Origin of the sequence: Devosia sp. (assembly GCF_028290625.1) — a bacterium.
Taxonomy (GTDB): domain Bacteria; phylum Pseudomonadota; class Alphaproteobacteria; order Rhizobiales; family Devosiaceae; genus Devosia.
On sequence record NZ_JAQGJM010000001.1, the window covers coordinates 1 to 57,671 of the forward strand.

The window sequence follows — 57,671 nt, forward strand, 5'->3', positions numbered from 1 at the left end:
GTGGCCATCCTTTGAGTGGGATGACGAACGTCGCGCTGGCCCAGGGATCGCGCGACCGCATTCCCCTCCCACCAAACTCCCCACGGCCGTTCGTCGCGAACCCGCAGCCATTGTGGAGATATCGGGGGTGATTATGGGGGAGGTTTTGAGGGTGGGGAGAAGGGGGATAGATTGGGGCATGCCCTCGTGGTTCGAGGCTCGCGAAGGGCTCGCACCTCACCATGAGGGCTACTGAGGGAATTGCGGTGTTTCATCGGGTATCGCTGGCTCGATAGATTTCATTGCCCCAGTAGTCCTCATGGTGAGGCGGGAGCGCAGCGAGCCTCGAACCACGAGGACGTGGCATGATGGTGGTTTCGCGATGATCTTGCGGCTGCGGCAATATCTGGGGCTGGGCCCGGCCTGCGCCGGGGTGACACCGTGGGTGGGTAGGTGTTGTGCCAAGCAAGGCGAGAAGCGCGATAGTTTTGCGCTAACGATACCCCCACCCGGCCTCCCCTGGAAGGGGGAGGAGATCGCGCCACTCTTGGAACTCGATCCAGTTTAACTCACCGGTAGACTCCTCCCCTCGAGGGGGAGGTTGGGTGGGGGTGATCGGAGCCGCGATGTCGCACTATGCGGCGACCTTGCGGCTGGGATCTCGGGATGGGCTCCGGCCTACGCCGGGTGACACCGGGGGTGGGGAGGTGAGCGATGCGCACTCCACACTCGGTCTTCCGGTCGCACTAAATTCGGTGGAGCGGCGAGCGGCCCGCGGGTCAAGCCCGCGGGAAGACCGAGTGGGTGGAGGTATGTGCCCCGATGTCCGAAGGTGCCACAGCTCTCGGACAGGGAGCTGATTCTCACTCCGCCGCTTGAGCCAATCTCGGCCCGGCCGAGGCATCAGCCTCGCCGCCGAATTTCTCGAAATTCTTGCGGAACAATCCGGCGAGATAGATCGCCTTGGCGTCATAGGCGTCACCATCGGCCCAGGTGGCCCGTGGCGTTAGCAACTTGCTATCAACCCCCTCAACCGCCAGTGGCACCTCAAACCCGAACAGCTCATCAACCCGCATCGGGGCCGTCTCCAGCGCGCCGCCAAGGGCGCCGTTGAGCAGGCGGCGGGTGGAGGCGATGTCGATGCGCTTACCCACGCCGTAGCCGCCGCCGGTCCAGCCGGTATTGATCAGCCAGGCGGCGGCGCCGCTGGAGCGCAGTTTCTCGGCCAGCATCTCGCCATAGACGCCGGGATGCAGCGGCATGAAGGGGGCGCCGAAGCAGGCCGAAAACGTTGCCTGCGGCTCGGTGACGCCGCGCTCGGTGCCGGCCACCTTGGCGGTGTAGCCGGAGAGGAAGTGATAAACCGCCTGCTCGGGCGTCAGCCGGGCAATCGGCGGCAGCACGCCAAAGGCGTCGGCGGTCAGGAACACCACGGTGCGCGGCGTGCCGCCGACGCTGCCCTTGGCGATCGAGGGCAGTACGCTGAGCGGATAGGCGGCGCGGGTGTTTTCGGTCAGCGAGATATCGTCGAATTCGGGAACCTGACCGGCGTCGAGCACGACGTTTTCCAGCACGGTGCCGAAGCGGCGCGTGGCCGCGAAGATTTCGGGCTCCGCGCTGGCGCTGAGCTTGACGGTCTTGGCGTAGCAGCCGCCTTCGAGGTTGAACACGCCGTCCGCACTCCAGCCATGCTCGTCATCGCCGATCAGGGGGCGGCTCGGATCATTGCTGAGCGTGGTCTTGCCGGTGCCCGACAGGCCGAAGAACAGGGCGGTTTCGCCGTTGGCGCTCAGATTGGCCGAGCAATGCATCGGCAGCACGCCTTGGCGCGGGGCATGGAAATTGAACAGCGAAAATACCGACTTCTTGATTTCCCCGGCATAGAGCGTGCCGGCGATGACCACAATGTTGCGGCTCATGTCGAGCGCGATCACCGTATCGGTGCGGCTGCCATGGCGGGCCGGATTGGCCTTGAAGTGCGGCACATGCACGATGGTGACCTGCGTGGCATTCGGGCCGGTCTCGACCTCGCCGGGGCGAATAAGCAGGTTGCGGATGAACAGCGCATGCCAGGCGCTCGGCGTCAGCACCGTCACGCCATATTGGTGGCGTGGATCGGCCCCGGCCAGGAGGTCCTGGCGGTGCAGGTCCTGCCCGGTCAGCGACGCGATGGCATCGGCCAGCAGCACGTCGAAATGATGCGGGCTCATGGCGCCCGAATTGTCCCACCAGACGCTATTCTCGGTCAGCCCGTCGCGGACGATGAACTTGTCCTTGGGCGAGCGCCCGGTGAAATGGCCGGTGCGCACCGAAACGGCGCCGTCCGCCGTCAGCTCGGCCTCGTGCCGCTCCACGGCTCTTGCCACCAGCACCGGGGCGATGGCGTTAACCGAAATCGCGTCGGCGCCATCTGTTATGGTCTGGCGCAAGGCCTGATGATCGAACATGCTCATCTTGTCGCTCCCAATGTTCGGCACGAAAAGACTTTGCGTGCCGGCCAACTGGGCGCAAACTACTGTGCATGATGGGACGCCAACCATCCCCAAATCGGTCTTAAGACTGAAGTTGCATCGGCTTTTGTAGGGGTTGCCAGGTTCCATTACCCTTGGCCGCGCCATATTTAACGCGTATTTGTCGCTTGCAACGACGCAGCCTAAAAGCGTCCAGGCCGTTGCGCCTGTCTACAAACAAGAGAAAGGCAGCTCATGCCAAAGATCGCCCTGGTGGACGACGACCGCAATATTCTCACTTCCGTGTCGCTGACGCTGGAAGCCGAAGGATATCAGGTCGCCACTTATACCGACGGCGCCTCGGGCCTCGAGGGTCTGACCACCGACAAGCCGGACCTGGCCATTTTGGATATCAAGATGCCGCGCATGGACGGCATGGAGCTGCTGCGCCGACTGCGCCAGAAATCGGACGTACCGGTGATTTTTCTCACCAGCAAGGACGAGGAAATCGACGAGCTGTTCGGCCTCAAGATGGGCGCCGACGATTTCATCACCAAGCCGTTCTCCCAGCGCCTGCTGGTCGAGCGCGTCAAGGCGATCCTGCGCCGCGCGGCCCCGCGCGATCCCTCGGCGCCGGCCGGCGTGCCGGGCGAACCGGGTTCGGGCAAGGCGCTGATCGAGCGTGGCTCGCTGGTGATGGACGAGGAGCGCCATACCTGCACCTGGAAGGGCCAGCGCGTCACGCTGACCGTGACTGAATTTTTGATCCTGCAGGCCTTGGCGCTGCGGCCGGGCGTGGTCAAGTCGCGCAATGCCTTGATGGACGCCGCCTATGACGACCAGGTCTATGTCGACGATCGCACCATCGACAGCCACATCAAGCGGCTGCGCAAGAAGTTCAAGGCCACCGACGACGACTTCGAGATGATCGAAACGTTGTATGGCGTCGGCTACCGCTTCAAGGAGCAATAAGAAGCCTTTGGCTATTCTGGATCACGAGCGTGAAGAGGACACCGGCGCTGCGGCGCCGGTCGAGCATACGGCTGCGCCGCCTCCCAAGGAGCCCAAGCGCCGCCGCCACCTTTGGCGCACGCTGATCACGCCATTCTACAAGCTGGCCTATGGCATCGGGAAGTTCCTCGATTTCACCATTTTCTCCAGCCTGACGCGCCGCATCATGGTGCTGAACCTGGCGGGCCTGCTGGTTCTGGTGGTGGGCATTCTGTACCTCAACCAGTGGCGCGCCGGGCTGATCGATGCCCGCGTGCAGTCGCTGCGGGTGCAGGGCGAAATCATCGCCGCCGCCGTCGCCGCCTCGGCCACGGTCGATAGCGACGTGATTTCGATCAATCCCGATCGCCTGCTCGAGCTGCAAAGCGGCTCCTCGGTGTCGCCGCTGAGCTATTTCGATCCGAGCCTGGAATTTCCCATCAATCCTGAACGCGTCGCGCCGCTACTGCGCAACCTGATCACGCCCACCCGCACCCGCGCTCGCATCTACGATCAGGGCGGGTTGATGATTCTCGACAGCGACAATATCTATGCCCGCGGCGAGGTGATCCGGCAGGCGATCACCACCGAGCCACCGTTCTTCCTGTGGGATTGGTGGAATGCCGTCCTGGCCTGGGTGCCGGGCGACAATTATCCAAAGTACCAGGAATACGACATCGACGAGGGCCGCCGCTATCCCGAGGTGGATTCGGCGCTACAGGGCGCGCCGGCCGATTTCGTGCGCGTCGATGCGCATAATCAACTGGTGGTTTCGGTCGCGGTGCCGGTGCAGCGGCTGCGTGCCGTCGTGGGCGTTATCCTGCTGTCGACGGCGCCGGGCGATATCGACCAGATCGTCACCCAGGAGCGCTGGGGCATTCTGCGTATCGCGCTGATCGCAGCGGCCGTGCAGATCGCGCTGTCATTGCTGCTGGCCGGCACCATCGCGGGGCCAATGCGGCGGCTATCGGCGGCGGCCGAGCGGGTGCAGACCGCCGGCAATGCGCGCGCCGAAATTCCCGATTTTACCGACCGTACGGACGAGATCGGCCATCTATCGGGCGCGCTGCGCTCGATGACCGACGCGCTCTACAACCGTATCGAGGCTATCGAGCGCTTTGCCGCCGACGTGGCTCATGAGCTGAAGAACCCGTTGACCTCGCTGCGATCAGCCGTCGAAACCCTGCCGCGCGCCAAGCGGCCCGAGGATCTCGAACGACTCAACGCCATCATCCAGCATGATGTGCGGCGCCTCGATCGGCTGATTTCCGATATTTCCAATGCCAGCCGGCTCGACGCCGAACTGGCCCGCGAAGGCGCCGAGCGCGTCGATATCGAAAAGCTAGCCGAAGCCATGGTGTCGATGCACAACGATATGGCGTCGCAGCGCAATGTCCATGTCGAAATGGCCAAGCGCGTCGGGCGCGGCGCGGCCATCGTCAATGGCCACGAAAGCCGGCTGGCGCAGGTGTTTTCCAACCTGATCGACAATGCCGTCTCGTTCTCGCCCGATGGCGGCGTGGTGCGCGTGGCGCTCGCCACCGATGCCGACGACATCAGCGTGACCATCACCGACGAAGGCCGCGGCATTACGGGCGACGCCACCCGCATCTTCCAGCGCTTTTATACCGATCGTCCCGATACCGAGAGCTTTGGCGACCATTCGGGGCTGGGCCTGTCGATCTCCAAGCAGATCGTGGAGGCCCATAAGGGAACCATCAAGGCGCATAATCGCACTGACCGCTCCGGCGCTGTGTTCTCTGTTGTATTGCCCAAGGCGCGCAAATAGATTGGCCGCATGAGCAAACCGAAGAACGTGCATGGTACTGGGCTGGTATTGGGCGAAATCGGCGTTTTGTTGCGCGGTCCTTCGGGAGCCGGAAAGTCCGTTCTGGCGCTGAGCCTGCTCGATCGCTGGACCGATCGGGGGCAGCCATCATTCCTCGTCTCCGATGATCGGGTCGATCTGAGCGTCAAGGACGATATCGTCACCATGCAGGCGCCGCCCAATCTGGGCGGGCTGGTCGAGTTGCGCGGACGCGGCCTGGTGCGGCGGCCGCAGCAGTCCGAGGCGCGCGTGCATCTGGTGATCGACCTGGTCGAGGATTTCGCCCGCATGCTGGAGGAGGAAGAGTTTTCCACCGACCTGCTCGGCGCTGCCGTGGCGCGGGCCCCGGTGCCCAAGGCCGGCGTTGTCGGGCTGGGCCACCAGATGCTGCTGGTCAAGGAAGCCATCGCGGCGCTGAGCCCGCGCTCGGCGCTGGCGTGACAAAATACCACTTGAATCCGTGCCACACCGGGGCAAGACTGAGTTCCCATGGCACTTTAGGCTGGGATATATCGGGCTTTTGATGACGCGTGGCGCGCGGCGGGATATACTGGCATGCCTTTAGCGTCGTACACTGACGTTCCGGGGCAGTCTGGGGAAATTGCATGATCGGTATGGTTCTGGTGACGCATGGCGCGCTTGCCCATGAATTCAAGTCGGCGCTTGAGCATGTCGTCGGACCGCAGGATCACTGCGAGACCATCGCCATTGGTCCGGACGACAATATGGAAGAGCGCCGCAACGACATCCTCAAGGCCATCGACGATGCCGAGGACGGCGACGGCGTCATCATCCTGACCGACATGTTCGGCGGCACCCCGTCCAACCTGGCCATTTCGGTGATGCAGAACCGCCAGGTCGAGGTGATCGCCGGCGTTAACCTGCCCATGCTGGTCAAGCTGGCGCGCATCCGCGGCGACATGCCGATCAAGGAAGCCGTCAACATGGCCCAGGAGGCGGGCCGCAAATATATCAACGTCGCCAATTCGATCCTCGGGGCCAACTAATGGAGACCGCGGCCGGCGACCGCGCGGTTGCGCAGCAATTGACCATCGTCAACCGCAAGGGCCTGCATGCCCGTGCCTCGGCGCGCTTCGTGCGCACCGCCGAGTGTTTCGACGCCACCATCAATGTCATCAAGGACGGCACCTCGGTGGCTGGCAATTCCATCATGGGCCTGATGATGCTGGGGGCCGGGCCTGGTTCGACCATCCTGGTGCAGGCCAGTGGCAAGCAGGCGCGCGAGGCGCTGGAAGCCATCGTCGAGCTGGTCAATAACGGCTTTGACGAGGACAGCGACGGGGCCGCGGGGTGAGCGAGGCGATCGAACTGCATGCTGCCGATCCGGGCTGGCCTGCAGCTTTCGAAGCCGAGCGTGCGCTGATCCTGCCGTGCTTTATCACTCCGCCGCGCCTGCTGGAGCATATGGGCTCGACCGCGATCCCCGGTCTGCCGGCCAAGCCCGTCATCGACATCATTGCGCTGGTTGACGATCTCGATACAGCGCGCGCCGCCATCCTGGCGCTTGAGGCCACGGGCTATTCCTATTGGGCCGCTAATCCCGACACCACCAAGCTCTATCTGGCCAAGGGCCTGCCGCCGGCGCCACGTCGCACGCATCACCTGCACATCCACGATGATGCCGACGAGGTGAGGCGGCACCTGATGTTCCGCGATCACCTGCGCGCCAATCCTCAGGTTCGCGATGCCTATTTTGACCTCAAGCGGGATTTGGCCAGTCGCTTTCGCGATGACCGCGAGGCATATTCCAAGCTTAAGACGGACTTCATTGACGCGCTCGTACTGTCGCTGGGCGGGCCGGCGCGCAAGGTTCCCTGGAACCGCTGACAGACGCTGCCGTTGACCCGGCCATGAGCCAAGCAAGCCGAGCGCAAGGAGAGCCGTTTCATGCGTCGAGTGGTAGCCGGTATTGGTGGTGTGGCTCTGGCCGTCGCGCTCAGCCAGTTTCCCGAATATGCCCAGCAATACACCCAACGCCTGGGCGGCGCGGTGGATGAGTTGCGCATTGTCACCGAGAAGTTCGACCACGATGCTCAGGAGGCCGGGCTGGATCGGCAACAGGCGCTGACGCGGTTCGAGGCGTCTTCGGATGAGTTCCTCGCGGGACGCGGCACCAGCGAGGCGGCTAATTTTGCCCGCTACGAGCAATTGAGCGCGACGCTCGCCCGCATCCAGAACGCCAATGCGGTGCAGCGCTTCCAGATGCTGCCGGCCTATTTCGATACCGATATCGGCGCCCGCACGCTGGAAAACTACCAGCCGGCTGTGCCGGTGACGGTGGAGGGGATTTTGTATGCCGGTGGGGGATTGCTGGTGGGTTATCTGGTGCTGTCGGGACTGTGGCGGTTCGTAACCATGCCGTTCCGGAGACGGTATCCGGCGTATCGGTAAAATCTCCGCGTGTTTTCCACACTCGGTGTCACCCCGGCGCAGGCCGGGCCTATCCTGAGATTTCACCACAATCCGCTAGATCGCTCTGACTGCTCCACCTTGCGGCAAGCGACGCCATCTCGAAATGGGCCCCGGCCTTTGCCGGGGTGACACCGAGGGTGTGGGTGATCCGGCGGTTGAAATTGTCACCTCGTTACCGGGATATAAACTTATCTTTATATCCCCGGTTGATCCGCACCTGCCCTCCGCGTATAAGCCCCTCAATCGTCCCTGATCATGCCCGGAGCATCCTCATGAGCCTCAAGCCGACCGACTATGCGGTCAAAGACATCGCCCTCGCTGATTTCGGCCGCAAGGAAATCACAATCGCCGAAATCGAAATGCCCGGCCTGATGTCGATCCGCGAGGAATACGCCGCGGCCCAGCCGCTCAAGGGCGCGCGCATTGCCGGCTCGCTGCACATGACCATCCAGACCGCGGTCCTCATCGAAACTCTGGTCGCGCTCGGCGCCGAAGTGCGCTGGGTGTCGTGCAACATCTTCTCAACCCAGGACCACGCTGCCGCGGCCATCGCTGCCGCCGGCATCCCGGTGTTCGCGCACAAGGGCGAAAGCCTTGAGGAATACTGGCAGTTCACCGACCGCATGATGGATTGGGGCAATGGCCTCACCCCCAACATGATCCTCGACGATGGCGGCGACGCCACCATGTATATCCTCAACGGCGCCAAGGCCGAAAAGGACATCTCCGTTCTCGACAAGCCGGGTAGCGAGGAAGAGGAAATCTTCTTCGCCACTATCAAGAAGCGCCTGGCTTCCAGCCCCGGCTTCTTCACCAAGATCCGCGACGCCATCCGCGGCGTGTCGGAAGAAACCACCACGGGCGTGATGCGCCTCTATCAGCTGCACGCCAAGGGCGAGCTGCCGTTCCCCGCCATCAACGTCAATGACTCGGTGACCAAGTCCAAGTTCGACAACAAGTACGGCACCCGCGAATCGCTGGTCGACGCCATCCGCCGCGGTACCGACGTGATGTTGGCCGGCAAGGTCGCCATCGTCTGCGGCTTCGGCGACGTGGGCAAAGGCTCGGCTGAATCGCTGCGTGGCGCTGGCGCCCGCGTGCTGGTGACCGAAGTCGACCCGATCTGCGCCCTGCAGGCCGCCATGGAAGGTTTTGAGGTCGTCACCCTCGAGGATGCCGCCCATCGTGCGGATATCGTCGTCACCGCCACGGGCAACCGCGACGTGCTGATGGTCGACGACATGCGCAACCTCAAGGACATGGCCATCGTCTGCAATATCGGCCATTTCGATAACGAGATCGACGTGCTCGGCCTGCGCAACTTCAAGTGGACCAACATCAAGCCGCAGGTCGACGTGATCGAGCAGCCCAATGGCAAGCGCCTGATCTTGCTGTCCGAAGGCCGCCTGGTGAACCTGGGCAATGCCACCGGCCACCCTAGCTTCGTGATGTCGGCGAGCTTCGCCAACCAGACTTTGGCGCAGATCGAACTGTGGACCAATGGGGTGAACCTGGAGAAGAAAGTCCATGTTCTGCCCAAGCATCTCGATGAGAAAGTGGCCGAACTTCACTTGGCCAAGCTCGGCGCCAAGCTGACTAAACTGACCAAGACCCAAGCCGACTATATTGGTGTTTCGCAGAACGGGCCATTCAAGTCGGGCGAATACCGGTACTGATTTATCCCTATTGCTGTTATGCTCAAGGTCAGCCGGTTCGTCCGGCTGGCCTTTTTGTTTGCCGCTGTTTGTTTCTGCTTCGTTCCCCGTCAAGTGGGCATATCAATGATTTGCCCGCTATGCACAGCCATTAAGACTCTTTTAGCCGATTCACGCGACCGGTATGGTGAAGTGATTCGGCGGTCAGGGGCGTAAGGCCGGCGAATGGGGCGGCAGGATCAATCGATTCGGCGTACGTCGCTCCGCTTTGAGTGCATGCGTTCCGGACCCGGAAAACGGGCCGGCCCTGGCATCGACAACAGTTTAAAGAGGCAGCGCATGGCGCCGGATCGTTTCCGGAGACGTTGGGGATTCGCGGTACTAGGTGCCGCACCCCTGACCCTGATATCGGCTGTGCCCGCCCTCGCACAATCGAGCTCTGGCAATACTATCGGTGGCGCCGCGCCGCTGGCCATCGCCGTCGGTGCCGGAGGTTTCGCACTGGTCGCCATGGCCATCGTGCGCAACATGCTGGCTGACAGCAAGGCCGCAAGGCAACGCGCCGCTGAGCAGATCGCCAGCTTGCGCGCCCTGGTCGACGAATATGAAGTGCTGCTGTCGGGCACCCGGGAAGTCACCGTGTTCTGGACCGAAAATGGCACTGGCGGCGTCAAGTTTCTCGGGCAGGTGGCCTCGGTGTTGCCGCCCGGGCGGCAACCCGAAAGCGTGTTGAATTTCTCCTCGTGGCTCATTGGCGACGATGCCGACCGGCTGGCTCGCCTGCTTGAAGCCCTGCGCGTCGATGGCCATGCCTTCGCCGTCAGCCTCAAGGCGCTCGACGGGCGCGTGGTGCGGGCCAATGGCTGGGTACTGGGTGGCGGCGCGGCCCTGCGTCTGCGTCCGGCCTTCCTGCAGCCCGAACCCATGCCCGAGCTTGCCGTAACGTCCGCCACCGGCGATCTGGCCAGCGCCCGCGCCGTGCTGGCGATGATGGACAAGCCCGCTTTCGCCCGTGACACCTCTGGCCGGCTGGTGTTCGCCAATGCGGCCTATCTCAAGCTCGCCAAGGACCTGGGCAAGGCCGGCAGCGAGACTGCGCCGGCCGAACTGCTCGACGCGCCGCTGCTCAAGAGACACATGGCCGCCTGCGCCAACGGGCAAAAGGCGACGCTGCCGGTCGCCTGGCCGGAGCAGGGTGCATTCGAGCTGGTGGAATTTCCGCTCGAAAACGGCCGCGCCGGCTATTTCCGGCCTGCCGACGTGGCGGCCAAACCGGCCGATGGCACGCTGGCTCACATCACCGGCATTATCGGCGCGCTGGCCACCCCGATCGCCATTTTCAATGCCAATCGCGAGCTGGTGCAGTTCAACCAGGCCTATGCCAATCTCTGGCATCTCGATCCCAAATTCCTGGTGCTCGGCCTCGACGAACGCGCCATTTTGGACAAGCTGCGCACCGAGGGCATGTTGCCCGCCGAAGTCGATTACCAGACCTGGCGCGCCCAGCACCTGACCTCCTATAGCCTCAAGGCGCCGCGCGAGAACGAGCCCTGGCACCTGCCCGATGGCCGCACCATCAAGGTGATTGCGGCCCCAGCCGGCGCCAAGGGCGGCGTCATCTATGTGTTCGAGGACATTACCGAGCGCCTGAAACTGGAAAGCACCAACAAGGCCTTCACCAATGTGCAGCGCGAAACCATCAATGCGCTCAGCGAAGCGGTGGCGGTGTTCGGCACCAATGGCCGCCTGACCATTTCCAATCCACGCCTGTCGGGGCTGTGGAAACTGCCGATGAACGAGCTGGGCCAAAGCCCCCATATCGACCAGATCGCCGAGGCCTCGGGCCGCGCCATGCCGGACGATGGCGCCAGCATCTGGCGCGACCTCAAGCGTGGCATCATTGATCTCAACCCGACCCGCTCGGACACGACCGGCCGTATCAATCGCGCCGATGGGCGGCTGCTGGATTATGCCATCACCCGCCTGCCCGACGGGCAGACCATGATGACCTTCCTCGATGTCACCGAAAGCGCCAGCTATTCCAAGGTGCTCAAGGAGCGCAACGATGCGCTAGTCGCCGCCGACCTGCTCAAGGATGCTTTCGTCGAGAACGTCTCCTACGAACTGCGCTCGCCGCTGACCAATATCATAGGCTTCGCCGACCTGCTCGCCTCCAGCGAAGGCGGCGGGCTCACCGAGCGGCAGCGTTCCTACACCGATTATATCCGCGCCTCCTCGGTGACGCTGGGCGTGCTGATCGACAATATTCTGGACCTCGCCTCGGTCGATGCCGGCATTGCCGAGTTGCGGCCGGAACTGCAGGACGTCACTAGCCTTGTCGACAAGGCCCGCGCTGGCCTCTCGGCGACGTTCCCGGAAATCTCCGGCGAAAAGCCCATCAACCTCACGGTCGAAGTCGACGACCACTTGCCGCCCTTTATCGCCGACGGTACCCGCATCGTGCAGGTACTGTACAACCTGCTCTCCAACGCCGCGCGCTTCTCCCCGCCCGGCGGCGAGATCAAGCTGAGCGTCAGCGCCCGCAGCGAGCGCATGCTGTTCGTCATCGAGGACGAGGGCCCGGGCCTGACCGACGAAATGAAGAACGCCATCCTGACCCGCATCGATGCACCGGCCGGCCGCCAGCGCGGCGCCGGCCTGGGGCTGGCCATCGTCAAGACCTTCGTCAACCTGCATGGCGGCACCATCACCGCCGAGCGCCGCGAACCGCGCGGCAGCCGCATCACCGTCAACCTGCCACGCGACAGCGCCATGGCGGGCGTCGCCGAATAATGGAGCGGCTCCTCGCCGATGCCGAGGCGACCGACGCGTTGGGCGCCGAACTCGCGGCCAGCCTCAAGGCCGGCGACCTCGTGCTCCTGCTGGGCGATCTGGGCGCAGGCAAGACTGCCTTGGCCCGCGCCATCATCCGCACCCTGGCGGGTGATGCCGAACTCGACGTGCCCTCGCCGACCTTCGCTCTGGTGCAGCCCTATGACACGCCCAAGGGCGCGGTGCTGCATGCCGATCTCTATCGCCTGGGCGATCCACGCGAAATTGACGAACTCGGCCTGCTCGATAATCCCGCCGCTATCGTGCTGGTGGAATGGCCGGAGCGCGCGCCCGAACTGTTCGACGCTGCCACGCTGATCGTGTCGCTGGCCATCCCGCCGAATGGCGAGGGGCGGACCGCGACGCTTGAGCGCCGCTAGGCCCACCCCTCTAACCCGTCCCAGCGCAGGGGCCGCTGGAGGGAATGGACCCATAATGCCGCCACCCCGAACGGCGGGGATAAGTTTGCGCGGAACCGCTCACCCGTCTGGCAGTTGCTCTCGCTTGCGAAGGAGGCAGCCGTGCAAATCCCGCCATTCGAACCCGACGAGCCCAATCCCGGCCCGGTGCCGCCTGATCCCGACCCCCATCCGCTGACCGATCCACCCGAGCCTGGCGCGCCGCCGGCGCTACCGCCCGATAGCGATCCGCCGCCCGATCCGGGCGAGCCGCCGGACCCGAGCCCGCTCAGAGCCGCTTGATGGTTTCGATATCCTCGACGCTGTCGAAAAACGCCACCAGCGCGCGACGGAACAACGGTTCATGCGGCGCCGCGCGCGAGAACAAGGTCATCGAGGAATGAAACTTGAGATCGTCGGGCGTACCGAAGATTTCGAAAATGCTCGGCCCCGGCTCACTGGGAACGCCGGCCTTGTGCAGCACGGCGCGCGTGCATTGGCGCAACCGCTCGCCCAGGATGGGATGGTCAAAATACTCCCGCGCCTCGCCCAGGCTGTGCAAAGCAAATCGCCGGGCGGTGGCGCTGTGGCCAAGCCCGGCAATCTGCGGAAAGATGAACCACATCCAGTGGCTGCGCTTTTCCCCGGCGCGCAATTCGGCGAGCGCCTGGGGATAAACGCCTTCCTGGGCGATGAGGAACTGGTCGAACATCGCCCGCAATAAGCCGATCAGGCCTGACCGCCGTCCTGTTCTTCCTCGTAGAGCACGGCATTTGCCGCTGTAGCCGAGAGGCGGACCTTATCGCCCTCGATTTCTGCGACGAGCTGGCCTTCGATAAAATGGTGATGGCCTTTATGGCTGCCTTCGCCGCTATCGGCCTTGGTCAGCTTGATGCGGCCGCCTTCGACCTTGTCGACCGTGCCGATATGCACGCCGTCGGCGCCGATGACTTCCATATGTTCCTTGATGCCGTCGAGATTGCTCATGCTAACGCTCCTGCTGAGTTGGATAGGGAAACGTCGGGCAGGGCGGATGGATGCATCGGCCCGAAGCGATGTCGCACTATCTTTTTGACGCTGGTGCCGGACGGATCCGGCACCCAGATGTGGGCCTTTGGCGTGTCGGAGGCAAGACGGCTCAGGCCTCGGCCGGCACCAATTGCTCCAGCGGATCCATGGCGATGGTAGCCCGGCGCGTGCCCGGCACGAGGAATGCCACCGCGATTGCCAGCGTCGCGAGCCCCGCCATGGCGAGAAATCCGGCGACGAAGCCGATCTCGGCCGGCTGGCCATTGGCCTGCAGATTGCCGGTGACCAGCGCACTCATCAGTGCCGCCCCGATCGCCCCGCCGATGGTGCGCAGGTTTGAGTTCATGCCGCTGGCGACCCCGGTCTGCCCGGCCGGCGCCGTCTGCACGATCAGGCTGGCCATGGCGGCGATGCCGAAACCCAACCCCAGGCCGAACACCGTGCCGGCCACCGACACCTGCCACGGCGCGGCATGGAACAGCGCCAGGGCGGCACTGGACAGGGCCGTGAATGCCGCGCCCATTGCCAATTGGTACTTGAAGCCAACCGCATGCACGATCGGCCCGCTGGCAAAGCCGGCCACCGCCATCGCCACCAGCATGGGCAGCATGAGGAGGCCCGATTGCGTAACGCTGGCGCCGAAGCCGAAGCCCGCCGAGGCCGGCAATTGCGCCAGTTGCGGCAGGAAGGCGAAGACGCCGAACATCGAGGCGCCGAACAGCAGGGCGGTCAGATTATTGGTCCAGATGCCGGGCAGGCGCATCAGCTTCATGTCGATCAGCGGATTGGCCGAGCGGATTTCCACTGCGATCCAGGCGGCGAATAGTGCGGCTGCCGCAATGAACAGGCCAATGACATTGCTGGACGCCCAGCCCCAGCGGGTGCCGAAGCTCAGCGGCAGCAGCAGGCTCACCAGCCAGCCAGCGAGCAGCACTGCGGCCAACCAGTTGATCTTGCCGCCAGTGCGCAGCGGAGACTCGGGAATGATAAACCGTGTCGCCGTGGCGCTGGCCACGAACAGCACCATGGGTATCCAGAACAGTCCGCGCCAGCCGAAGGCGCCTTCGATGGGACCGGCGAGGATTGTCCCCAGCCCCGAGCCGATGCCGATAATGGCCGACAGAGCGCCGATGATCGACGGCATGCGGGCGCTGGGGAATTCATCGCGCGCAATGCCATAGGTCAGCGGGAACACCGCGGCGCCGAACCCCTGGATGACGCGACCGGCAATGACCAGTTCGATACTGGGGGCAAACGTGGCGACAAGACTGCCAAGCGCTGCGGCGCCCAGCGCGATGACGAGGGTGCGGCGTTTGCCGATCATGTCGCCGACCTTGCCCAGGATGGGCGTCGATACGGCCGCGGTGAGCAGCCACGCCGTCAGCGTCCAGGTGACGACGGCGGGCGTGGTGCCCAGATCGGCCTGGATGATGGGCAGCACCGGCACCAGCAGCGATTGCAGCATGGAGAAGATGGCGACATTGATCGCCAGAATAGGAAAGATAGCGGCGGCGGGGCCGCGCGTGGTGGAAGTCATGGCTAACGTCCTTGTAACTTGACTATCCGGAGGCAGGCTCCGATATAGAACAGGCAAGACCTCAATGCGGAGGATGCCTCCGGTTCTATATAGCGGAGGGGCCCTCCGCTTGCAAGGTCATTTCGGGAGACCAGCCATGTCCGCAGCGGTGGACACCACATCTATTGCCGTCCAGCGCCCGCATCGTGCCGATGCGCGGCGCAATTTCGATGCACTGCTGACCGCGGCGCGCACCGCCTTTGGCGAAAACGGCACCGATGCCTCGCTGGAGGATATCGCGCGCCGCGCCGAGGTCGGCATCGGCACGCTCTACCGCAATTTCCCCACCCGCGCGGCGCTGATCGAGGCCGTCTATATCGATGGTGTCGAGGACCTGGTCCGGGCCGCCGCCGAGGTAGCAAGCCTGCCGCCCTGGGAGGCGCTGGAGCGCTGGCTCTGGCGCTTCGTCGACTACACCGCCACCAAGAAGGTGCTGATCGAGGCGCTTAACCGCGAATCCGCCATGATCAAATCCTGCCGCGACGCGTTCTTTCACGCCGGCGAACCACTGCTGCTGCGCGCCCAGGCCAGCGGCGACGCGCGGCCCGATACCAGCATCGATGATGTGATGCGCCTCATCGCCGGGGTCGCCGGGGTGAGTTTCCCCAACGCCGAACAGCGCCAGCGTGTGCTGGCCATGGCGATCGACGGGCTGCGGGTGCCGCGTTAGCGGCTGGGGCCAATCGAGATTCAGCTCAGGATGAGCCGAAAATGCCGGTTTTCGAGAACCGGACCGGAGCGTCCGTTGGCACGTGAGGACCGGAAGCGCAGACCCGAAGGGCCGCGCCGCGAATACTGGCATTTGCAGGCCAGCATCAGTTGAATGTCGATCGGTCCTAGGCCGCGATGCGGTCGCTGCGTTCGAGATAGAGCGCATAGACCGTGGTGTCGCCGACCCGGGTTTCCACCCCCCAGGCATCGTAGTCATGGCCATTCTTGCTCATCACCCCGATCGGGGTGACAGCGACGACCAGCGCCTTGGGGGCGATCGCCATGCAGAACGGCTCGCCGATCTGGTTGGCGGTGAGGTAATAGGCGGCATACATGTCATCTGGCGCGTCGGCCTTGGCGATGGCCTCGACGGCGTCCAGCGTGTCGCAGAAAATGGTGCCACGAAACACCGGATCGGTGAAATCGTGCATTTCGCCTGCTGCCGGCGGCGCCGCCAACGTCCCCTGCGATCCGCCAATCATCACTGTGGCGGCCAGCGCCACGCTCCAGAACCAACCTTGCCGCATCACCGCGCTCCTGGGCGGCCTGTCGGGCCACCGTTCATGACACAATGATGACACTATGAGCGCAGTTGCGGGGTAGCGCACAGAATTTCGCCGGTTTTGCACCGGAACGGCGGTGCGAAAGCGCTACACGGAGTGTGTTGTGGCGTTGGTGACAAAGCGCAATCGCCGTGTCTCCATCGACTCATGGGGAACACGTACTTCGTCTACATCATGGCGAGCCGCAAACACGGCACGATCTATGTCGGCGTGACCAACGATCTTGTGCGGCGTGCCTACGAGCACCGCGAAGGCCTGGTTCCGGGCTTCACCAAAATCCATGGCTGCAAGGACCTCGTCTGGTTCGAGACCCACGAGGATATCAGCGAAGCGATTCTGCGCGAAAAGCGCATCAAGAAATGGCGCCGCGAGTGGAAGGATCGGTTGATCGCGGAAAGCAATGCCGACTGGTTTGATCTCTGGTGGGACATAACCGGCCAGCGGGCCTGATCACCGATCCCTGCCATCCACTCGACACCGTGGGTGGGATGGTCTCGTGGCCCCGCGGGATTGACTTCGCACCACCCGTTCCCCAGCCCCGATGTCACCCCGGCGCAGGCCGGGGCCCATCCCGATATGGTGCCCCAGCCGGAAGGTGGGTGGCGCTGACGGGACGACCTAGCGGTGCATGACGCGAACTCAGGATAGGCCCCACCTGGGTGCGCTGAGACGGCCAGATGCCAGCCGTCCTATCTTTACTACGAAGTTGCTTGGACAACCCCATCTATCAGGCGGCGACTGAGGGCCACTAATTCTATTAAGCGTTTAAGGCCAACGGAAGAGGTGCCGCCATGCGAGACCGAATTTCTAACCGCGTAACAAGAGGCAATAGCCTCCTTCACGTCGGGATTCGTCTCCACAAACTTCACAAAGTGACCATACCAATCAGTGTCAAATCGTACCAACAATTGGCCTATAGCCGCGCAGTCAAAGTTGTTGCCGCGTTGAAAATGAGACTTAACGAAATTCAGAACTCGAGGGTGAGCGCGAGAATTTAACCTATTTAATAAGATGACTTCGACACAACGCTCGACGTTGCCGCAAACCAAAACTGCGCCGAAGCGACATAACTGACTCTGAATTTGTTCAGAGACGTCTTTGCCCTGGCACTGTTTAATAAAAGTTTCCAATGCTAAAAATCGACTATCCAACTGTGCTTGCATTCAAATCCCGTTAAATGCATTTATCGCAGCAGACATGCGCGCCTTGACATTCTCCTCGTCCGCCGTAGCTCTCTCCCAAGCCCTACGAAACTCTGGCTGCTGAATTAGTTCGTCGTAAGCCTTTGCTACCGCTTCAGGGCTTGGCTCGGCTTCATTTGGCTTCTGCAAACGTGTGGCAACGCCAACCATAACGGCGTCAAAAACCGCAGCATTAAGCGACCGCACTGGCCTAAATGCTCTTCCATTTAGTGATTTGTTGATCAAATCAACAGTCTGACGAAATACTGCTTCCAATTTTGCTAATCGTTCTGCAGGTGCCTTGTTCATTTTGTCGGAAAATGTATTCAAGAATTTATCCATTGGGCGAGAATAAATGTCTTTATCAAGGAGCATTCCAAAGAATCTAACGATTAATTCCTCATCTTTGGCTCGCTTATTTTCTGGACCAAAGACTTTCCTCCAACTTTCATTTCTATTTAAACTGTGAACAATCTTGGTAAAATCACCTGCGCTAATGCAGTTTCTGATCTCTTGGGGAGACAACCTTATTCCGCCGGAGTTTATCCTCTCAAATACAAAATATATGCTGTCTAATACATCGGACGGCTCGTCTTGTGTGAAAATGGTGGCATGAACGATTGAATCGTCGAGCTTCAATTGATCAGAAGGGTCGAGCTCTTCATATGTTCTGTTTGCCCAAGGTTCTCGAATCCCGAGTAATCTGAACTTCTTTTCAGAAAAAAGGCCAGAGTAGAACGCTTGCAAAGTTCGCAGTCTTTGCTGACCATCTATAACAAGATGCTTGTTAGTTGCTGTTTCCTTGTAAAGGAAAATTCCAGGAACGGGCAAACCCATGAGCAAAGACTCAATGAATTTTGAAGCATGCTTTTGTGACCAAATATAACGACGTTGAAACTCCGGTATGGTGAAGGCGCCGCCCTTCATTCTTTTAACAAGCGAGTCGACGGTATAATCCGCACCATAGCTAGTTATAGAAAATTTCTTGGTGTCTACCTCGTCTAGTAAAGCCTCATCTTCAATACCTTCCGCCAAGGCGATGTCATATTCGTCGCTTGAGGCTACTTGGTCATCTGAGGTTGTAGTGGCGGCTATTTCTGACACTAGGCTAACTCCAATTTTCCAGCAGCATATTGCCACACAACCTAATGCGCCTCATCCCAATTATGCGCCGCGTGTGCATCGACCCTAATCGGCACTGACAGCCGCACTGCCGGTTCCGCTGCCCCTTCCATCACCTTGGTGATCGCCGGCATGGCCGTGGCCTCGCTCCCCAGCGGCACTTCGAAGATCAGTTCGTCGTGCACTTGCAGAAGCATGTCGGCTTCGATGCCGGCCGTCTTCAAGGCCGGCTCCATGCGGATCATGGCGCGGCGGATGATGTCGGCGGCGGTGCCCTGGATGGGGGCGTTGATGCTGGCGCGTTCGACGAAGCTGCGCTCGGACGGATTGGCGGAATTGGCGTTGGGGAACTGGATCTTGCGGCCGAACAGGGTGGTGACGTGGCCATCGATTTTCACGCGGCGGCGCTGCTCGTCCATATAGTCCTTGATGCCCGGGAAACGCTCGAAATAGGTCTTGATATAGTCGCCCGCCTCGCCGCGCGGAATGCCGAGCTGGTTGGCGAGGCCGAAGGCGGAAATGCCGTAGATGATGCCGAAATTGATCGCCTTGGCGCGGCGGCGCACGTCTGACGGCATGCCCTCGACCGGGACGCCGAACATTTCGGACGCCGTCATGGCGTGAATATCGAGGCCTTCCTCGAAGGCGTCCTTGAGCGCCTGGATATCGGCGATGTGGGCGAGGACGCGCAGCTCGATCTGCGAATAGTCGGCCGAGATCAAAATCTTGCCGGGGGCGGCGACGAAGGCGGAGCGGATCTTGCGGCCGTCCTCGGTGCGCACCGGGATGTTCTGCAGGTTGGGCTCGTTGGACGACAGGCGGCCTGTGAGCACGGAGGCTTGGCTGTATGAGGTGTGCACGCGGCCGGTGCGCGCATTGATATGGGCGGGCAGGGCGTCCGTATAGGTGCCCTTGAGCTTGGTGAGCTGGCGCCAGTCCACAATGGTGCGGGCCAGCGGAATGCCCTTGAGCGCCAGGTCCTCGAGCACATCGGCGCCGGTGGCCCAGGCGCCGGTCTTGGTCTTGGAGCCGCCGGGGAGTTGCATCTTGTCGAAGAGGATTTCGCCCAACTGCTTGGGCGAGCCCAGGTTGAAGGTGGCGCCTGCGAGCTCATGCGCCTCGGCTTCCAGCGCGGCAGCGCGCTGGGAGAAATCCCCCGACAGGCGCGAGAGAATGGCGCGATCGACCGAAATGCCGCGCGATTCCATGCGGGAAAGCACGGGAGCCAGCGGCCGTTCGAGGGTTTCGTAGAGCGTGGTGGCGTTTTCGGCGGCGAGGCGGGGTTTCAGCACATGCCAGAGCCGTAGGGTGAGATCGGCGTCCTCGGCGGCATAGCGGGCGGCGGCGGGGATTTCGAGCTGGTCAAAGGTCTTTTGCGCCTTGCCGGTGCCAGCGAGGTCCGCGAACGAAATGCCGGTATGGCCCAGCCAGTTATCGGCGAGCACGTTGAGGCCGTTATACTGCACGCCATCGAGCGCATAGGACAGCAGCATGGTGTCGTCGATCGGCGCCATGGTGATGCCGTAGCGCGCGAAGATCGAGGTGTCGTATTTGGTGTTCTGGCCGATCTTGAGGATCGATTTGTTTTCGAGCAGTGGCCTCAGCGTGTCGAGCACTTCGCGGATCGGCAACTGGCCTTCGACCAGCCCACCCTCGTCCAGCAGGCTCGCGGCGCCGCGCGAATGGCCGACCGGAATATAGCAGCCATTGCCCGGCTCGGTGGAGAGGCACACACCCACCAGGTCCGCCGATTGCGGATCGAGGCCGGTGGTCTCGGTGTCGATGGCGACATGGCCCTTGTCGATGATGCGCGCCATCCAGGCGGTGAGCTGGTCCAGCGTGGTGACGGTTTCGTAGGCCTCGTAGTTGACCGGGATGGCCTTGATGCGCGCGTGCTCTTCCTGGGCATGCAGCGTCGGGCCGGTGCCGGGCACCTGCGGCGCGGCCAGCTTGGCGCGGGCGACCGACAGGTCCTGCGATTTGCGTGGATCGCGGCCGCTGGCGGCGATGGCCGGATCGGCCTCCCAGGCATCGGGATCGGCATCGAGCAGGCCGGCGAGGCGCTTGGTGATGGTGGCGAATTCCATCGCCTTGAGGAACGGGAACAATGCCCCCGGCGCCATCGGCACGCGGATCAGCGCATCGAGCGAGAGTTCCACCGGAACCTCCTGCGACAGCGTCACCAGGCGCTTGGAAATGATGGCGCTTTCGGCATTCTCGCGCAGCTTTTCGCGGCGGGCGTTCTGCTTGATGTCGTCGACATGGGCGAGCAGGTTCTCGACGCTCCCATACTGGTTGATCAGCTCGGCCGCGGTCTTGACGCCGATGCCGGGCACGCCGGGCACGTTGTCGACGCTGTCGCCGCACAGGGCCTGCACGTCGATGACCTTGTCGGGGGTAACGCCGAACTTGGTGAACACCTCGTCCATGCCGATCCAGCGCAGCGGCGGCTGGCCGGGGCGCGGGATGGTGTCGAGCAGGCGGATCGAGCCATCGGGCTCGACCAATTGCATCAGGTCCTTGTCGGAGGACACGATGGTGACCTTGTAGCCCTCGCGGCGGGCATTGCACGCATAGGTGGCTATGATGTCATCGGCCTCCCAGCCCTCCATCTCGATCGAGGGGATCGAAAAGGCGCGGGTGGCGGCGCGGGTCAGCGGGAATTGCGGAACCAGTTCCTCGGGAGCAGGTGGCCGCTGGGCTTTGTATTGCGGATAGATGTCGTCGCGAAAAGTCTTGCCGGAATGATCGAAGATCACCGCCATGTGGGTGGGCGCGTCATCGCCCTTCATGTCCTCGGTGAGCTTGAACAGCATGTTGCAAAAGCCCTGCACGCAGCCGACGGGCAGGCCATCGGACTTGCGATTGAGCTGGGGCAGGGCATGGAAAGCGCGAAAGATATAACCCGAGCCGTCGACGAGCAGCAGATGCATGAGAACCGATTCCTGAGACTGGACGCGTGGCGACTTTACGGGAAGCGGACGCGGCGTCAAAGAGCGGCGAAGTTTTTAGCCCATTGTTCGCTTTGTACGGGAACCGTCGGGCGGCATGCCCGTTCTGAAAAATTCAAGGCATAGAGCGGCCGGTCGCCGCCAAACAATGTGGTTGGTTTTCAGCGTATGTCGGACATTTCAAACACCAAAGCCAGGCTCGGCGTTGCGGGGCTCGACAATATCCTGGTGGGCGGGCTGGCGCGTGGGCACCTTTATCTGCTCGAAGGCAGCCCCGGCACCGGCAAGACCACGATCGCGCTGCAATTCCTGCTCGACGGCGCGGCGCAGGGCGAAACCGGGCTCTATGTGACCTTGTCCGAGACTGAGGACGAGTTGCGCATGACGGCCACTTCGCATGGCTGGGAAATCCAGGACAAATTCAACATTTTCGAACTCGCGCCGCCCGAGAGCCTGCTCGATGGCGAACAGCAGCAGACGCTGCTCTATTCGTCCGATCTGGAACTGGGCGAAACCACCAAGGCGATGTTCGAGGCGGTGGAAGCCATCAAGCCTGATCGCATCGTGCTCGATAGCCTGTCGGAAATCCGGCTTCTCGCGCAGAGTTCGCTGCGCTATCGGCGGCAAATCCTGCTGCTCAAGCACTACTTCGCCCGCAATGGCGCCACGGTGCTGATGCTCGACGATTTGACCACCGAATCCAACGACAAGACGGTCCATTCGGTTGCCCATGGTGTGGTGCGGCTGGAGGAACTGGCGCCCGATTATGGCGCCGAACGGCGGCGGCTTCGGGTGATCAAATACCGCGGCCAGTCCTATCGTGGCGGCTTCCACGATTTCACCATCCAGCGCGGCGGCGTCAACGTGTTCCCGCGGCTGGTGGCGGGCGAGCACAAGACCGAGTTCGAGCGCAGCGTGCTGACCAGCCGGATCGGCGCGCTCGACGCCCTGCTCGGCGGCGGGCTGGAGCGCGGCTCAAGCGCCCTGGTGCTGGGACCTGCGGGCTCGGGCAAGTCGCTGCTGACCATGCACTTCGCCAAGGCCGCGGTGGAGCGCGGCGAGAAGGTCGCGCTATTCATCTTCGATGAGGAACTGGGCCTGCTGTTCGCCCGCGCCAAGGCGATGTCGATCGATCTGGCGGCCATGCAGGCGACCGGCAACCTGTTCATCGACCAGGTCGACGCGGCCGAATTGTCGCCCGGCGAATTTGCCCACCGGGTGCGTGCCCGCGTCGATGCCTCCCAGGTCAAGACCGTGGTGATCGACAGCCTCAACGGCTATCAGGCGGCCATGCCGGCCGAACAGGCGTTGCTGTTGCATATGCACGAACTGCTGCAATATCTGAACCGGCAGGGTGCCACCACGTTCGTCACAGTGGCCCAGCATGGCCTCGTCGGTGACATGAAATCGCCGGTCGATATCACTTACCTGGCCGATAGCGTCATCCTGCTGCGCTATTTCGAGGCGCTGGGGCGGGTGCGGCGCGCCATCTCGATCATCAAGAAGCGCAGCGGCGATCACGAAGACACCATCCGTGAATACCGCATCGGTCGCAACGGGCTGTCGATCGGCGAGCCGCTGGAGGATTTCCAAGGTGTGTTGCGCGGCGTTCCAACCTATACTGGCGCCAGTAAACCGCTGCTGGGGCGCGAAGAAGTTGTCCAGGCGGACAACGAACGCGACTTTCTGTCGGCCGGAGACGAACGGGTGTGATCAACTCGGAGCGTGCATTGGTGCTAGCCCCGGCCGGACGCGATGGTCCGCTGGCGGTATCGCTATTGCAGGGCGTTGGCCGGCAAGCAGAGAACCGTGACGGGATCGCCGAACTGGTCGCTGGCCTGCAGGAGGGCGCAGGGCTTGCCATCATTGCCGACGAGGCGCTGCAATATGCCGATCTGGGTGCGTTGACGCGCTGGATCGAGGACCAGCAGCCCTGGTCCGATTTCCCGTTTATCGTGCTGACCAAGCGCTTGGGCGGGCCCGAACAAAACCCGCTGCTGGCGGACCTGCAGACCGCGCTGGGCAACGTGATCTTTCTGGAGCGGCCCTTCCACACCACGACGCTGGTCAATGTGGTCGACAACGCGCTGCGCGGCCGCCGCCGGCAATATCAGGCGCGGCGCTATCTTGAAGATTTGCGCGAGGGCGAACGAAACCTGGCGACGGCACTGTTGGCTGGTCGCATGGGCAGTTGGGAGCTCGACATCGCCGAGCAGCGCTTGAGCGGTTCGGACCAGTTCAAGGCCTGCTACGGAAGGGCCCCCGACGACGCGTTCCTGTTTGCCGACCTGATTGAATCCATCGGCTGGTCCGACCAGAGCCGCGTGCAACGGGCGATGGACGATGCCATCGGGACCGGTTCGGACCTGGTCATCGAATACCGGGTTAACTGGCCCGATGGCAGCGAGCATTGGGTCGATGCGCGGGCCCGTGTGCTGACCGACCGTTCCGGCAGGCCGGCGACGGTTATCGGGGTGACCTCCGACATCACCGAGCGCAAGCAGGCCGAAGCCTTCCGCGACGAGATGGTGCAGGAACTGGCGGTCGAACGCGAACGCACCCAGGAGGCCTTGCGCGGCGAACGCGCGCTGTCGGGCCTGCTGATGACCAGCGTGCCGGCTGGCATCGTTGCCTACGATCCCGATCTCAACGTCACCATCTGGAACCCGGTGATGGAGCGCCTGTTCGGCGTCAGCGCCGCCGAGGCCAAGGGCCGGCCGCTGGCCGAACTGATCGGGGCCGGCCAAAGCGAGGCGATCACGCCACGCCTGCACGATGCACTGGCCGGGGTCTCCGGCCCGATCGAGGAGATCGAGCTGACCACCGAGGCCGCCGGCCAGATCGCGCTGGAAAGCCAGCACGCGCCCCTGCGCGGCGGCGACGGGCAGATCGTGGGCGGGGCCGCATTTTTCCGCGAAATGACCGACCGGCGCCGGGCTGAGGAACAATTGCGCCAGGCCCAGAAGATGGAAACCATCGGCCAGCTTACTGGCGGGGTGGCGCATGATTTCAACAACCTGCTGGCCGCCATACAGGGCAATCTCGAACTGCTGCGCAAGCGCCTGCCCGACGATCCACAATTGCATCGCTTCATCGACGGCGCCTTGCAGGGCGCCCAGCGTGGCGCGTCGCTGACCTCGCGGCTGCTGGCCTTCGCGCGGCGCCAGGACCTGCGGCCCCTGCCGACCGACCTGGCGCAATTGCTGGAAGGCATGCGCGCCTTATTGGAGCGTTCGATCGGCCCGCGGATCGCGGTGGAGTTCGATCTGGCGCCTGATCTGCCGCCCGCCAAGGTCGATCCCAACCAGCTCGAACTGGCCATCCTGAACCTCGCCGTCAACGCCCGCGACGCCATGCCCGACGGCGGCACATTGCGCATTGCGCTGATCCAGCGCGAGGGCGCCTGGCGCGGGCTGGGGCTCGATGGCAGTTTCCTGCGCCTGAGCGTAACCGATACCGGTTTCGGCATGGATGCCGCGACGCTCAAAAGCGCAATCGAGCCGTTTTTCTCCACCAAGGAACTGGGCAAGGGCACCGGCCTGGGCCTGTCCATGGTGCATGGCCTGGCCGTGCAACTGGGCGGCGCGCTCAACCTGGTCAGCCAGCCCGGCAAGGGCACCACCGCCGAATTGTGGCTCCCCGTATCAACCGCACCCGTCAAAGAGGTTTTGGAAATGGAACCCGTCAAAGCCGAAGCGCCAGCCTCCACCATCCTGGTGGTCGATGACGATGCGCTGATCAATATGAACACCGTCGATATGGTCGAAGACCTCGGCCACACCGTGCTGGAAGCCTATTCGGGCAAGCAGGCGCTGGAAATCCTGGGCAGCGGCAAGCGCATCGACGCGCTGATTACCGATTATGCCATGCCGGGCATGACTGGCGTCGAACTGGCCACCAGGGCGCGCGAATTGTATCCGGAACTGCCGATCCTGCTGGCCACCGGCTATGCCGACCTGCCCAGCGGCACCACCACCGACCTGCCGCGCCTGTCCAAGCCCTATCAACAGGCCGAACTCGCCGCACACCTGTCGCGGCTGCTGACCAGCGGAATGGCGCAGGGGTCATGATTTCGGACTGAGAGTGTTGGCGGGGCGACCCTCGCGCTCTTCACCTCTCCCTTGGGGGAGAGGTCGGCGCGTAGCGACGGGTGAGGAGGCCTCAAACGCGCATCCTACCCAGTAAAGGCCCCCCTCATCCGCCCTTCGGGCACCTTCTCCCACGAGGGGAGAAGGGAGTTCCGTGGGTGGGTTGAACTCTGAGCCAACCCTCGCCCCTTGCGGGAGAGGGTGGATCGGCCGCAGGTCGAGACGGGTGAGGGATTTGCTTCAGCACGCACCAAGACGTCAGCGGAAGCCGGCTTCTTCCAGCAAACCGGCGCGCTTGGCGTCGTAATAATAGCCGCTGGCGTAGAATCGCATCGCCTGGTCTTCATTACCACGCGCCGTCACATAGGCGCCGGCGAGATATTTGGCGGCATAGCGCAAGTTGGTATCGGCATCGAGCAGCCCGCCCGGGCTGCCGCCATAGCCCATGCCACGCGCAGTGGCGTGACTGATCTGCATCAAACCGAAATAGGGCCCGTTGCGGGCACCCGGATTATAGCCGCTCTCGCGCACGATGACGCGGCGGATCAGCCGTTCGGGCACATTATAGGCCGAGGCATATTTGGCGATCAGCGGATCGAGCGCCGGACGGCTCGGCCCTGATGGCGCAAACGAGGCTTCCACCACCGGAGCCGCATTTGGCGAGGCGAAAGCCAAGAGGCCCGCCAGCGGATTGCTGTCATGTTCTTCGGCCGCGGCGGCCTGTTGGGCGGCTTCGGGCTGTGGCGCGGGCTTGGGAGCCGCCAGCGCCGCCGTTGGACCGGGGGCCATCTTGAACGAGCTCATCGAGCAGCCGGAGACTAGGAGGCTCAGAAGGGCCACGCCCGCTACCATGATTGCCGTTTGTCGCATGCAGTGTCCCGTAATCTGACGCACTACCTTAACCGATTTGTCCCAATCCGGCGATAGGGCTCAAACACGGCCCTATCATGGCAGAAAACGGGCGCAAAACCTGGGGAGCCGCAATCGCGAACACAATTGCCCAATTGCCATCCGGGACTGGATGGCTATGAGTAAAAATTGAAGGACCCTCTGGCAGTGCCTTCGCATCTGGATGGGGCTTTGATGGCTAAGCGCAATTCCTTGGGCGCCCGACTGCGCTACGAGTTCGATAAGTCGATGTCGGCAGGCCCGGTCGCGCTGATCGGCTGGCTGGCGATCCTGTCGCTGCTGGTAATCCTGGTTGCCGGCGCCATCATCACCCTGCTGCGCATTGCCCCCGAGGGCGGCGAAGTGCCCGGCTTCATCGAGGCCTCCTGGGAGGCCCTGATGCGCACGCTCGATAGCGGCACCATGGGCGGCGACGCCGGCTGGGGCTTCCGCATCGTCATGCTGGCCGTCACCATCGGCGGCATCTTCATCGTCTCCACCCTGATCGGCGTACTCTCCACCGGCATCGAGTCCAAGCTCGATGAGCTTCGCAAGGGCCGCAGCCAGGTGCTGGAAAACGACCACACCATCATTCTCAACTGGAGCCCGTCGATCTTCGACATCATCGGCGAACTGGTGGTGGCCAATAAAAGCCGCAAGAAGCCGCGCATCGTCATCATGTCCACCCGCGACAAGGTCGAGATGGAAGACGAGATCGCCGCCAAGGTGCCCAACCTCGGCAATACCCGCATCATCTGTCGCCATGGCGATCCCACCGATCTCTATGACCTGACCCTGACCTCGCCGCAGACCGCCCGCTCCATCATCGTGCTGTCGCCCGAACAGGGCGAGGACGAGACCGACGATGTAGATAGCCGCGTCATCAAGACCATCCTGGCTTTGGTCAACGATCCGCGCCGCCGCGCCGCGCCCTACCGGATCGCTGCGGAAATCCGCCATGCCGCCAACGCCGACGTCGCCCGCGTAGTCGGCGGCAAGGAAGTCCAACTGGTGCTGGCCGACGATCTGATCGCCCGCATCGTCGTCCATTCCTCCCGCCAATCCGGCCTTTCGGCCGTCTATTCCGAGCTTTTGGACTTCGACGGCTGCGAAATCTACACGCTGGAACAACCAGACCTCGCCGGCAATGTCTTTGGCGACAGCCTGATGGCCTATGAGAGCTCCACCCTGATCGGCCTCTGCGCCCCCGACGGCAGCGTCACCCTCAATCCGCCCATGGACACCGTGATCCTGCCCGGCACCAAGGCGATCATCATTGCCGAGGACGACGCAGCAGTCCGTATTGCCACCAACAATATCAGCGTCGACATCGCGGCGATCCGCGCTGCTGAACACCGGCCCGCTTTGCCCGAGCGCACCCTTATCCTGGGCTGGAACCGCCGCGCCAAGATCATCGCCTATGAGCTGTCGCGCTATGTGGCGCCCGGCTCGGTGCTCGCCATCGCCGCCGACACGCCCGACCTCGACGCCGAGGTCGCGGCGCTCAGCATCGCCAGCGATAATCTCTCGGTCGCTTATGGCAAGGTCGATACCACCAGCCGCACCGCGCTCGAGGGACTCGATATCCCCAGCTACGACCACGTGCTGGTGCTGGGCTATTCCGACCACATGGCCGCCCAACCCACCGATACTCGCACCCTGGTGACCCTGCTGCACCTGCGCAAGATCGCCGACGCCGCCGGCATCCACATCAATGTGGTGTCCGAGATGATCGACGTGCGCAATCGCGAGTTGGCCGAAGTCACCCGCGCCGACGATTTCGTGGTCAGCAACAAGCTGGTCAGCCTGATGCTCGCCCAAGCCTCGGAAAACGACTCGCTGGCCGCCATCTTCGATGACCTCCTCGACGAGGAAGGCTCTGAAATCTACATGCGGCCGGCCGAGGACTATGTGGCGCTCGGCGCGCCGGTCAATTTCTACACCATCACCCAGGCCGCCCGCGACCGCGGCGAAGTCGCCATGGGTTACCACCGCCCCCGTCCCGGCGCCGTTGCCGGCGGCATCGTTGTCAATCCAATCAAGTCGAAAGCCATGGACTATGTCGCCGGCGATCGCCTGATCGTCCTGGCGCGCGATTGACAAACCAAACTGGCACGGATCGCAGGGTGGGGCTCCTGGCTCGCAAGAATCCAGCATGCTGCAAGAATTCACACCCGAAAATGACGCGATTTAGCCCTTCATCCCCTGTTGCGCCGCCGCCCGGCTTTGGCTAGGTTGCGCCCATTCAGCCGGAGCCCCGCTCCGCCTCACGGATGCACCCGTAGCTCAGCTGGATAGAGCGCTGCCCTCCGAAGGCAGAGGTCGGGGGTTCGAATCTCTCCGGGTGCACCAAAAATCTCCAATATTATCAGTATGATATGGCCCGACGTCCATACCGATTATCGGGGCGAAAGGAAATTGCAACCACATTGCAACCAGCCCATTTCGTAGCTCGGCGTGCCCACTCGTCTGATCGGCGGAAACTCCCCTACCAACCTAGAAATACAGACCGTGTCCGACCTCGCGGGCGTTTCTCTTGGCAATCTTCTGAAGACACAAAACTTCGGTCGGAAATCCGTTGCGAACCTCATGGCCGGGCTGGAAGCACCCTTGCCGAAGGGCCGCCCGTTCCCTGGCCAGCCTGACAGCCTCAAGCTTGAACTCCCGGCTGAACTTGCGTCTCTCCATCAAACTCTCCAGTTTCCAAAAGCACCTTAACTCGGTGTCCTCAAAACCGGCAGCAGCTCAGCCGCTTGTCTGTTGGTTTACGCTTTGGTGCGGCCTAGTCTGGCTCGCAGGGACCGCGCGGGCTTTTCAACCTCCAGCCATACGCTCCAGGTCTCCCCGGCGATCGAGTTAGGCGGCGTCATGCCTTTTTGCCGCTCCATTCGAGCTTGGCGCCAGCACCTGTCAGCACTGCCGCCACAAGCAGTGGCAGGTAGCACAAGCCGACAAATGCCCATTCCAGCGTCGGTTGAAATTGGGCCCCGAAGGCGCATGAGCCGGCCCATACCAACGTAAGCCCGCCATAGAGCGTGGTGACTGGTTTATGCCCCCATAGGCGCGATAGCTGTTGGTATGCATGGCGGCGATGTGCCCGCCAAGGTCGCTCGCCATGCCGGATACGGCGCAGCAAGGTCACGGTTGCGTCGCTGAAGAAGATCGAAACGAGGCTCAGCCACGTCGAGTACCGCAGAGCACCATCTGCGACCGTCAGCAATACTGCCCCAAAAATGAGCAGCGCCAGAAAATTGGAGCCGACATCGCCCATGAAGATATTGGCGGGCGGCCAGTTGCGGACAAGGAAGCCGGCGGTGGCGGCGGCAGTCGCGATCATCACCCAGAACAGCGGGGCGGATGGCGCTGACTTGTCGCCGAGCAACCAAATCAAGCAGGCCAAAAGCAGGATCAAAATGGCCTGGCTGGCCGCGATGCCATCAATTCCGTCCATGAAGTTGAACAGGTTAACCCACCAAAGACCGGTCAAAACGAGAAATACAGCCAGAATAGCACCACTCAGAACCAGACCGAATGGCAGGGCCAATGGCGTCACGGGCCAGGCCAGCCACACCAGGAGGCTGACCACGACAATCTGGACCGGAAACCGCACAGCCGGTGGCAGGTCACGCAGATCGTCGACAAAACCCAAGGCGGCGATTGTGGCGCAGAGAACGGCAAGCGACGTGAGCATGGGCAGGTTACCGGCAATTCCCATAACGATAGCGGCCAGGACACCGGCCACGGCGATCGCGATGCCGCCGCCACGCGGGGTGGGCGTGGTGTGCGACGAACGCTCATTCGGCGCCTTGATTAATCCGGACGACGCCGCGCTGGCTTCGGTGATCCGGGTGATTGCCCATGCCAAGCCAAAAGCGATAATGGTTGTCAGTCCGGCGACTATGAGATTCAATTATGCCTCGCGGTTTCGCTCAATGTGGATAGCGCAAACCTCAAATCGCAGCAAACCGGGCCACACTCCGGCCTGTGCTATCAATTTTCCGCAGCGAACATAAAAATATTGTTGGTTGTCGGTCGTGACTGGGTAGTCGCGTCCGAATAAAAACAGCGAATACGGTTGCTTCGGCTGAGTTGCTTTGAGCGCGAGTGAGGCGCGGTGGCACATGAAAAGTTATATTTCTGCGGTGCGCGAGTAATTGATACTATGATAGAGAAATTATATGACTGAACAAGAGATTGAGCCGGAGCCGGCAGGTGTCGGCATATTGGATATATTGCTGGCGGCGATCCAGGCGTGGAAGGCGATCCTGGTGTCCGGCCTGCTTTTCGGCGTTGCGGGTTGGGGACTGACCACGGCCCTGTTCAGTGCGTCATACGAGAGTGCGGTCGAGGTGGGGCTGTTGCAAAAGGAGGTCGACGCGGCGCTGGATGGCGCGTCGAATGAGGGTCTGCAGCAACTGCCACTCAAACCTTCGGCCAACGTGTCGATCGCGACAGTGATCGAGGCCACCGAGGGCGAGTTTTTTACAAGGCCGGGCGACAAGTGCTCAACAGTTGCCGGTATCACGACCTGCAATAGCCTGCTCGGCGTTCGTGCCACTACGACCGAGCGGGCAGACGCCTTGCTGAGGCAAGCGCTGGCCCAAGTCGAAATACGCTATCCCAGCGGCGGTGCGGGGTTGCAGGCAGCGCAACGCGAAGTCGATAACTACAAAAAGAAACTGACTTCCCTGCACAACGTAGTCTCTCAACTGCAGTCGGCGTTCGGTACCGACGCTGCATCGCCCGGCGGCCTGGCCGCGACCGACTACGCTGGCGGCATTGTCGCCCTGCAGCAGAACATTGATGAAGTCGAGCGAGCATCTTACGCCGCCGAACAGCGCCTGCTGACGGCCCGGGGCGCCTTGTACAAAACCCCCGGCCCGGCCGTCTTCGCAGGGCCGCGGCCCGAATTGATTGGCATGGCCGCCGCAATCATAGCGATGCTGTTGGTCCTGAACGTGGCGTTGATACGGATTTACGTGCTTCGACAGGAGCCAAATTCAGACACGCGCCTTCGGCTGCGTCAGATTCGTGCCGCGCTCAACTGGTCCAGGCGTAAGTAATCTGGCCGTCGGCGATGGGCGGATGAGATATTATTGTGTTTGGTTGAGAGGGGCGCCGCGGTGGACGTTGGCGGCAAGCTGCAAACCTCGTAGAAGGCACCCAGATTCGTGGACCCGTTCTGAGCCAATCCAAGGAAGAGCATGCTTCGCCTCCAAGACTTACGAGTAGCAGTCATCGGGCTTGGCTACGTTGGTCTGCCTCTCGCCGTCGAATTCGGCAAACGGCGGTCGGTGATCGGCTTCGATATCGATGCCGACCGCGTTGCCGAACTCCGGGGCGGTTCTGACCACACGCGCGAGACCACAGCCGAAGAACTGGCAGCGGCTCACCACCTCACTTTCACCATCGATGCCGAAGACCTCAAGTCGGCCACATGCTACATCGTCACCGTGCCAACGCCGGTCGATGAGTTCAAGCGCCCGGATCTGAGGCCGCTGCTGGCGGCCAGTGCCAGCGTCGGGCGCGCGCTCAAGCCGGGCGACCTGGTAATCTATGAATCGACAGTCTATCCGGGCGCTACAGAAGAAGATTGTGTGCCGGTGCTGGAAGCCAATTCGGGCTTGGTCTTCAATCGCGATTTTTTCGTCGGCTACTCCCCTGAGCGGGTCAATCCGGGCGACAAGCAGCATCGCCTCACAAATATTCTCAAGGTAACGTCCGGCTCGACGGCCGAAGCATGCGACCTGGTGGATGAGCTTTATCGGGAAATCGTGGTCGCCGGCACTCACAAGGCTCCCAGCATCCGGGTCGCGGAGGCCGCCAAGGTGATCGAAAATACGCAACGTGACCTCAATATCGCGTTGATCAACGAGCTGGCGATCATCTTCAGCCATCTGCAGATCGACACCGAAGCCGTACTGCAGGCCGCCGGCACGAAGTGGAACTTCCTGCCGTTTCGTCCTGGCCTGGTCGGTGGACATTGCATCGGGGTCGACCCCTATTACTTGACACACAAGGCCGAAACCGTCGGCTATCATCCCCAGATCATCATGGCGGGGCGCAGGGTCAACGATTCCATGGGCCGCCACGTCGTATCCCAACTTGTCAAAGCCATGATTCGCAAGCGGATCCAGGTCGAGGATGCGCGGGTGCTGGTGCTGGGGCTGACATTCAAGGAGAACTGTACCGATCTGCGCAATACGCGCGTGGTGGACATCGTCAGCGAACTGCAGGACTATAATTGCCGGGTCGATGTCTACGATCCATGGGTCGAGCCTGGACGGGCGAAGGCCGGGCTTGGCATCGAGCTGATTCATGAATTGAAGCCGAACAGCTACGACGCCATTGTGCTGGCCGTCGGGCATCGTCAGTTCCAGGCGATGGGGGCCGCCGCCATTCGCGCTCTGGGCAAGTCCGAGCACATCCTGTACGACCTCAAATATGTGCTGCCCGCAGATGCCTCGGATATAAGACTGTGAAGACCCTCTGCCTGTACGAGGTGCCGCAGCCATGAGTACATTCCGCACCATCATCAGCATGCTGTCGCCGCGGCAACGCTGGTCGGCCCTCGCGCTGTTCGGCTTGATGTTGATCGGCATGGTGCTCGAGACGCTGGGCGTTGGCTCGGTCATTCCGGCTGTCGCCTCGCTGAACGGCAGCGGCGGTTCGGGGCCTCTTCCCGCCTGGTTGCCGATGCATGACAGGCTGGCGGCGTTGACTGCCAACCAGTTGGTGATAGTGGCGCTCAGCGCCCTGGTCGCGCTTTTTGCAGTCAAAGCCGTGTTCATGGGCTTTCTCGCCTGGCGCCAGGCCAATTTCTTGTTCGATGCCCAGGCTGACATCTCCCATCGTCTGTTTTCTGGCTACCTGCGGCAAAGCTATGCGTTTCATTTGCGACGCAATTCGGCGGAACTGATCCGCAATGTAATGAACGAAGCCTCCGCTTTCACCATGGGCGCGCTGCAGTCAACCATGCTGCTTGCGACCGAAGGCATGGTATCGATCGGCCTGATCATGCTGCTGATCGTGCTCGAACCGGTCGGGGCGATTACCGTAATGCTCGTCCTGGGGGCCGCGGGATACCTGTTCTTGGTAGTCACGCGCAGTCGGCTCAAACGCTGGGGCGAGCAGCGCCAGTTCCATGAAGGCCAGCGCATCCAGCATTTGCAGCAGGGGCTGGGCGGGGCCAAGGACGTCAAGCTATTGGGGCGCGAAAGCCATTTTCTCGCACAATATCAGGCGCATAATGATGCTGTGGCGCGCGTCGGCAAGCGTGAAATGACCGTGCAGGCCTTGCCGCGCCTATGGCTGGAACTGTTGGCGGTCATTGGGTTGGCGGGGTTGGTCTTGACGCTGTTGTCGCAAGGTAAGCCACTGAGCGCCATCGTTCCGACCCTGGGTGTATTTGCGGCGGCGGCATATCGGCTGGTGCCCAGTTCGAACAGAATTCTGAACGGCATACAGAGCCTGCGCTACTATTTACCCGTGGTGCAGACGCTTCGCGAGGAAATGCGCCAGATGGAGGAGGGCGCCGATACGCATGGCGGTGAAAAGCGCCAATTGCGCGAAGCCATTCGCTTCCGCAACGTCAGCTATTCCTATCCGGAAGCGTCCGGCAAGGCACTGGACGATATAGATTTCAGTGTCCCCAAAGGGATTTCGCTCGGGATTATCGGGGGCAGCGGCGCTGGTAAGTCAACGCTGATCGACGTGTTGATGGGGTTGTTGCGCTCCGACGAAGGCACGATTGAAGCCGACGGCGAGGATGTACAGAACCATTTGCGCCAGTGGCAGGATCAGTTCGGCTATGTGCCGCAGTCGATTTTCCTGACCGACGATACGCTGCGCCGCAACGTGGCCTTCGGTATCGCCGAAGACAAGATCGACGAAGCGGCAGTGACTCGGGCCGTCGCAGCGGCACAATTGAGCGAGTTTGCCGCCAGTTTGCCCCAGGGACTGGAAACGCCGGTGGGCGAACGTGGCGTCCGGCTTTCGGGCGGTCAGCGCCAACGCATCGGCATTGCCCGCGCACTCTATCACGACCCGGGCATCTTGGTGTTGGATGAGGCGACCAGCGCACTGGACACCCAGACCGAACTAGAGGTAATGCGTGGCGTCAAGTTGCTGCGGGACAAGACCATCATCATCATCGCTCACCGCCACTCGACCGTCGAACATTGCCAACACATCATCCGCATCGATAAGGGTCGTATCGTTACCCAGGGAACTGCCGCCGAAATGCTGGCACTACCCGAACCCGTCCAAGACACTGGAACCGCAAGTGCTGAACAATAAGTCGATACTGATTACCGGAGGCACCGGCTCGTTCGGTCAGGCATTCACGCGGCGAGTGCTGGCGCGTTTCCCGCAGGTCAAGCGCCTGGTGATCTTTTCGCGCGACGAGCTCAAGCAATACGAGATGGCGCAGAAGTTCGACCCCTCGGACCATCCCGCACTGCGCTATTTCATCGGTGACATCCGCGACGAATCCAGGCTGCGCAGAGCGCTCGAAGGTATCGATATCGTGGTACATGCGGCGGCGTTGAAGCAGGTGCCGGCGGCGGAATACAATCCGTTCGAATGCATCAAGACCAATGTGATTGGCTCGCAGAACCTGATCGAGACATGTCTGGATTCCGGTGTGCAACGCGTGGTGGCGCTCTCCACCGACAAGGCCGCGGCGCCCATCAATCTCTATGGTGCGACCAAGCTCTGCTCGGACAAGTTGTTCATTGCCGCCAACAACATGAAGGGCAGCCGCGACATTCGCTTTTCAGCGGTGCGCTATGGCAATGTCATGGGCAGCCGTGGTTCGGTCATTCCATTTTTCCTCGAACGGCGCAGCACTGGCAGCCTGCCGATCACTGATCCGAAGATGACACGGTTCAACATCTCGCTGGACGAAGGCGTGGACATGGTCCTGTGGGCGATCGAGAACGCCCTCGGCGGCGAAATCTTCGTGCCCAAGCTGCCGTCCTACCGTATCCTGGACGTCGCCCAGGCGATCGGCCCCGATTGCGCGCACCCGGTCGTCGGCATTCGTCCGGGCGAGAAAGTGCATGAAGAAATGATCACCACTTCCGATAGTTTCAACACGCTGGACCTGGGCAAGTACTTCGCTATCCTGCCCTCCGATGCGCTGGTCCTGCGCAATACCTATCTCGCGGCCGGCGCGACGCCGGTCCCCGAGGGATTTTCCTATAATTCGGGGGACAATGACGATTTCTTGGGCGTGGATGATATCCGCGTCCTGGTGACGCAGCATGTCGCTCCCGATTTTGCGGCCTAAGCGATGATTCCATATGGCCGCCAGTCGATCAGCGAAGAGGACATCGAAGCGGTTGTCGCCGTCCTGAAGTCGGATTTCCTGACGCAGGGCCCGATGGTGCCCCGGTTCGAGCAAGCGGTCGCCGGCATGGTCGGTGCGCAGCATGGCGTTGCGGTCAACAGCGCCACTTCGGCTTTGCATATTGCCTGCCTGGCGCTCGGCGTCGGGCCGGGGGACTTGGTCTGGACCACGCCCAACACCTTCGTGGCCAGCGCCAATTGCGCCCGCTATTGCGGAGCCAGCGTGGATTTTGTGGATATCGACGCCCATAGCTGGAACATGTCGATCCCGGCGCTGCAGGCCAAGTTGGTGCAGGCCGAGGCCAAAGGCAATTTACCCAAGGTTTTGATCCCGGTACATTTTTCCGGTCAACCTTGCGATATGGCCGCGATCGGAGCGCTGGCAAGGCAATATGGCTTCAAGGTCATAGAGGACGCTTCGCATGCCATCGGCGCGACCTACCGCGACACCAAGATTGGTGATTGCCGCCATAGCGATGTGGTGGTTTTCAGCTTTCACCCAGTCAAGATCATCACCACCGGCGAAGGCGGGATGGCGATGACCAATGACGGGGAACTGGCTTGGCGCATGGCCGCCTTGCGCAGCCACGGCATCACCCGCGAGCCGTCCCGGTTGCAGGCGGAGAACCCCGCCCCATGGTACTATGAGCAGCAAATGCTCGGCTATAATTACCGGATGATTGACATCGAAGCGGCGCTCGGCCTGAGCCAGTTGGAGCGTCTCGACGCCTTCGTCGCGCGTCGCAACGATTTGGCCCAGCGCTATGATCGACTCCTTGCCAATTTCGCCCTGATACTGCCCACCGTTGATCAGGAATGCCGATCCAGCTTTCATCTTTATGTGGTGCGCCTGCCTCGATGCGATCCTGCGCGCCACCGGCAAGTATTCGAAGCGTTGAGGGCTGGCGGTATCGGGGTAAATCTGCATTACATGCCGGTGCATCTGCAGCCCGATTTCCGTCCACTCGGCTTTGCACCCGGCATGTTCTCGGAGGCCGAGGCCTATGGTGAGAGCGCCATAACGCTGCCGCTCTATCCGGCAATGACCGAAGACGATCAGGACCGCGTGGTGGACGCGCTCGACCATGCCCTTCGGCTCTAGCACCGTATCACGGCTGGCGCTGGGAACGGTCCAGTTCGGGCTGCCCTATGGCATAGCCAATCGAACCGGGCAGGTGACCTCGGCAGCAGCATCGCAGATATTGGCGTCGGGCAATGTCGCCGGCATTGATACGCTCGACACCGCCATTGGCTATGGCGAGAGCGAAAGCGTGCTCGGAGGCATTGGCGTCGCGGATTGGCGCATTATCTCGAAATTGCCGCCGATACCAACTGACTGTGCCGATATACAGCAATGGCTGGACGCCGCAGTGGCCGGTTCGCTGAGCCGGCTTGGCGTGCCACGCCTGACCGGCCTGCTTCTGCATGCACCGGCCGACCTGCTTGGTCCACATGGATCTGCTCTCGTGCGGGGGCTGGGCCGGGTCAAGGCGGCGGGGCAATCGGAAAAGCTCGGAGTGTCCATTTATGACCCCACCGAGCTGGACGGGATCCTCACGGTGTTTCAACCCGACATCGTCCAGTGCCCCTACAATGTGTTCGATCGGCGCCTGCTGACGAGCGGCTGGCTTACCCGGCTGCATGGGGCGGGTACCGAAATCCACGTTCGCTCGATTTTCCTGCAGGGATTGTTGCTGATGGATGACGCCGCGGCTCTGCCGAAATTCGCTCCATGGCGGGCCTTGCTTCAACGCTGGCAAGACTGGCTGGCCGAAGAACAAGTATCCGCCGTCGCGGCGGCATTGAACTTTGCCGCGCAACGACCTGAAATCAGCCGCCTCGTCGTCGGCGTCGATGGACCGGCGCAGTTGAACCAGATCATCGAAGCTGCGAAGCTTGCGGTGCCCGCCGTGCCGGAAGACCTGCAAAGCCACGATCTGAAATTGCTCAATCCATCCAATTGGAGTGCCCTGTGAAAACCATAGCCATCGTTCAGGCCCGCATGGCATCGTCGCGTTTGCCTGGTAAGGTGTTGCGCGACCTGGGCGGCAGGCCGATGATCGATTTTCTGCTCGCCCGGCTTGCAGCAGCCCGCCAGCTTGATGCCATCGTGCTGGCGACCTCGACCGATCCCCGTGATGATGAGCTGGCCGCGCATGTCGCGGGCCTGGGCCATCATGTGGCGCGTGGCAGTCAGGATGATGTATTGGACCGCTATTATCAGGCCGCACGGAACCAGCAGGCAGATATCGTCGTGCGCGTAACTGGCGACTGCCCCCTGATGGATTCTGCTGTGGTAGACCGGGCTGTTGCCGCCTTCAAGGCCGGCGATGTTGACTATGCCAGCAACGTGGCGCCGCCTACCTTTCCGGACGGAATCGACATCGAGGTATTCAGCTTTGGGGCGCTGGAACGCGCTTGGAACGAGACACGCGACACCCATGACCGAGAGCATGTGACGCCATATATCCGTGGGTCCGGTAAATTTCGAACGCTGAATGTCGCTCATGACAGCGACGAGTCGGCGCAGCGCTGGACCGTGGACGAGTTCGAGGATCTAGAGGTTGTTCGTGCCGTTGTCGCTCACTTTGCCCCGCGCACGGATTTCGGTTGGGAAGACGTGCTGGCCCTGTCGCGCCAGCAACCCGAATTATTCGCGGCTAATCGGCATTTGATCCGCAACGAGGGATCGGCGATGGGTAGCGGGCAGAAGCTGTGGAAGCGGGCCAAGCGCGCCATCCCGGGTGGCAATATGTTGTTGTCCAAGCGCGCCGAGATGTTTTTGCCCGACCAGTGGCCCGCTTATTTTTCGAAGACCAAGGGGTGCCGGGTCTGGGATATGGACGGCCGCGAACTGATCGACATGTCGATCATGGGTGTGGGCACCAATACTCTGGGCTACGGTCATCCAGAGGTGGATGCCGCGGTCATGGACGTGATTGCCAAAGGCAATATGTCAACGCTCAATGCACCCGAGGAAGTCTATCTCGCGGAGCGCCTGATTGAGTTGCACCCGTGGGCCGACATGGTGCGCTTTGCGCGGTCGGGCGGCGAAGCCAACGCAATCGCCATTAGAATCGCCCGGGCCGCCAGCGGACGAGACAAGGTGGCGATCTGCGGCTATCACGGCTGGCACGACTGGTATCTAGCAGCCAATCTGGGCGATGACGAAACGCTCGCGGGCCACTTGTTGCCGGGCCTGGCCCCCAATGGCGTGCCACAGCACTTGCGTGGTTCGGTGCTGCCTTTCAACTACAACAGATTTGACGAACTGCTGGCCCTGGTTGACGCGCACGATATTGGCGTCATCAAAATGGAAGTGTCGCGCAACCGCGGGCCGGAAAACGGCTTTCTCGATAAAATCCGCAAGCTTGCGACCGAACGCAACATTGTCCTGATCTTTGACGAGTGCACTTCCGGTTTTCGCCAGACCTTTGGCGGGCTGCACAAGCTTTATGGTGTTGAACCGGACATGGCGATCTTCGGTAAGACGCTCGGCAATGGCTACGCGATCACTGCCACCATCGGGCGTCGCGAAGTCATGCAGGCGGCGCAGTCGACGTTCATATCAAGCACGTTCTGGACCGAACGCATTGGCTCAGCCGCGGGCCTGGCGACGCTTGAAGTGATGGCTCGAACACGCTCGTGGGAGACGATTACTGCAATTGGCTCTGACATTCGTGGCCGTTGGCAGAGCCTGGCCGACAAGCACGGCCTGAAGATCAATCACTGGGGGTTGCCAGCGCTGTGCGGCTTCACCTTCGTGTCCGATCGCGCCAACGAGTATAAGACTCTGATTACCCAGGAGATGCTGGCCAAGGGCTATCTCGCGGGCGACGCGGTCTATGCCTGTATCGACCATACGCCTGACGTGATCGAAGGCTTTTTCGATGCGCTCGATCCGATATTTGCAACCATTGCCAGTTGCGAGGATGGTCGCGACGTGACGACGCTGCTGCATGGGCCGGTGGCCCATGAGCGGTTCAAACGGCTGAATTGAGGGTAGAGCGATGACCTATCGATCGGCCCTAGTGGTCGCCGCCCATCCCGATGACGAAGTGCTGGGCTGTGGCGGGCTGATGGCCAAGCTGGCAGATGCAGGCACGACAGTGCAGGTGGCCTTCCTGGCTGACGGCGTCGGCGCCCGCGAGGTGGGGCAGCCCGATCGCGATCAGTTGGTCGAGCGTCGCGCTGCCGCCAATGCGGCGTGCCGGATTCTGGGCGCCCAGGCGCCGAGCTTCGGCGACTTCCCGGACAATCGGATGGACAGCGTGGCCCTGCTCGACATCGTCAAGGCCGTCGAAGCGCTGATTGATCAGCACCGGCCTGATCTTTTGCTGACCCATCATGCCGGGGACGTCAATATCGACCACCGCCGGCTGCATGAAGCGGTGCAGTCGGCCTGCCGACCGCAGACCGGGCACCCGGTCAGGACCCTCCTGTTTTTTGAGGTTGCTTCCAGCACGGAATGGCATACGCCCGGTTCGTCGCCGGTTTTTGCGCCAAACTGGTTCGAGGATATCTCGCGGCAACTGGACCGCAAGCTCGAAGCGCTGGCGGCCTATGAGCGCGAATTGCGGGCCTGGCCACATCCACGTTCGCTCAAGGGTGTCACCAGCTTGGCCCATTGGCGAGGCGCGACAGTGGGTTCGGAGGCAGCCGAGGCGTTTATTCTCGGGCGGCGCCTGGCGTGAGGGTCGCAATTCGGGTCGACGGATCCTCGGCCATGGGCAGCGGGCATTTGATGCGCTGCCTGACCCTGGCCAATGGGATGCGCCAAGGGGGTGATCTGGTAACCTTCATCAGTCGCGCGCACGATGGCAACATGATCGATTTCCTGCGCGAGCAGGGGCACGTGGTCATCGCCCTGCCCGGGCCGCCCCCCGGGAGACTGGAGGGTTACGCGGCCTGGCTGGGCGTTTCGCCTTCACAGGACGCCGACGAGACCATCGCGGCATTGTCCGGTCCGGTCGATGTCCTGGTCGTGGACCACTACGGGATCGACGCGATTTGGGAGCAAGCGCTCAGCGCCCACGCCAAGGCAGTCATGGTGATCGACGATTTGGCCGAACGCCGGCATGATTGTGACTTGCTGCTAGACCAGAACTTGGTGGCCGATCTTGAGAATCGCTACCATGGTCTGTTGCCGCCGCGGGCGCATACCCTGCTGGGACCGGCCTATGGGCTGGTGCGGCCTGAATTTGCCGGCCTCAGATCGGCAAGCTTGGCTCGACGGCAGTCATTCGGCTTGGCCAGCCTTCTGATTTTCATGGGCGGTGGCGATCCGGACGACGATACAAGCAAGGCGCTCGAGGGGGCTTTGCTGTCCGGCATCCGCTGGGAACAAATCGACGTGGTGGTGGGTCTGAGTTATGCCGGTCGCGACGCATTGGCGCAACGCATCGCGGGGAACCCTGAAGTTGCCCTGCATGTTCAAACCCCGCACATGGCGCGCCTGATGGCTGATGCTGATCTGGCCATCACCACCGGCGGCAGCATCAGCTGGGAAAAATGCGTCCTGGGACTGCCTAGCCTGGTTGCGGTGCAGGCCGACAATCAGACCGCGATTGCAGCCGCGTTGGGCGAAGCGGGCGCGCAGATCAACCTGGGGCGGTCCAGCGCGCTGATGCCCGGCGATTATGCCACGGGGCTTCGAAGCCTATGGCCCGGCAAGCTGCGCGCCACGTCACAGGCAGCGTCAGCAATCTGCCACGGCGACGGCGTGAAACGCGTCCTTGCGGCAATTTACGAAATCCTTCAGTCATAGCCGCACCGTCGCGGGCCAAGGCAACAGAAGTATCATGAACACGCAGAATATTGATCCGGTGTGGGAGGAAAAGTATGCGGCAGGTCACGCCGAGCGCTATCCTTGGGACGTGATCGTCAGCTTCATCTATCGCAATGCGCCCCGCGACCGCCCACGCAGCCAGGTTCGCGTACTCGAAGTCGGTTGCGGGACCGGAAGCAATTTGTGGTTTGCTGCCCGGGAAGGATTTTCGGTTGCCGGCATCGATGGTGCGGCCAGTGCCATCGAATATGCCCGCCAACGCTTTGCCGCGGAGGGGCTGGGCGGCGATCTGCAAGTGGCAGACTTCACTGCGCTACCATTTGATGATGCCAGTTTCGACCTGGTCATCGATCGCGCTGCGTTGACCTGCGTCGGGCGATCGGTGCTGGAGGCCTCAGTCGCTGAAATCGCGCGGGTGCTGCGGCCAGGCGGGAAGTTCTTCTTCAATCCCTACAGCGACCGGCACTCCAGCAGCGCAGCCGGAACCGCGGGTGCGGATGGAACGCGCATTGATATCGATGGCGGGACGCTGCAGGGCGTGGGGCAAATTTATTTCTGTTCCAAACGCGATGTGGAGCAGGTGCTCAGCGGCACCTGGGCTATTCGCTCCCTCGAACATAAGGAGTTGATCCAGATGGTCGAACCCGGTTACTCCGTGCATGCCGAGTGGTGGGTAATCGTCGAGAAGGTCTAAGATGAATTTTCGTATCGGTGAGCGCCTGATCGGGCCGGACCAGCCGCCCTTCGTTGTGCTGGAGGCGGGCATCAACCACAATGGCGAGCTCGACAAGGCGCGTGAAATGATCCGTGTCGCCAAGGCGGCCGGCGCGGACGCTATCAAGTTCCAGACCTTCAAGGCAGATGAGTTCGTTGGGGATCCCAACCAGATGTTCACCTACCGCTCGCAGGGCAAGGAGGTGGCCGAGTCCATGCTGGAAATGTTCCGGCGCTACGAATTCAGTCGTGACGAATGGTTCGCGGTGAAGGCCACGTGCGATGCCGAGGGCATGCTGTTCCTGTCGACCCCGCAGAACGTATCTGATCTGGAGCTGTTGCTGGAAATTGGCGTGCCGATGGTCAAGGTCGGCTCGGACGACTTTACCAATCTGCCATTGCTGCGCCGCTATGCGATGGCCAAGCTGCCGATGATGATCTCCTGCGGCATGGCCGATATGGGCGAAGTCTATGACGCGCTGGAAGCAACCGGGGCGCTGCATGGCAACCCGGTCCTGTTGATGCTATGCACTTCGCAATATCCAACGCCCCCCAAGGACGTGAACCTGACGAAGCTGACTACGCTGGCCGGTGCTTTTCCGGGATTGCCGCTGGGTTTTTCCGATCATAGCCAAGGCTATTGGGCGGCGAGTGTGGCGGTGGGGCTGGGCGCCGTGGCCTTCGAGAAACACTTTACTCTTGATCGCGACTTGCCGGGTCCCGACCACTGGTTTTCTGAGGATCCCCGAAGCGCTGCCGCATGGGTCGACGCCATCCGAACCGCCAAGACCATGCTGGGATCGCCGTTCCTCGCGCCGACTGCTGAAGAGCGCGCGATGCGGGTTTTGGCGCGCCGCAGCGTGACAGCCCTGCGCGATATCGCGGAGGGCGAGCCGCTGTCGGCCGACAATGTGGGATTGCGGCGGCCAGGGAACGGTCTGGCGCCGAAATTCATCGACCTGGCTTTGGGCCACAAGTCGCGTCATGCGCTCAAGAAGGGTGAGCAATTGACGCTGGGGAGCATAGATTGATGGAGCAAGATGAGTTTGCCGGCCAGTTCACGGAGCTGACCAGCTTCAGGGCCAACAGGTTTCACCCGTTGGTGTGGATCACCGGTGAGCCGGAATTTGGCGAAGACGTATTTATCGGCGCGATGTCGGAGGTCAATGCCAAGGGCGCCAAGGTCACGATTGGCGCCAATTGCGATATCGCTTCGTTCGTCGCCATCAATTGTGCCGATTCGCATCGCCGTTGCATTGGGCTGAGCGAGGAGATCGAGCGCCGCGACATCACACTGGAAGAGAATGTGTTTGTTGGCTCCCATAGCGTAATTAAAGGTGGTGCCCATATCGGTCATCACTCGGTCATCGGGGCAGGCACGATCGTGGATGCGGGCTATGTGCCCCCCTATTCGCTAGTCGTGGGCAATCCGATGAAAGTCAAGCCGGGCTACTACCTGGCCCAGGCAGGAACCTCGTCTTGATCGTAGCCATCCACCAGCCGGCCTATCTGCCGTGGCTTGGTTATCTGGCACGCATCGCCGAGGCGGATGTGTTTGTCTTTCTTGACACTGTGCAGTTCGAAAAAAACAGCTTTACCAACCGCAATCGGATCAAATCGGCCAACGGTCCGGTTTGGCTGACCGTCCCGGTGCGGCAGAAGGGGCATATCGGCAAGCCGCTGAGCGCCCTGGAAATCGACGACGCCACCGACTGGCGGACCAAGCATCTGCGCTCCATTGAGCAGAATTACCGCAAGGCACCGCGATTCTCCCGGTGCGAGCCAGATCTCGCGACATTGCTGCAACCGGGCGAAGCCCTGCTTACCGAACTCTGCTACCGGCAGCTCAAATTCTGGGCTGGCGTTCTCGATATCGGCACCAGGATCGTGCGGGCCTCCGAATTGCCTGTTGGCGGGCTGAAGTCCGATCTGGTGCTCAATATCTGCCGACATCTTCGAGCCGATCGCTATCTGTCGGGCCCGCTGGGACGTGACTATCTGGCGGAAGACACTTTCGCCGCCGCCGGTATCGAAATAGACTATCACTCCTATATCCACCCGGTTTATTCTCAACTCTATGGGCCTTTTGTTCCTGCGATGTCGGTAGTCGACTACTGGATGAATACAGCCGACACCAAACTGTTCAGAGGTCACCAATGAGTTTTTCGGCCGAATGGGATGAACTGTATCGCGCCGGTACCCATCTGAGCGTCTGGCCGTGGAGCGATCTGGTCTCCTATGTTTACCGCTATGCGCGGGCCGGCCGAGGCTACGATCGTGTGCTGGAACTGGGCTGCGGGGCGGGGGCCAATATCCCGTTGTTCCTCAAGCTCGGTGCCGATTATAGCGCCTTGGAGGGCAGCCCGACGATCGTTCAAAGCGTGCTGGAAACCTATCCCATGCTGCAGGGCAAAATCATTGCCACCGATTTCACGCGCGATATCCCCTTCACCGGGCCATTCGATCTGGTGTTCGACAGAGCTTCGCTGATCCACAACCCGACCACGGCAATTGCGAATGCGCTGAATCTGGTGTTTGACCGGTTGCGCCCGGGCGGGAAGTTCATCGGTGTCGACTGGTTCTCCGACCAGCATTCCTCGGTCCGTCTTGGGCGCGAAGTCGATGCGCATACACGGGCCGATTTACCACCAGGAGGTGCATTTGCCGGTACCGGCAACGTACATTTCTGCGACAAAGCTCATTTGATCGGCCTGCTTGAAGGCGCGGGCTTCCGCGTCGAACGATTGGAACACAAGCGTTACGACCCAGCTATTCCGGAGGGAGAGGAAACGATCGCTGTATGGAATTTCGTGGCGGCTAAACCATAGTGATCGCGAATGGCGACATCGCCGAGTTACTGACGAGCGCTGGCCTGCAGGCCCGGTCGCGGGAGGATGACCTCGACGGGTGGGATGGCTTCCTGAAGCGGCAAGTCTATGCGCCAATACTCTATAGCGCCGGTCAGATAGCCTATCAGCTTGCCTATCTCGGCGGCTCGACAGAGGATTGTCGCGACCTATCGCTGGTCTTGCTACAAGATCAAAGGCCGGCCGGGATCTGGCCGCTGACGCTGACCCGGACCGGGGAGCAGATCGCGTTGACCACGCAGGGTCTGCCGGTGCAGCCACCATTGCTGGCGCCGCACCTGTCGGATAGGACCGGCAAGGTGTTGATGAAGAATTGCGTGACATTTGCCGACCTGCTGGCCGCTCGCCTCGATATTCCGGCTTGGCTCGCCGCCGGCCCCTTCCAGGGCAGCATCGCTCCTGGCCTTGGCGTCTGGCACCAGCAGATGATGGCCCGGGGCGCTCATGTCGCACTGCGCCATGAACTCTATGTCGATCTCGCGCAGGATATTGAGACGATCCGGCTGCAGTTCCGCAAGAGCTACAAGCCGTTGATCACGATGGCGGCGCGGACCTGGGATGTGCAGGTAATGCAGAACGCCGATCCTGCGATTTGGGCGGCGTTTCGGGACCTGCATCTCAAGGCCGCGGGCCGGCAGACCCGCTCGGATCTGACCTGGGATTTGCAGCTGTCGAGTATTCGCAACGGCGAGGCATTCCTCGTCTGCCTGCGCGACGGCGAAGGCACGATGGTGGGCGCGGGATATTTCGACCACACCGCGACGGAGGGCGTCTATGCGTCGGCTGCCTATGATCGCAGCCTGTTCGACAAGCCGGTCGGCCATTTGGTGCAATATCGGGCGATCGAGGTGATGAAAGCCATGGGATTGCGTTGGTATCGCATTGGCGAGCGCCCCTTTCCCGGCGATAGTCCGACGCTCAAGGAACTCTCGATCGCCGAGTTCAAGCAGGGTTTCGCAACCCATCTGTTTCCGCTATTCGAGTATCGATTAACCATCTGACGGCCTGGCCGGCATAGGCGCAAAGCGAAGACAGCGATGACAGCAAGCGATACCGGGCTGCTTGATTTCTACGAAGGAACCTATCTCGCACAGGGGTTCGGCGCGCAACGCCGCTACCCCAATGAAGAGCTTTGCCGCTTTATGGGGCGGCGGTTTTTTTCTGTGCCCTCCGCCCAGCGCAAGACAATCCGCGTGCTCGATGCGGGTTGCGGCAGCGGGGCTAACCTCTGGATGATCGCGCGCGAGGGCTTTGACGCCGTTGGCATCGATCTGAGCCCGGCAGCGATCGAACTCAGCCGCGAGATGCTGGCCAGCTATGGCACGAAAGCGGAACTCCGCGCCGGCGATATGACCAGCCTGCCATTTGCCGATGGCTCGTTCGATGCGGTTGTCGATGTATTCTCAAGCAATTGCCTGGACATGGCCGCGGGCCGCAGATTTCTCGGCGACATGACCCGGGTGCTGAAGCCGGGCGGGCGGTTCTTCTCGTATTTTCCATCCAAGCGGTCCGACACCTGGACAGACGCCACCGCCGTGGACGGGGATCCCGAAGCGCTGATCGATGCGTCGACGCTCAATGGTGTTCGGCGAAAGAGCAGTCCCTATTTCGGCAATGACTATGCGTTTCGCTTCCTGCATCCGCGCGAATATACGCGACTTCTCCAAGGGTTTGGCTTCAAGGTGGTCTATTGCGAAACCCTGCGGCGCACGTATGAAGAAGGCCGTGAGGAATTCGAGTTTGTCGTGATCGAAGGGATCAAGTCATAGCAGGCTCGTACCGCGCGACCATGGCCGAGGGGCCGGACGCGGTGCTGGGGACCAGCCCGCTGATGATCATACTAGCCGATCATCTGGCCCGATCCCGACCGGTCACTATTTTCGAGGAGCGTCCTGTTGTGGGCGGCGCCTGGTCGCAGCTTGCTGTCGGCAACCGCCGGATCAGCAGCAAGACGAATATTCTGGTTCCTCTCGGACTCGACGAGGAGCCTGTGATGGCGCGAATCAATGCGCTGCTGCTCGATCGTTTTGGGATCGAGGCGATCCCAAGCCCCGATCAGATTCGCATGCTCTCCAGCTACTCGCCGCAGAACCGGTTCCACTATGATCTGCAGCCGTTGTTCGCAAGCCTTGTCGATATGGACCGGCTTGTCACCATGCATGTCAGCCATGTGATCGCCGATATGGGCAGCGTTGAGGTCGGTGGCCATCGATTTGCACGGATGTATCTGCCCTATTTTGCCGGAGTCGAGGGCATTGCGGTCGATGGAAAACTACTGCCGACGCCGTTTTCGGAGGTCGTCAGCGAGCATTTGCTCCTGATCTTGGATGGCGAGATCGCGGACGGCGCGCTCTATTGCGAGGATTTCAACGAGGTCTTCGATCGCGTGCAGATCAAAAACCGGCCGGGCGAGATCATCTTCACCGGCCGGGTCGCGCGGGCGCATAAGGGGCGGGCATTAGAATGGCTGACTGCGCAGGCAGTTGGGCTCTTCCCCGGCGCCAGCGTGCTGCATGCGACGATCGACAAATATCGCAACTTCCATCGCAATGAGGAGCAATTGGCTACACTGCAAGCGGCGGTCGACGCGGCGCCTCAACTGTATCTGGTCAATACCGGCCAGTTCGTGGCAGGGTTCAAATCCCTATTGCCGCTGTTGCAGGATGAGGTAGTGCATGGCTGAAACGCCCCGCTTTCTGATCACCACAGCGGACCAGCGCACCTGGGCTTTCGACCGCCCGGCGGTCTTTCTGGGTCAGTGGTGCCGCTGGTACGAATGCCGCGATGTCTGGGGCGCAATGGACGCGATCGTTGCCAGGCCTTACAGCATATCCAGCGCGCAGCTTCATCGAGACCTGGACCACGTGCGGGCTTTTGAAGCTATCCTTTGGCCGCGCCTCGTATCCATCCTCAATGACTTTCACAAAACCCGTCATAAGGAGCGTTACTGGCGAATTCTTCTCGGCAACTGGCTAACGATGGTCGTCCGGGTTCTGCACAATCGCGTCGGCACGCTTGAACAATGCCTTGCCGAGCATCGTATCGATGGCACCGCCACGCTTGTGTCGTCTGGATACCACCTGGCGACCCTCACCAGCGATGCATTTGTTTGGGCCTGTAATGATCCGGCCTGGAACAATATTCTCTCGGGGCGGCTCTTGGATCGCCGATCTGGCGGAGGCCCGGACCAGGAAAAAATCCATGTCGAAGCCGAGCCCGGCTTTCGCCGTCCTTCTGCCCCGGCCGTCAGGACCGATCCCGTCGTTCGTCTGATGCAAAGCCTTCGCAAGATCGGCGTCCGTGCGACCGATGTGATGATCGACAATACATATCTTCCGCGCGAACATGTGGTGAAGCTGCATCTGGCGCTTGGTCAAATGCCGCAGGTCTGGCGCCGCGAGCCGGTCGGGATAGTTACGCAGCCGAGCCCGGCAATCCGCCAGATCTTATCCGACCGCTTGGAAACACAAGCCGATGGCGCCGTGGAGCGCGAGATATCTGCGCTTGTCTTCGAGTTGATGCCGGTTTGCTACCTGGAAGGATACCCGGAGCTTCTGACGCACGCCGCGAGCGCCGGATTTCCGAAGCGTCCCAAAGCCATTTTCACTAGCAACAATTTCGATTCCGACGAGGTTTTCAAAATCTGGGCGGCGGAGCAGACCGAGCGTGGAGCGACCTATATCATCGGTCAGCATGGTAACGTCTATGGCACGCATCACCAGTACGCTCCCTCGGCGGAAGAGGAATTCGCCGATCGTTTCGTCTCGTGGGGTTGGGCGAACAGACCGAATGTCGTACCCGCGTTCAACCTGAAGCATCCGGTTGCTGCGCCTGCGGTCTACGATCCACTTGGCAGGGTATTGCTGGTGGAACTGAGCCCGGCGCACCAAACATATATCGACGACAAGGTCGCACGATTTGAGGAGTACTTCTCGGACCAAGTGAACTTCGTGCAGGGACTGGGCGATAAGGTCAGGTCGCAGGTCACGGTGCGCCTTTCAGGCGGCAGTCGAACCCATCATGAAGGTGAACATGCTCGCTGGCCCAAAGCGGTTCCAGGCATCACCGTCGACACCTTTGACAAGACAATGCGCGAACTCGTGGCGAGCAGTCGTCTCGTTGTCCATAGTTACGATTCCACCGGTCTGCTCGAAACGCTGACGCAGAATGTGCCTACCATGGCTTTCTGGCAGGAAGGGCTGGACCACCTGCTCGAATCCGTGACGCCTGACTACCAGGTGCTGATTGATGCCGGAATTGTCCATCTCAGCCCTCAAAGTGCAGCGCAGGCTGTCAATGAAAGGTTCGACACGATCGAGCAGTGGTGGGGGAGCGAAAAGGTTCAGGCAGCCCGACGGCACTTCATCAGCAAATACTCTCGCCAGGTCGACGATCCTGCCAAGGTGCTCCGATTCATCATTCTGAACGCGATATCTGAGGTCGGCCAGTCTGACAGGGCAACTACCGCATCCTAATCAGCGACAGCACCGATCTTGCCACAGTCCCATAGAACGGAAGCGTCCCCACGCGGTGGACTAGCTTAGCGATCCATGAAGCTGTCCGACTCTCGTTCGACACCGGAAAGGGCGTGGTGGGCAAGGGCTTGCCAAGGAACAGGCAAAGCTGCTCGTAATTTGGCGGGGCACTGCTGAGATCGAAGTGCAACAGATCCTGCGGGCGGTCCTTGAAGTATTCAGTGACCTCAGCATTATGGGCACGATATGCCTTCAGCATGAGATCGGGGTCGTATGTCATCGTTCCATACGTCTGGTATTTGAGTTCGTCGTCGAGCACGCCGTGCTTCCACAGCACGCTGCCTTCCTCATACATCCATTTCATGCTTTTGAGCCAGCGTGCTTCGTCCCGCACAGTATGGATGAACTTGGAGCCTGGAAATTTTCTGTCGAGTTCACGGTAAAATAGCGGGATAGGCACGTCACCCATTGCATCGTACTTGTCGAAAATGTCCGGATCCACGCGTGCGCGGATGATATTGACCACATTCTGCCGCTCCCATCGCCAGCTCGCTCCCAAGGGCGCCATGGGCTCGTAGTGCAGCTCAGGCGAAATCAGTTCCGGCTGGACGAAGAGTTCCATCGAGAAATGCAAAGTGCGATAACCCAGCACTTCCAGCGCTTGGCAGATCGAGGTTGTACCGGTGCGGGACAATCCAATGCAGTAGACCTTTGCACCTGTTGATGCGGGCTCTTCGGAAGCCGGGGTGCTCATGAACGGTCGCTTTCTTGGGGCAATATTTAGAGCACAATACCGATTAGACCGGAAGCGGCGCAAGACCGGCGCTGCCGAAATGACCCACCTGCAGTTGCACCCTTTCCAATTCCCGACTAGGGGTGGCCACATGCGGCTCACGATATGCATTCCGACCTACAATCGCGCCGGCCATCTGGCCGATTGCCTGGCATCTATTGCCAAAAATCGGCGCGAGAGCGGCATCGACTTCGAGGTCTGCGTCTCGGATAATGGTTCATCCGACGATACCGAGGCAGTGGTGCGGGCGGCGCAGCGGGACATGCCGATCTCCTATCATCGCAACACTGAAAACCTGGGCATTCCGCGGAATTTTCTCAAGGTCGTGAGCATGGCGACCGGCGAGTTCGCCTGGCTCCTGGGCGATGACGATCTTTTGATGCCCGGCGCGGTCGAAACGCTGGATCGACTGATTGATGAGCATCAAGGCGTAGACCTGTTCTTCGTCAATGCCAATCATTTGCGCACGGACTACGTGGCGCGATTTCCCCGGCCATTCGATACTGCCAACCTGCCAGCCGGGATGACGCCGTTCTCCAGTTGGACCCGAGACGGCGAATTGCCGTATCTCGATCTGGTCGATCCGCGCATTTCCTTCGATTTCATGGGCGGCATGTTTCTGTCGGTGTTCAGGCGCCAGATGTGGGCCGACCATGCTGGCGTGCTGGATGCGGCGGCGATTGTGGACAAGCGTACATTTTCGCATTTCGACAATACGTTTCCGCACCTGGCGATCTTCAGCCGCGCCTTCGCCCGCTCGAGGGCATTTTTCCATAGCCGCCCCCTCAGTGTCTGCCTCACGGGCGCACGCGAATGGGCGCCAATGTACCCACTCGTGCACTCGGTGCGGCTGGTCGAGGCGCTGGAACGCTATCGCGCCAACGGCCTACCGCTCTGGCGCTATCTGTGGTGCCGCAATTTCGCACTCAACAATTTCGTGTCCGAGGTGGCGTTCATGGCGCTCAATCGTTCGGTTTCTGGCTATTCCTACATCAATCCACGGCGCCTGTTTGTCAGCAACGCGCTCTATCCCAATACTTATTTGTCGTTGGTCTATTTTGTCTGGCGCCGCCTCAAGCGCCTCCTGGCCCGCCAATAGCTATGAGCGTCGCTCGCCGCGGCCTGCAATATCGCCCGGAAATCGACGGTCTTCGCGCCCTGGCCATTATCCCAGTGATGCTGTTTCATGCCGGCCTACCCGGTTTTGCCGGTGGCTTTGTTGGGGTCGACGTCTTTTTCGTCATCTCGGGCTATCTGATCAGCTCGCTGCTGATGGCAGAGCACGATGTCGGGGTATTTAGCCTCGCGACCTTCTATGAGCGACGCGCCCGCCGCATCCTGCCGGCACTGTTCTTCATGGTAATCTGCCTGCTGCCGTTCGCCTGGCTGTGGATGGTGCCGTCCGAGCTCAAGGAGTTCGGTGACAACCTGATGGCGTTGCCGCTGTTCGTGTCCAACTTCCTGTTGTCGGGCCAGGCGGGATATTTCGCCACCGAGGCAGAGGTCAAACCGCTGCTCCATATCTGGAGCCTGGCGGTCGAGGAGCAGTTCTACATCATCTATCCACTAATGCTGATGTTGCTTTGGAGGAGCGGCCGACGAGCCATTATCACCGGCTGCATGGTGCTGGCCGTCTTGAGCTTTGTTGCCGCCGAGAGGGGGGTGTGGTCGTCCTACCTGCTGCCGGCCGGGCGCATCTGGGAATTGCTGGCAGGCGTGTTCTGCGCGCTATGGTTACGCGGGCGGGCGGACAAAACCGACCCCGGCGTGCACTGGCCGGGCCTAGTCGGCATCGCCATGATCGCCGCCTCGATCGCATTCTATGGCAAATCGACGCCGTTCCCCAGCTACTACACATTGCTGCCGGTGCTTGGCACCGCCTTGGTCATTGTGAATGCCGGGGCCGGCAATGCGGTGGGGCGCCTGCTGGCGCACCCGATCCTGGTTGGTGTAGGCCTGATTTCCTATAGCGCCTATCTGTGGCACCAGCCACTGTTTGCCTTTGCGCGCATTAGATTGATCGATGCACCTTCCAATATTCTGCTGGTTGCACTAGTGGGGATCTCCCTTGGCCTGGGCTGGCTGAGCTGGCGCTTTATCGAGCGGCCTTTTCGCGGCCGAGCCCGGTTCACGCAACAGCAGATTTTCGTAATGGCGGCTGTCGCCGGATTAGCAATTGCCGCAGTGGGCCTGACCGTCCACCTCGCCGATGGCTTTCCCGCTCGCGTCAAGCCGGGCTACGAGGCCGCAACGCAACCAACCAGATCCGATCCGCAGTCATGCGCCTGGATCAGTCCGCTGGCCGGCGCGGCCTTGATTCAACTATGCCCGATGGGCGCGAGCGGCGGCTCGCCGCTTTTGTTATTCGGCGATTCGCATGCCGACGCGCTTTATGCCGGTTTTGATCAACGTCTCAAGGAACGGAACAGGTCCGGCTATCTGGTGAAAAACCCGTATTGTCCGCCGGTCAAAGGCCTTTACGACTGGGCCAATATGAGCTCGGCCTTCGTACAGGGATGCGAGGATACCAATCGGGAATTGTTCGCCTATCTGGCCGGCCTCAAGCCCTCGACAATTGTTCTGGCTGACCGCTGGACCTACCGCGCTTTTCCCATTGCCGGGCTGATCGATCGGCAGACCTATGATAATGGTGAGGGCGGGGTCGAGCCTGAATATTATACGGAATCGTTTGCGGTCACCCCTTCGGGCGTGCGGTCGCAGGCGGTCGGGGATAAGGCGGCCGCGCTGACGGCGGGCATTGAGCAGTATTTTGCCTTCGGTGTTCCGGTCGTCTTGGTCTATCCCGTACCGGAAACTGGCTGGAACATTCCCAAGCGCAATGCCAAGAAATTGCTGTTCAGCGGCTCGGTAGAGACGCTGATTTCCACCAGCCAAGCTCGTTTCAAGCTCCGCAACCGGTTCATCGACGACACGCTGGATGCCATTCAGTCCCCGCAGCTGCTTCGGGTAAAGCCCGAGCAATTGTTGTGCGGCAGTTTCATCCCCGGCCGGTGTGCCGCCCAACTTGACGGGATACCGCTCTACTACGATGACGATCACCTGAGCCTGGACGGCGCTGCGCTGGTCGTCGATGAAATCTTCAGGGTATTAGCCGCGAAGCAATAGCGCGCGGCGGCTTGCCGTCCCGCATTGCATGCCCTATACGGCCAGCTTCAAGAGCTTAGAGGTCAAGATGCCAGCTGGATTGAGCACGATCACGTCTTGCGAGGTCTGCGGCAACGAGCACCTCACCCCGGTGCTCGATCTGGGGCTGCACCCGATGTGCGATGACCTGGTCCCGGTCGGAGATCCCCGCATCTGCCGCGAATATCCCATCGATATCCTCTATTGCGACAATTGCCGCACGGCGCATCAGCGCTTCCAGGTGCCCAAGGACGAACTGTTTCCCACCAGCTATCACTATCGCTCCCGGTTCACCGCCGATGTGCTGAACGGGATGAAAGGCCTGGTTGCCACCTGCGCCGAGCGGTTCGGCGCTCTCGATGGCAAGACCGTGCTGGATATCGGTTGCAACGATGGCAGCCTGCTGGATTTCTTCCGGGCGGCCGGAGCGGCCACGGTGGGCATCGAGCCAACCGGCGCGGCAGCCGATGCCGAGGGCAAGGGTCACACCATCTATGAAGCGTTCCTGGACGAGGCCATTGCCACCAAGGTCGCCGGCGCGCATGGCAATCCCGATTTCATCACCTTTACCAATGTGTTTGCCCACATCGAGGACCTGCGCGGCGTCATCGCCTCGCTGAAGGCGCTGATCGGCCCGAACACCGTGATTGCCATCGAAAACCACTATCTGGGAGCGGTGCTGGACGGTAATCAGTTCGATACATTCTATCATGAGCACCCGCGCACCTATAGCTTCACCTCTTTCGTGCATATGGCGCGCTCGCTCGGGCTCGAGCTGCTCGAGGTCGAGTTCCCCAAGCGCTACGGCGGCAATATCCGCGTTTTCATGGGCAATGCCAGCCATGGCAGCGGCCGACTCGGCGACCAGCAGGCGCTCGATGCGCGCGAGGCCGAATTCGGCAGCCGCTTTGCCACGCTGGCGCAGAACGTCGCCAATTGGCGCGCCAACAAGCGCCAACAGCTCGACGACCTCGTGGCCCAGCATGGTCCACTGCGGGCCAAGGCCTTTCCGGGCCGGGCCGCTATCCTGGTGAAGCTGCTGGGACTGGACACCTCGATTATTTCGGTGGTGCACGAAAAGCCCGGCTCGCTCAAGATCGGCAATTACCTACCGGGTACCCGCATCCCGATCCGCTCGGATGACGAGTTGTTTGCCCTTGCGGACAAGAGCGCCCCGCTGATCAATCTGGCCTGGCACATCCCCACCGAAATTCACGGCTATCTGATCAAGGTCGGCTATAGCGGCCCCATCATCGATATTCTGAGCCCGGATGACTTGGCTGCGCGTTGAGGCCATGCCGTGACCGTCTCGCCCGCATCCGCGCCAAGCCATGTCGTCGTGATCGGGGGAGGGCGCTGGGCCCGGGTCATTGCCACGGTCCTGCTCGAGCTGCTGCCCGCCCATGTGCCGATCACGATCCAGACCGTGCGCGGTCGGGCCGGCATGCTTGAATGGGCGCAGCGGCAAGGCCTGTCTGGTCGGATTTCCGTCGTGACCGAGCGCCCAGCACCGGCCGACCGCATGGCGGTCATTGTCGCCAATGCCGCTGCCGATCACGCCGAGGCGGCTCGCTGGGCGCTTGCGCACAGGCTGCCCGTGCTGGTTGAAAAGCCGGTGACCACCCGCGCCGACGACACGGCGGCGCTGATGGCCTTAGCGCAGGCCAATGACACATTGCTCTGTGCCGGCCACGTCTTTTTGTTTGCTGGCTATTTTCGCGAGTTCGTCGAGCGACTGCAGACCGGCGGGTCGGTCACTGCGTTGCACCTGCGCTGGAGCGATGCCGCGACGGAAACGCGCCATGGCGAAGCCAAGAGCTATGACGCGAGCGTGAGCATTCATGCCGATTGGTTGCCCCATATTCTGTCCATGCTAGGCACCGTGCTGGCCGGGACCACGGCCATAACCGGGCTTGCCGTGGCGCGCGGCGGCGCCAGCGAGGCACTGGCGCTGCGCTTCGACAATGTGCCGGCCACCATCGAATTGGAGCGCAATGCGTGCGAGCGTGTGCGCCGGCTCGAAGTCATGACCGAGCGCGGCCCGTTCGTGCTGGACTTCTCCAGCGAGCCCGGCACGACCATCGCGCCGGACGGCAGCCGGTCGATCCCGGCGCAGTGGTCGTCCGCCGACCGGCCGCTCGCCACCATGTTGCGGGCCTTCCTCGCGGCGGCGGCCGGCGGACCGCAAGATGCCCGGCTCGCAGTGGCCATCGGATACCAGGCGAACCTGGTGATCGATTCGATGTCGGGACTTTATCAACAGGCAGTCTTGCCTTGGACGGCGGAGAAATTGCGTGTATCTGGGGATTTGAACGACGCCGATCTGCGCTATCGGCTGGCAGAACAATTGCAGGCCGACGGGCGGCTGGATCCAGCCGAACTGGACGCTGAAATGGCGCGGTTCATCGGCCAGAATAGCGGCGAATCGGCATCGCGCGCCTGGCTCAGGCGGCGCCTGGAGGAGATATAGGTGAAGGTAGTCATTTTGGCCGGCGGCTACGGGACTCGTATCCGCGACGTTCAGGACGATATCCCCAAGCCGATGATACCCATCGGGCCCTATCCCATTCTGTTCCACATCATGCGGCACTACGCCCGGTTCGGGCACAAGGAATTCGTGGTCTGCCTCGGCTATAAGGGCCAGGTGATCAAGGATTTCTTTCTCGGGCTCGAAGCGCATACGCGCGACATGACCATCAGCTTCGGCAATGGCGGCGGCATCGAGTTCCACGGCGACCATTTTGAATCCGACTGGAAGATCACCTTGGCCGATACCGGGCTCAAGACCATGACTGGCGGCCGCATTTCACGCATTCGCAAATATGTCGGCGATGAAGAGTTCATGCTGACCTATGGCGACGGGGTCAGCGATATCGACCTGGACAAGTTGCTGGCGTTCCATCGGGCCCACGGCAAGGTGCTGACCGTGACGGGCGTGCGGCCCCCGGCCCGCTTCGGCGAAATGGTCGGCAATGAGGACGGCACGATCGCAGCGTTCAACGAAAAGCCACAGGCAACCGGTGGACGGATTTCCGGGGGCTTTTTCGTCGCCGGCCCGCGCCTGTTCGACTATGTGTCGGACGATGTCGACCTGGTCTTCGAGCAGCAGCCGATCCGCGAAGTGGTCGCGGCCGGCGAACTGGTGATGTACCCGCATGACGGGTTCTGGCAGCCGATGGATACCAGCCGCGAGTACCAGCTGCTCAATGGCCTCTACGATGCCGGGAATGCCCCATGGCTTCAATGACCTACGCGGAGGCGTTCGCCGCCTATGCCGGAAAGCGGGTCTTCGTTACCGGCCACACTGGCTTCAAGGGTACTTGGCTGGTGATGCTGCTGCGCGAGATCGGCGCCGAAGTAATGGGTTATGCCCTGCCGCCGCCGCCTGGCCTCAGCCATTATGAGGCGCTTGGGATCAACGGGCAGATCGCCGAAGTGATCGGCGACGTCCGCGATGCGGGGGCGCTAGCCAAGGCCATGGGCGATTTTGCCCCTGAATTCGTGTTTCATCTCGCCGCCCAGGCACTGGTGCGCCAGTCCTATGCCGAGCCTGCCGATACATTCGCCACCAATGTGATGGGTGCCGCCAACCTGCTCGACGCCGTGCGCGCTACGCCCTCGGTCCGCTCCCTGGTGTTCATCACCTCGGACAAGGCCTACGAAAACCTGGAATGGGTCTGGGGCTATCGCGAAAACGATCGCCTGGGTGGCCACGATCCCTATAGCGCCTCCAAGGCGGCGGCGGAAATCGTGTTCTCGGCCTATGCGCGGTCGTATTTTGCCGCAAGGGCCGATTTTGGCGCGGCAACCACGCGGGCGGGCAATGTCATCGGCGGCGGCGACTGGGCTGCCGACCGCATCGTGC

50 protein-coding genes, 1 tRNA gene and 2 pseudogenes (1 of these 53 running past the window's edge) are annotated in these 57,671 nt (G+C 61.6%); 42 read left to right on the forward strand and 11 right to left on the reverse strand.

Annotated features, from left to right (window positions below):
* Positions 1-842 precede the first annotated feature (842 nt).
* Positions 843-2,432: a phosphoenolpyruvate carboxykinase (ATP) gene (gene pckA / locus JWR51_RS00005; protein WP_299741898.1), complete on the reverse strand. Its 1,590-nt coding sequence runs from the start codon at positions 2,430-2,432 to the stop codon at positions 843-845.
* Between the two features lie 252 nt (positions 2,433-2,684).
* Here pckA and JWR51_RS00010 point away from each other — a divergent pair, with 252 nt between their 5' ends.
* The 11 genes and pseudogenes from JWR51_RS00010 to JWR51_RS00060 all read left to right on the forward strand — a co-directional run bounded on the left by JWR51_RS00010 (position 2,685) and on the right by JWR51_RS00060 (position 12,868).
* On the forward strand, positions 2,685-3,401 hold the full coding sequence (locus JWR51_RS00010; protein WP_299741901.1) for a response regulator transcription factor: 717 nt from the start codon (positions 2,685-2,687) through the stop codon (positions 3,399-3,401).
* 7 nt (positions 3,402-3,408) lie between these two features.
* A complete protein-coding gene (locus JWR51_RS00015; RefSeq protein ID WP_299741904.1) occupies positions 3,409-5,208 on the forward strand; it encodes a sensor histidine kinase in 1,800 nt (599 codons plus the stop codon).
* A gap of 9 nt (positions 5,209-5,217) precedes the next feature.
* Positions 5,218-5,688 carry a hypothetical protein gene (locus JWR51_RS00020; protein ID WP_299741907.1) on the forward strand — a complete coding sequence of 157 codons (471 nt, stop codon included), beginning with the start codon at positions 5,218-5,220 and terminating at the stop codon, positions 5,686-5,688.
* 164 nt (positions 5,689-5,852) lie between these two features.
* Complete coding sequence (locus JWR51_RS00025) at positions 5,853-6,254, forward strand: PTS sugar transporter subunit IIA (RefSeq protein WP_299741909.1); 402 nt, start codon at positions 5,853-5,855, stop codon at positions 6,252-6,254.
* On the forward strand, positions 6,254-6,562 hold the full coding sequence (locus JWR51_RS00030; RefSeq protein WP_299741912.1) for an HPr family phosphocarrier protein: 309 nt from the start codon (positions 6,254-6,256) through the stop codon (positions 6,560-6,562). Before JWR51_RS00025 ends, JWR51_RS00030 begins: the two co-directional genes overlap by 1 nt.
* On the forward strand, positions 6,559-7,095 hold the full coding sequence (locus tag JWR51_RS00035; RefSeq protein ID WP_299741915.1) for a GrpB family protein: 537 nt from the start codon (positions 6,559-6,561) through the stop codon (positions 7,093-7,095). The genes JWR51_RS00030 and JWR51_RS00035 overlap by 4 nt, the downstream gene beginning before the upstream one ends.
* Positions 7,096-7,155: 60 nt before the next feature.
* Positions 7,156-7,659 (forward strand): DUF2937 family protein, encoded by a 504-nt coding sequence (locus tag JWR51_RS00040; protein WP_299741918.1) that lies wholly within the window; start codon positions 7,156-7,158, stop codon positions 7,657-7,659.
* A gap of 293 nt (positions 7,660-7,952) precedes the next feature.
* On the forward strand, positions 7,953-9,356 hold the full coding sequence (gene ahcY / locus JWR51_RS00045) for an adenosylhomocysteinase (RefSeq protein WP_299741920.1): 1,404 nt from the start codon (positions 7,953-7,955) through the stop codon (positions 9,354-9,356).
* Positions 9,357-9,749: 393 nt separating this feature from the next.
* Positions 9,750-12,128: a PAS domain-containing sensor histidine kinase gene (locus JWR51_RS00050; RefSeq protein WP_299741923.1), complete on the forward strand. Its 2,379-nt coding sequence runs from the start codon at positions 9,750-9,752 to the stop codon at positions 12,126-12,128.
* Positions 12,128-12,535: pseudogene (gene tsaE / locus JWR51_RS00055) on the forward strand (tRNA (adenosine(37)-N6)-threonylcarbamoyltransferase complex ATPase subunit type 1 TsaE); the annotation flags it as partial. The gene JWR51_RS00050 and the pseudogene tsaE, both read left to right, overlap by 1 nt.
* A gap of 153 nt (positions 12,536-12,688) precedes the next feature.
* A complete protein-coding gene (locus JWR51_RS00060) occupies positions 12,689-12,868 on the forward strand; it encodes a hypothetical protein (RefSeq protein ID WP_299741926.1) in 180 nt (59 codons plus the stop codon).
* On the opposite strand, the gene JWR51_RS00065 is transcribed toward JWR51_RS00060, so the two are convergent.
* The 3 genes from JWR51_RS00065 to JWR51_RS00075 form a co-directional block, all read right to left on the reverse strand.
* The gene (locus JWR51_RS00065; RefSeq protein ID WP_299741929.1) at positions 12,855-13,277 is read right to left on the reverse strand and encodes a DUF1810 domain-containing protein; all 423 of its coding nucleotides are present in this window, start codon (positions 13,275-13,277) and stop codon (positions 12,855-12,857) included. The two genes, JWR51_RS00060 and JWR51_RS00065, sit on opposite strands and share 14 nt — an antisense overlap.
* 17 nt (positions 13,278-13,294) lie before the next feature.
* Positions 13,295-13,552: a DUF2171 domain-containing protein gene (locus JWR51_RS00070; RefSeq protein ID WP_299741931.1), complete on the reverse strand. Its 258-nt coding sequence runs from the start codon at positions 13,550-13,552 to the stop codon at positions 13,295-13,297.
* Positions 13,553-13,703: 151 nt separating this feature from the next.
* Positions 13,704-15,131: an MFS transporter gene (locus JWR51_RS00075; protein ID WP_299741934.1), complete on the reverse strand. Its 1,428-nt coding sequence runs from the start codon at positions 15,129-15,131 to the stop codon at positions 13,704-13,706.
* 136 nt (positions 15,132-15,267) lie between these two features.
* Here JWR51_RS00075 and JWR51_RS00080 point away from each other — a divergent pair, with 136 nt between their 5' ends.
* A complete protein-coding gene (locus tag JWR51_RS00080) occupies positions 15,268-15,840 on the forward strand; it encodes a TetR/AcrR family transcriptional regulator (RefSeq protein ID WP_299741937.1) in 573 nt (190 codons plus the stop codon).
* A 166-nt stretch (positions 15,841-16,006) separates the two neighbouring features.
* Here the strand turns inward: JWR51_RS00080 and JWR51_RS00085 are convergent, their stop codons facing one another.
* Positions 16,007-16,408, reverse strand: a complete 402-nt coding sequence (locus JWR51_RS00085) for a hypothetical protein (RefSeq protein ID WP_299741939.1) — start codon at positions 16,406-16,408, stop codon at positions 16,007-16,009.
* Positions 16,409-16,591: 183 nt separating this feature from the next.
* Between JWR51_RS00085 and JWR51_RS00090 the strand changes: the two genes are divergently transcribed.
* A complete protein-coding gene (locus tag JWR51_RS00090) occupies positions 16,592-16,894 on the forward strand; it encodes a GIY-YIG nuclease family protein (RefSeq protein WP_299741942.1) in 303 nt (100 codons plus the stop codon).
* A 248-nt stretch (positions 16,895-17,142) separates the two neighbouring features.
* On the opposite strand, the gene JWR51_RS23980 is transcribed toward JWR51_RS00090, so the two are convergent.
* From JWR51_RS23980 to polA, 3 genes are read right to left on the reverse strand one after another with little or no spacing between them, the layout of a single operon-like run.
* Positions 17,143-17,607, reverse strand: a complete 465-nt coding sequence (locus JWR51_RS23980) for a HEPN domain-containing protein (RefSeq protein WP_366525522.1) — start codon at positions 17,605-17,607, stop codon at positions 17,143-17,145.
* Positions 17,608-18,729: a DUF262 domain-containing protein gene (locus JWR51_RS00095; protein ID WP_299741944.1), complete on the reverse strand. Its 1,122-nt coding sequence runs from the start codon at positions 18,727-18,729 to the stop codon at positions 17,608-17,610.
* A gap of 41 nt (positions 18,730-18,770) precedes the next feature.
* Positions 18,771-21,680 (reverse strand): DNA polymerase I, encoded by a 2,910-nt coding sequence (polA, locus tag JWR51_RS00100; protein ID WP_299741947.1) that lies wholly within the window; start codon positions 21,678-21,680, stop codon positions 18,771-18,773.
* A gap of 186 nt (positions 21,681-21,866) precedes the next feature.
* On the opposite strand from polA, the gene JWR51_RS00105 reads away from it, so the two are divergent.
* Both JWR51_RS00105 and JWR51_RS00110 read left to right on the forward strand, forming a co-directional pair.
* Positions 21,867-23,411, forward strand: coding sequence for an ATPase domain-containing protein (locus tag JWR51_RS00105; RefSeq protein WP_299741950.1), 1,545 nt, complete (start codon positions 21,867-21,869; stop codon positions 23,409-23,411).
* 20 nt (positions 23,412-23,431) lie between these two features.
* Entirely contained in the window at positions 23,432-25,768 is a 2,337-nt protein-coding gene (locus JWR51_RS00110) for a PAS domain-containing protein (protein WP_299742550.1), read from the forward strand.
* Between the two features lie 276 nt (positions 25,769-26,044).
* On the opposite strand, the pseudogene JWR51_RS00115 reads toward JWR51_RS00110, so the two are convergent.
* Positions 26,045-26,386 (reverse strand): annotated as a pseudogene (locus tag JWR51_RS00115) (transglycosylase SLT domain-containing protein); the annotation flags it as partial.
* Positions 26,387-26,869: 483 nt separating this feature from the next.
* Here JWR51_RS00115 and JWR51_RS00120 point away from each other — a divergent pair.
* From JWR51_RS00120 to JWR51_RS23985, 3 genes are all read left to right on the forward strand, one after another.
* A complete protein-coding gene (locus JWR51_RS00120) occupies positions 26,870-28,774 on the forward strand; it encodes a hypothetical protein (RefSeq protein ID WP_299741953.1) in 1,905 nt (634 codons plus the stop codon).
* A gap of 175 nt (positions 28,775-28,949) precedes the next feature.
* Positions 28,950-29,026, forward strand: a tRNA-Arg gene (locus tag JWR51_RS00125).
* A 105-nt stretch (positions 29,027-29,131) separates the two neighbouring features.
* Positions 29,132-29,392, forward strand: coding sequence for a DNA-directed RNA polymerase subunit alpha C-terminal domain-containing protein (locus JWR51_RS23985; RefSeq protein ID WP_366525523.1), 261 nt, complete (start codon positions 29,132-29,134; stop codon positions 29,390-29,392).
* Between the two features lie 148 nt (positions 29,393-29,540).
* Here the strand turns inward: JWR51_RS23985 and JWR51_RS00130 are convergent, their stop codons facing one another.
* Entirely contained in the window at positions 29,541-30,584 is a 1,044-nt protein-coding gene (locus JWR51_RS00130) for a glycosyltransferase family 4 protein (RefSeq protein WP_299741956.1), read from the reverse strand.
* A 268-nt stretch (positions 30,585-30,852) separates the two neighbouring features.
* Between JWR51_RS00130 and JWR51_RS00135 the strand changes: the two genes are divergently transcribed.
* The 18 genes from JWR51_RS00135 (at position 30,853) to JWR51_RS00220 (ending at position 49,869) form a co-directional block, all read left to right on the forward strand.
* Positions 30,853-31,737, forward strand: a complete 885-nt coding sequence (locus tag JWR51_RS00135) for a hypothetical protein (RefSeq protein WP_299741959.1) — start codon at positions 30,853-30,855, stop codon at positions 31,735-31,737.
* Positions 31,738-31,878: 141 nt separating this feature from the next.
* The gene (gene tviB, locus JWR51_RS00140) at positions 31,879-33,156 is read left to right on the forward strand and encodes a Vi polysaccharide biosynthesis UDP-N-acetylglucosamine C-6 dehydrogenase TviB (RefSeq protein ID WP_299741961.1); all 1,278 of its coding nucleotides are present in this window, start codon (positions 31,879-31,881) and stop codon (positions 33,154-33,156) included.
* Between the two features lie 31 nt (positions 33,157-33,187).
* Positions 33,188-34,972, forward strand: coding sequence for an ABC transporter ATP-binding protein (locus JWR51_RS00145; RefSeq protein WP_299741964.1), 1,785 nt, complete (start codon positions 33,188-33,190; stop codon positions 34,970-34,972).
* Positions 34,959-35,966 (forward strand): UDP-N-acetylglucosamine 4,6-dehydratase (inverting), encoded by a 1,008-nt coding sequence (pseB, locus tag JWR51_RS00150; RefSeq protein WP_299741967.1) that lies wholly within the window; start codon positions 34,959-34,961, stop codon positions 35,964-35,966. The genes JWR51_RS00145 and pseB overlap by 14 nt, the downstream gene beginning before the upstream one ends.
* Positions 35,967-35,969: 3 nt before the next feature.
* Complete coding sequence (gene pseC, locus JWR51_RS00155; protein WP_299741970.1) at positions 35,970-37,127, forward strand: UDP-4-amino-4,6-dideoxy-N-acetyl-beta-L-altrosamine transaminase; 1,158 nt, start codon at positions 35,970-35,972, stop codon at positions 37,125-37,127.
* On the forward strand, positions 37,111-38,001 hold the full coding sequence (locus JWR51_RS00160; RefSeq protein WP_299741973.1) for an aldo/keto reductase: 891 nt from the start codon (positions 37,111-37,113) through the stop codon (positions 37,999-38,001). Before pseC ends, JWR51_RS00160 begins: the two co-directional genes overlap by 17 nt.
* Positions 37,998-40,025 (forward strand): aminotransferase class III-fold pyridoxal phosphate-dependent enzyme, encoded by a 2,028-nt coding sequence (locus JWR51_RS00165; RefSeq protein WP_299741975.1) that lies wholly within the window; start codon positions 37,998-38,000, stop codon positions 40,023-40,025. Before JWR51_RS00160 ends, JWR51_RS00165 begins: the two co-directional genes overlap by 4 nt.
* Before the next feature lie 10 nt (positions 40,026-40,035).
* Positions 40,036-40,719 (forward strand): PIG-L deacetylase family protein, encoded by a 684-nt coding sequence (locus JWR51_RS00170; RefSeq protein ID WP_299741978.1) that lies wholly within the window; start codon positions 40,036-40,038, stop codon positions 40,717-40,719.
* Positions 40,716-41,792 (forward strand): UDP-2,4-diacetamido-2,4,6-trideoxy-beta-L-altropyranose hydrolase, encoded by a 1,077-nt coding sequence (gene pseG, locus JWR51_RS00175; protein WP_299742553.1) that lies wholly within the window; start codon positions 40,716-40,718, stop codon positions 41,790-41,792. Before JWR51_RS00170 ends, pseG begins: the two co-directional genes overlap by 4 nt.
* Before the next feature lie 34 nt (positions 41,793-41,826).
* Positions 41,827-42,507, forward strand: coding sequence for a class I SAM-dependent methyltransferase (locus JWR51_RS00180; protein WP_299741981.1), 681 nt, complete (start codon positions 41,827-41,829; stop codon positions 42,505-42,507).
* Between the two features lies 1 nt (position 42,508).
* Positions 42,509-43,558, forward strand: coding sequence for an N-acetylneuraminate synthase family protein (locus tag JWR51_RS00185; protein WP_299741984.1), 1,050 nt, complete (start codon positions 42,509-42,511; stop codon positions 43,556-43,558).
* Positions 43,558-44,010: an acyltransferase gene (locus JWR51_RS00190; RefSeq protein ID WP_299742556.1), complete on the forward strand. Its 453-nt coding sequence runs from the start codon at positions 43,558-43,560 to the stop codon at positions 44,008-44,010. Before JWR51_RS00185 ends, JWR51_RS00190 begins: the two co-directional genes overlap by 1 nt.
* Positions 44,007-44,687: a WbqC family protein gene (locus JWR51_RS00195; protein ID WP_299741987.1), complete on the forward strand. Its 681-nt coding sequence runs from the start codon at positions 44,007-44,009 to the stop codon at positions 44,685-44,687. The genes JWR51_RS00190 and JWR51_RS00195 overlap by 4 nt, the downstream gene beginning before the upstream one ends.
* The gene (locus JWR51_RS00200; protein ID WP_299741990.1) at positions 44,684-45,355 is read left to right on the forward strand and encodes a class I SAM-dependent methyltransferase; all 672 of its coding nucleotides are present in this window, start codon (positions 44,684-44,686) and stop codon (positions 45,353-45,355) included. Before JWR51_RS00195 ends, JWR51_RS00200 begins: the two co-directional genes overlap by 4 nt.
* A complete protein-coding gene (locus JWR51_RS00205) occupies positions 45,355-46,395 on the forward strand; it encodes a FemAB family protein (RefSeq protein WP_299741993.1) in 1,041 nt (346 codons plus the stop codon). Before JWR51_RS00200 ends, JWR51_RS00205 begins: the two co-directional genes overlap by 1 nt.
* Before the next feature lie 36 nt (positions 46,396-46,431).
* Positions 46,432-47,163 carry a class I SAM-dependent methyltransferase gene (locus tag JWR51_RS00210; protein ID WP_299741996.1) on the forward strand — a complete coding sequence of 244 codons (732 nt, stop codon included), beginning with the start codon at positions 46,432-46,434 and terminating at the stop codon, positions 47,161-47,163.
* Positions 47,164-47,183: 20 nt separating this feature from the next.
* Entirely contained in the window at positions 47,184-48,077 is an 894-nt protein-coding gene (locus JWR51_RS00215) for a hypothetical protein (RefSeq protein ID WP_299741999.1), read from the forward strand.
* On the forward strand, positions 48,070-49,869 hold the full coding sequence (locus tag JWR51_RS00220) for an LIC12162 family protein (protein WP_299742002.1): 1,800 nt from the start codon (positions 48,070-48,072) through the stop codon (positions 49,867-49,869). Before JWR51_RS00215 ends, JWR51_RS00220 begins: the two co-directional genes overlap by 8 nt.
* On the opposite strand, the gene JWR51_RS00225 is transcribed toward JWR51_RS00220, so the two are convergent.
* A complete protein-coding gene (locus tag JWR51_RS00225; RefSeq protein ID WP_299742004.1) occupies positions 49,856-50,623 on the reverse strand; it encodes a sulfotransferase family protein in 768 nt (255 codons plus the stop codon). The two genes, JWR51_RS00220 and JWR51_RS00225, sit on opposite strands and share 14 nt — an antisense overlap.
* Before the next feature lie 130 nt (positions 50,624-50,753).
* On the opposite strand from JWR51_RS00225, the gene JWR51_RS00230 reads away from it, so the two are divergent.
* The 6 genes from JWR51_RS00230 to rfbG form a co-directional block, all read left to right on the forward strand.
* A complete protein-coding gene (locus JWR51_RS00230) occupies positions 50,754-51,761 on the forward strand; it encodes a glycosyltransferase family 2 protein (protein WP_299742007.1) in 1,008 nt (335 codons plus the stop codon).
* A 2-nt stretch (positions 51,762-51,763) separates the two neighbouring features.
* Positions 51,764-53,788: an acyltransferase family protein gene (locus tag JWR51_RS00235; RefSeq protein ID WP_299742558.1), complete on the forward strand. Its 2,025-nt coding sequence runs from the start codon at positions 51,764-51,766 to the stop codon at positions 53,786-53,788.
* 67 nt (positions 53,789-53,855) lie between these two features.
* Positions 53,856-55,097, forward strand: a complete 1,242-nt coding sequence (locus JWR51_RS00240; RefSeq protein WP_299742009.1) for a class I SAM-dependent methyltransferase — start codon at positions 53,856-53,858, stop codon at positions 55,095-55,097.
* 9 nt (positions 55,098-55,106) lie between these two features.
* Positions 55,107-56,276, forward strand: a complete 1,170-nt coding sequence (locus JWR51_RS00245) for a Gfo/Idh/MocA family oxidoreductase (RefSeq protein ID WP_299742012.1) — start codon at positions 55,107-55,109, stop codon at positions 56,274-56,276.
* Positions 56,277-57,053 (forward strand): glucose-1-phosphate cytidylyltransferase, encoded by a 777-nt coding sequence (gene rfbF / locus JWR51_RS00250; RefSeq protein ID WP_299742015.1) that lies wholly within the window; start codon positions 56,277-56,279, stop codon positions 57,051-57,053.
* A protein-coding gene (gene rfbG, locus JWR51_RS00255) for a CDP-glucose 4,6-dehydratase (protein WP_299742017.1) crosses the window boundary here: on the forward strand, positions 57,041-57,671 show its 5' portion. The gene runs 452 nt beyond the window's last position; the window shows 631 of its 1,083 coding nt (coding positions 1-631); it begins with the start codon at positions 57,041-57,043; the stop codon falls past the right edge of the window. Before rfbF ends, rfbG begins: the two co-directional genes overlap by 13 nt.

Coding starts and splice junctions, on each gene's coding strand:
- JWR51_RS00240 (WP_299742009.1), top strand. CDS start 53,856: ATGCCAGCTGGATTGAGCACGATCACGTCTTGCGAGGTCTGCGGCAAC.
- JWR51_RS00085 (WP_299741939.1), bottom strand. CDS start 16,408: ATGCGGCAAGGTTGGTTCTGGAGCGTGGCGCTGGCCGCCACAGTGATG.
- JWR51_RS23980 (WP_366525522.1), bottom strand. CDS start 17,607: ATGCAAGCACAGTTGGATAGTCGATTTTTAGCATTGGAAACTTTTATT.
- JWR51_RS00215 (WP_299741999.1), top strand. CDS start 47,184: ATGGCCGAGGGGCCGGACGCGGTGCTGGGGACCAGCCCGCTGATGATC.
- JWR51_RS00180 (WP_299741981.1), top strand. CDS start 41,827: ATGAACACGCAGAATATTGATCCGGTGTGGGAGGAAAAGTATGCGGCA.
- JWR51_RS00070 (WP_299741931.1), bottom strand. CDS start 13,552: ATGAGCAATCTCGACGGCATCAAGGAACATATGGAAGTCATCGGCGCC.
- tviB (WP_299741961.1), top strand. CDS start 31,879: ATGCTTCGCCTCCAAGACTTACGAGTAGCAGTCATCGGGCTTGGCTAC.
- JWR51_RS00080 (WP_299741937.1), top strand. CDS start 15,268: ATGTCCGCAGCGGTGGACACCACATCTATTGCCGTCCAGCGCCCGCAT.
- JWR51_RS00105 (WP_299741950.1), top strand. CDS start 21,867: ATGTCGGACATTTCAAACACCAAAGCCAGGCTCGGCGTTGCGGGGCTC.
- JWR51_RS00120 (WP_299741953.1), top strand. CDS start 26,870: ATGGCTAAGCGCAATTCCTTGGGCGCCCGACTGCGCTACGAGTTCGAT.
- JWR51_RS00185 (WP_299741984.1), top strand. CDS start 42,509: ATGAATTTTCGTATCGGTGAGCGCCTGATCGGGCCGGACCAGCCGCCC.
- JWR51_RS00190 (WP_299742556.1), top strand. CDS start 43,558: ATGGAGCAAGATGAGTTTGCCGGCCAGTTCACGGAGCTGACCAGCTTC.
- JWR51_RS00200 (WP_299741990.1), top strand. CDS start 44,684: ATGAGTTTTTCGGCCGAATGGGATGAACTGTATCGCGCCGGTACCCAT.
- JWR51_RS00230 (WP_299742007.1), top strand. CDS start 50,754: ATGCGGCTCACGATATGCATTCCGACCTACAATCGCGCCGGCCATCTG.
- JWR51_RS00160 (WP_299741973.1), top strand. CDS start 37,111: ATGCCCTTCGGCTCTAGCACCGTATCACGGCTGGCGCTGGGAACGGTC.
- JWR51_RS00220 (WP_299742002.1), top strand. CDS start 48,070: ATGGCTGAAACGCCCCGCTTTCTGATCACCACAGCGGACCAGCGCACC.
- JWR51_RS00225 (WP_299742004.1), bottom strand. CDS start 50,623: ATGAGCACCCCGGCTTCCGAAGAGCCCGCATCAACAGGTGCAAAGGTC.
- pseC (WP_299741970.1), top strand. CDS start 35,970: ATGATTCCATATGGCCGCCAGTCGATCAGCGAAGAGGACATCGAAGCG.
- JWR51_RS00170 (WP_299741978.1), top strand. CDS start 40,036: ATGACCTATCGATCGGCCCTAGTGGTCGCCGCCCATCCCGATGACGAA.
- JWR51_RS00010 (WP_299741901.1), top strand. CDS start 2,685: ATGCCAAAGATCGCCCTGGTGGACGACGACCGCAATATTCTCACTTCC.
- JWR51_RS00145 (WP_299741964.1), top strand. CDS start 33,188: ATGAGTACATTCCGCACCATCATCAGCATGCTGTCGCCGCGGCAACGC.
- JWR51_RS00135 (WP_299741959.1), top strand. CDS start 30,853: ATGACTGAACAAGAGATTGAGCCGGAGCCGGCAGGTGTCGGCATATTG.
- JWR51_RS00090 (WP_299741942.1), top strand. CDS start 16,592: ATGGGGAACACGTACTTCGTCTACATCATGGCGAGCCGCAAACACGGC.
- pckA (WP_299741898.1), bottom strand. CDS start 2,432: ATGAGCATGTTCGATCATCAGGCCTTGCGCCAGACCATAACAGATGGC.
- ahcY (WP_299741920.1), top strand. CDS start 7,953: ATGAGCCTCAAGCCGACCGACTATGCGGTCAAAGACATCGCCCTCGCT.
- JWR51_RS00030 (WP_299741912.1), top strand. CDS start 6,254: ATGGAGACCGCGGCCGGCGACCGCGCGGTTGCGCAGCAATTGACCATC.
- polA (WP_299741947.1), bottom strand. CDS start 21,680: ATGCATCTGCTGCTCGTCGACGGCTCGGGTTATATCTTTCGCGCTTTC.
- JWR51_RS00075 (WP_299741934.1), bottom strand. CDS start 15,131: ATGACTTCCACCACGCGCGGCCCCGCCGCCGCTATCTTTCCTATTCTG.
- JWR51_RS00020 (WP_299741907.1), top strand. CDS start 5,218: ATGAGCAAACCGAAGAACGTGCATGGTACTGGGCTGGTATTGGGCGAA.
- JWR51_RS00235 (WP_299742558.1), top strand. CDS start 51,764: ATGAGCGTCGCTCGCCGCGGCCTGCAATATCGCCCGGAAATCGACGGT.
- JWR51_RS00065 (WP_299741929.1), bottom strand. CDS start 13,277: ATGTTCGACCAGTTCCTCATCGCCCAGGAAGGCGTTTATCCCCAGGCG.
- JWR51_RS00040 (WP_299741918.1), top strand. CDS start 7,156: ATGCGTCGAGTGGTAGCCGGTATTGGTGGTGTGGCTCTGGCCGTCGCG.
- JWR51_RS00025 (WP_299741909.1), top strand. CDS start 5,853: ATGATCGGTATGGTTCTGGTGACGCATGGCGCGCTTGCCCATGAATTC.
- JWR51_RS00210 (WP_299741996.1), top strand. CDS start 46,432: ATGACAGCAAGCGATACCGGGCTGCTTGATTTCTACGAAGGAACCTAT.